Genomic DNA, 57671 nt, shown 5'->3' with positions numbered 1-57671 from the left:
AGTCAAGGTTAAGGGAGCAGCCACTTGAGAATCAGAAACCACAAGTTTGGTTTTTAATCGCTATATCCCTGCCAGTCATAGTTGCTACTGGAGTCCTTAGCATAGCCAAAATGGAGCAATTGAAAAAGTTGAACACGCCCGTATCCAGTGCGCCGCTTAGTACAAGTATCAATGCTTTGGGGCGTTTAGAACCTCGAGGGGAAGTATTTAAACTGTCTGCCCCAGCAGGAGAGCAAGGGGCGTCGCGAGTGGAACAAATTTTTGTCAAGGAGGGGGAACGGGTAAAAAAAAGTCAATTGATTGCGATTTTGGACAACTTCTCAAGCAGCCAAGCAGCCTTGGAAGAAGCAAAAGCAAAACTGCAAGAAGCCCGTGCCAATTTTGCCAATGTTAAAGCAGGTTCACCAAGAGACATTCAGGCTCAAAGAGCAGTGATTGCTCGCGTGGCAGCACAATTGCGTGGTGAAGTAGATGCACAGCAAGCAACCATTGCTCGTTTGAATGCACAGTTACGAGGAGAAAAAATTGCCCTACAAGCTACGATTAATCGTATACAAGCCGAATTGCAAGGGCAAAGAGATGTTTTCAGGGCGACGGTTTCGCGTATCCAAGCTGAACAACGCAATGCCCAAGTCGATGCTCAACGCTATGAGATGTTATACACAGAAGGCGCAATTTCTCAGCAGGAACGCGATAGGAAACAGTTGGGTGAGGAAACTAGTACTCAGCAACTAGCCGAAGCTCAAGCAAATCAAAGGCAAACAGTTGCAACTTTAAGACAGCAACTTGCTGAAGCCAGAGCCAATCAGGTAAAAAATATAGCCACTTTGCAACAGCAATTGGTTGAAGCTAGGGTCAATAGAGACAAAACTTTAGTAACATTGCAAAGGCAAATTGATGAAGAAACAGCAAAATTCAATAGAATTCAAGAAGTGCGTCCAATTGATTTGCAAGTAGCGCATGCACAAGTGAGCAATGCAGTTGCAACTATGAGAAAAGCAGAAGCTCAATTAAATTTAAGTTATGTCAAAGCACCAATCTCCGGCGAAGTTTTAAAAATTCATACTAAAGCCGGAGAAAGCATGAGCGCAGATGGCATTGCTGAGATTGGACGAACCGATCAAATGATGATCGTTGCTGAAGTTCCCGAAGACAGTATTGGTAAGGTGCGTCTCGGTCAACCAGCCATCATAACCAGTGATAATGGAGCTTTTAGCGGAGAATTACAGGGAACCGTCGCTGAGATTGGCAGAAAAATTGGCAAAAAAGATGTGCTAAATACAGACCCTGCAGCAGATATTGATGCCAGAGTTGTGGAAGTGAAAATCGCTCTGACTCCAAAAGATAGCGAAAAAGTTGCAGGCTTAACTTACGCCAAGGTGCTTGTTGAAATTAATATTTAAAAAATCATTTTATTAGTTATTAGTTAATGACTAATAAAGAGTGAATGAGGATAGAAAATGATTGGCAAAATCCCTCTCGCTTGGCTTCAACTGAAGCGAGAAAAAACTCGTTTGGCTGTGGCACTGGCAGGAATTGCCTTTGCTGACATTCTCATGTTTATGCAGCTTGGTTTTCGGGATTCTCTGTATTATAGTAACGTTAGATTTCATAGTAGCTTGCAGGGCGATATTGTTTTAATCAACAATCAATCTAGCGCTTTGCTGTCCATGAAAAGCTTTTCTCAAAGGCGGTTATACAAAGCTTTAGATTTACAAGCAGTACAAAGTGTGCATCCAATATATCTAGATTATACTGCCTGGAAAAATCCTTTAACAGGTCGTCCTCGTAACATCCTAATCATTGGAATGAATCCAGCAATTAATATCTTAGATTTCCCAGGTATCCAAGAAAATATAGATAAAATTAAACTACCAGATGTTGTTTTATATGACCGTTCTTCTAGACAGGAATATGGACCGATTGTTGCTGAGTTTGAACAAGGAAAAACCGTAACAGCAGAAGTAGAAAATCGGAGAATTAAAGTTGGAGGACTATTTACTTTAGGTGCTTCATTTGGGGCAGATGGTAATTTAATTACTAGTGACCTAAACTTTCTGCGGATATTCTCCCAGCGCCAGCGAGGATTAATTGATATTGGTCTGATTAGATTAAAACCAGGGGCAGATGCAACTCTTGCTGCTCAAAATTTGAGGAATTATTTACCTCAAGATATAAAGGTTTTAACTAAGCAAGAATTTATTGATTATGAGAAAAATTACTGGGCAAGTGGTACAGCAATAGGTTTTATTTTCACTTTAGGCACAGTCATGGGTTTTATCGTGGGAACTGTGATTGTCTATCAAATACTTTACACTGAAGTTGCGGAGCATTTGGCTGAATATGCAACCTTGAAGGCAATAGGTTATACACAAAACTACTTGTTGTTTGTGATTCTGCAAGAAGCTTTGATTTTAGCAATTTTGGGATATATGCCGGGATTGGCTATAACTCTGTTTTTATATAACAGGGCTAGAGATGCCACACTGCTACCAGTTTTTATGAGTTTAGGAAGAGCCATAATGGTACTCATTTTGACTATTCTAATGTGCTTTATTTCGGGTACGATCGCTGTCCGAAAGTTGCGGGCTGCCGACCCAGCAGATATTTTTTAAAATATGATTTTTCAAAAAACATAAATCATCATTCATAATTTTAAAGGAATGAATTCTAAAATAGGGGGATTTATGCTGGGTAAAGAAAGTGTGATTTCAATTAAAAATCTCAACCACTACTACGGAAAAGGATTACTAAAAAAACAAATTTTATTTGATATTAATCTAGAAATTTATCCGGGTGAAATTGTCATTATGACTGGACCTTCAGGTTCAGGTAAGACAACATTACTCAGCTTGATTGGTGGTTTGCGCTCTGTGCAAGAGGGAAGTCTAAAATTTTTAGGGACAGAACTCTATAGAGCTAGTCAGACAAAACTGGTCAATATCCGGCGAAAGATTGGTTATATTTTCCAAGCTCATAACTTATTAGAGTTTTTAACTGCTAGGCAAAATGTACAAATGGCGGTGGAACTGAATAAATATATTTCTAACCAACAAGCCATTGCTAAAGCAGAAGCTATGCTCAGAGCAGTTAGTTTAGGGGAACGGATTGATTATTACCCAGAAAATCTTTCTGGAGGACAAAAACAAAGAATTGCGATCGCTCGCGCTTTGGTTAATAATCCGCCACTGGTGCTAGCAGACGAACCGACAGCAGCTTTGGACAAACAATCAGGACGCGAAGTGGTGGAATTGATGCAGCGCCTTGCTAAAGAACACGGAACATCTATATTACTGGTGACTCACGACAACCGCATTTTAGACATAGCTGATCGCATTGTGGACATGGAGGATGGTATTTTAGCCCGTGATTCACAAAATAAAGCCATTAGTCATTAGTTATGAAAATTGGGACTATAAATTGAAGCTATTTCTTCCTTCCAGATTCCTTGTATGGTGTCGGAGAGTGTGGTTGGCGACTTGTGCGGAAAGTAACATTGACACCTTCATGAGATTGTTCCAGCACCAGCAGAGGGGTCGGTTTAGCTTGTTGATCCCAATGCATATAAGCAACCCGACCTTGAATCGCTGGTTGCCAAGTATCGTGATCATCAGTAGGGCTTAGGTAATTTTCAATACAATTGGTAATTTGGCTAATAGTAGCGGAAGTCGGTTGCGTAGGTAACTTCGTCAGCCGGATTTGAATCCGGAACAGGACGCGTTTAGCCGTGTTTGGCAGAGTGCTAGTTTCATACTCCACATCAAAGATTTCATCCACTTGCCGTCCAGTGTTACTGGCAATCCCCACAATACCTTGATTGGCTTGATTTGGACGTAGTGTTTGAGAAATTTTCTCTTTGACCTTGACTTTTACTTGATTGATGATTGCAAAACAGAACACTTCCTCTGACATCCGCATTCGGAGATAATCCAGGTTGAACTCCCGTGAATTAATTAAATCGGGATTAGTTTCCATTTTGCGAATTGTTTCCAAAGCTAGCTTAAACTTTTTCTCCAGTTCTCGCGTGCGGAATTCTTCAAATTTAATTTTTTTCTCCAGTTTCTTCATCTGGAATCTACCATAGACAATCAAAGCAACTACTGCTAAAGCCAGTCCTCCAGAGGTTGCTATTAAAAATGAGTGAGGTGCTTGGGAATCAGCGGCTAGTACTTGCTGTGATGCATTTGTAGTTTTTTTTGACTTTACGGTTTGGGCAATAATCATCGAATGACCGTCCCAATCACCTTTTAAGGTGGTTGTGATATGCTGCACCGACAGAGGAAATTGGTATGACATGGTTGGCAAACAAAGAAATTGACTCCTGATTGTCAGGATGCCCAAATCCTGAAAGTCATCTTGCTGTAAATTAGTATTCTTTACAACTTTTTTGCCAAAATCTTATGTACAGACTGCTGCGCTTGTCTGAGGTTTCATCGACTAACCGCTTTAGCAATGTTCGTCTGGTCGCCACAGATATGGATGGTACCCTAACCAGGAAAGGAAAATTTACCAGCCAACTGTTACAAGGTTTGCAGAATTTAGCAACTGCTGGCATTGAGGTAGTGATTGTTACCGGACGAAGTGCTGGTTGGGTAAGTGGTTTAGCATATTATTTGCCTATCGTTGGTGCTATAGCCGAAAATGGCGGTTTATTTTATCTATCTGGGAGTGAGAAACCAGTCGCTTTAACACCCATTCCTGACTTAATAGCACATCGTCAGCAGTTAGAATTGGCTTTTCAACAATTACAAATCCAATTTCCGCACATCCAAGAATCTGCTGACAATCGTTTTCGCGTCACTGATTGGACATTTGATGTGCATTCTTTAAGTACAGATGAACTAAAAACCTTGAGTCATCTTTGTCAGAAAATGGGTTGGGGGTTCACCTACAGCAACGTACAGTGTCACATCAAACCTTTGGGACAAGATAAGGCAATTGGGTTATTGCAGATGTTGCGGGAACACTTCCCCCACTACACCCCAGAACAAGTTGTAACTGTTGGCGATAGTCCCAATGATGAAAGTTTATTTGATGAACGTTATTTTTCTGTCTCTGTCGGCGTGGCAAATGTGCTTGAGTATACGAAGCAACTTCAGCATCAGCCAGCATATGTGACTTGTGCTGCTGAAGGTGAGGGTTTCTGTGAATTGGCGCGAATAGTTATAGAGCAAAACCGTTCAGTAGAACTCTTGTAAAAGTGAATTTATTGAAAATAAACCACAGATGGACACAGATGAACACAGATATTTATCTGTGTCCATCTGTGGTTCAAAAATTCATAAATCGTATTTTTGCAAGAAGTTTAGTTAAGGGTTATTTGAGCTCATGACATACGTGTAGAGACGTTGCATTGCAACGTCTCTACATTTGAACTAATCTGGTTTCTTATTATTGTCAGATTTAACCTGCTCAGGTACGACGAGAACCTTATCAACCCGGTTCCCATCCATATCCATCACCTCAAACCGCATACCCTGCCATTCAAAATGATCTGCCGCAGAGGGTATACGACCCAGATGTGCCATGACAAAACCACCCAATGTTTGATAGCTTCCTCTGTCTTCGTGTAACAACTCCTCGAGCTCGAATAGTTCCAAAAACTCATCTACAGACAACATCCCATCCAACAACCAGGAACCATCTTCTCGTTGCACAATTTCAGGATCTTCCTGGTCATCAATAGAAGGCACATCACCAACGATTTCAATCATCACGTCATTAAGAGTCACTATTCCCTGAATCACCCCATACTCATCTACAACTAACGCCATGTGAGTGACCGTTTGCTTAAACAATTCTAAAACTTTCAAACCACGGGTGCTTTCTGGCACATATGTTGGCTGTAGCAATCCCATTGTTAAGTCCAACTGCTCACCGGAGAAACTCCGGGCTAACAGGTCAGTGACTCGGATAATACCTAGTACGTTGTCAAGTCCTCCTTGACAAACTGGATAACGGGAATAGCCACTGTCAATTATTTTTTGGCGGTTTTCTGGGGCAGTATCTTCTAAGTCCAGCCAGACAATATCCGGTCTGGGTGTCATAAACGAGCTGACGGGGCGATCGCCCAAGCGAAACACTCGCTCAACCATATCTTGTTCCGCTTCCTCGAAAGTTCCCTCTTCAGTCCCTTGCTCGATTAAGACTCTAATTTCTTCCTCTGTCACTTGTGGCTCTGTAGACGGTCTAATACCCAATAACCTCAGCACTGTTTCCGTAGAAATACTTAATAAATAAACAATGGGTGCGCCAATGTTAGCTAGCATCCGCATTGGTAAGGCGAAAAAGGAAGCTACGGGTTCCGGACGGCTTAACGCCAGCCGCTTGGGTACAAGTTCGCCAAGGATCAGCGTCAAATAAGTAATAATTAAAATTGCACATCCATTTGCCAACTGTGGCTTATAGTTTTCCACAAAAGGGATAAAACTTAAAATAGGCGTTAGTCTCTTAGAGATAGTTTCTTCACCATACGCACCCGATAAAATAGTGAGGAGTGTGATCCCAATCTGAACAGTTCCAAGGAACTGATTCGGCGAGGATGCCAGTTCCAAAGCAACGCGGGCTTTAATATCACCCCGGTCAGCAAGCTGTTGTAGACGCACCTTTCGTGCTGAGACAATCGCCAATTCTGACATGACAAATAGACCATTGGCGAGGATCAGTAGAAGAATAATTAGAATTTCGATTGTTGGAGACATTTCTAAAATTGCCGATGCTATCGGCAAAGTGTGCTTAACCTTAACCTCTTAGTATCTAGTATCCAAGGTGTGATGACGAAACACTTTGAATACACAAAAGCAATCAACCATGTGTCATCAGTTAGCTCTTAACACTGATTCGTATATTAGCGATTTGTCAGTGGTCATTGTGCCAATTATTAATACTCTGTAGCCAGACTTGTTTCCCTGCCCTTGACTTTTAAAATAGATGAGGTAAGCGTTACCATTATGCTTGCCTGTGAGAAGAACTTTTTCATATTTTGTAACCTATGGCATTTTCTTCCATTGTGCGTGCTTTGGGGCGGTCTTCGCTCACCACTGAACTCCTCTCCAAACTCAGTCGGCAACAAGAGTTGTTGTTAAGTGGCATTCCTCGCTTGCCCAAAGGCTTGGTAGCTTCAGCTTTGGCTCAAACTGAGGGAAAGAATTTGTTCGTGGTCTGTGCGACTCTGGAGGAAGCCGGACGCTGGACAACACAACTGGAGGCAATGGGGTGGCAAACAGTACATTTCTACCCAACCTCCGAGGCATCCCCATACGAACCATTTGATCCCGAAACCGAGATGACCTGGGGACAGATGCAGGTTTTGGCAGATTTGGTGCAACTGGGAAGAAGGCGAGATGAGGGAGTGGGGGAAGTAGGAGAACTAGAGGGAGAAATTACTCCCCCATCTTCCCCTACTCCCCCTACTCCTCCAGCAAAGATGGCGATTGTTGCCACTGTTGCAGCGCTACAACCTCATTTACCACCAGCACAAACCTTTAAACCTTTCTGCGTCACTCTCCGGCGCGGTATGGAATTTGACCTAAATACCTTCAGTGAACAAATTACCAGATTGGGGTATGAAAGGGTGCCTTTGGTGGAAACAGAAGGACAATGGAGCCGACGTGGCGATATTGTTGACGTGTTCCCAGTTTCCTCAGAGTTGCCCGTACGATTAGATTGGTTTGGCGATGAAATTCAGCAGCTACGGGAATTTGACCCAGCCACTCAACGTTCTGCCGCCCTTGACAAAATTGACCAGCTAATTCTTACCCCCACAAGCTTTGCTCCCATCGTCATGGCAGCACTTAAAGATAGTCCTGAGTTCCGTGTGCTGAGTGCTGAGTTAAATGATGACTCAGGATTCAGTACGGGAGAACAACCATTCGCCCCTACAGACTCAGAACTCATAGAGGGTAGCCGTCGCTTTTTAGGGTTAGCTTTTGATAAACCTGCTTCCCTGTTAGATTATTTACCTGAAAACACTCTGATTACCGTTGATGAACCAGAACAGTGCCACGCCCATAGCGATCGCTGGGTAGAGAATGCAGAGGAACAGTGGCAACTGCTTGGAAGCAGGGAATATGAGGAGATTTCGCCCCAATTACCAAGAATTCATCGCTCGTTTGATGAATGTCTGGCAGATACGACAAAATTTCAAAAACTCAATTTATCGGAACTGGTGGAGGAAAACACCGGCATTAATCTCGCCAGTCGCAGGTTGCCGGTCACTCCGCACCAATTCGCCAAAATTGCAGAAACACTGCGACAAGAACGCGATCGCAAGTTCTCGGTTTGGCTGATTTCCGCCCAGCCTTCACGTTCTGTGTCCCTACTGCAAGAACACGACTGTCCTGCCCAGTTTATTCCTAACCCCCGCGACTACCTAGCGATTGACAAGCAGCAAATTAATCACACACCAGTTGCTTTGAAATATTCTGGTCTTGCGGAACTGGAAGGTTTCATTCTGCCTACGTTCCGGCTGGTCGTCGTGACTGACCGCGAATTCTACGGTCAGCACACTCTTGCGACTCCAAACTACATCCGTAAGCGGAGAAAAGCTGCTTCTAAACAAGTTGATCCCAATAAGCTGCGTCCAGGGGATTTTGTAGTTCACAAAAACCACGGGGTCGGCAAATTTCTCAGATTGGAAAGTCTGACACTGAACGACGAAACCCGTGAGTATTTGGTGGTACAGTATGCGGACGGTTTATTGCGTGTCGCAGCTGACCAAGTGGGTGTTTTATCGCGGTTACGCACAACAAGCGATAAACCACCAGAACTCAACAAAATGACTGGTAAGGCTTGGGAAAATACTAAGAACAAAGTCCGCAAAGCCATCAAGAAATTGGCGGTGGATTTACTCAAGCTCTATGCATCGCGATCGCAACAAAAAGGCATTGCTTACTCACAGGATACACCTTGGCAGCAGGAACTGGAAGACTCTTTCCCCTACCAAGCCACAACCGACCAGCTCAAAGCTGTGCAAGATGTGAAACGGGATATGGAAAGCGATCGCCCGATGGATCGCCTGGTTTGTGGAGATGTCGGCTTTGGTAAAACAGAAGTCGCAATTCGCGCCATTTTCAAAGCTGTCACCTCTGGCGGAAAACAAGTGGCGCTGCTTGCGCCGACTACCATCCTGACTCAGCAACACTACCATACCCTCAAAGAGCGCTTTGCTCCCTACCCTATCAACGTCGGGTTACTCAACCGATTCCGTTCTGCTGAAGAACGCCGCGAGATTCTCAAAAGATTGGCGATAGGGGAGTTGGATATAGTCGTTGGTACACACCAACTTTTGGGTAAGGGCGTAACTTTCCGCGACTTAGGACTTTTGGTGGTAGATGAAGAACAACGGTTTGGGGTGAACCAAAAAGAGAAAATCAAAAGCCTGAAAACTTTGGTTGATGTGCTGACTCTTTCTGCGACTCCCATTCCCCGTACCTTGTATATGTCCCTATCGGGGATTCGGGAAATGAGTTTGATTGCCACACCGCCCCCCTCCCGACGACCGATTCAAACTCATTTGTCACCCATGAACCCGGAAAGCATACGCACTGCGATTCGTCAAGAGCTTGATCGAGGTGGACAAGTGTTTTATGTTGTTCCGCGAGTTGAGGGAATTGAGGAGATAGCAGGAGAGTTGCGACAGATGATCCCCGGCTCGAGAATTGCCATAGCCCACGGTCAAATGGAAGAAAGCGAGTTAGAATCGACGATGCTTTCTTTCAGCAATGGGGAAGCGGACATCCTCGTGTGTACCACGATTATTGAATCTGGTTTGGACATCCCGCGAGTCAATACTATCTTGATTGAAGATGCTCACCGCTTTGGATTAGCTCAACTATATCAACTGCGGGGTCGTGTTGGTCGTGCGGGAATTCAAGCTCATGCATGGTTATTTTATCCAAAACAGCGATCGCTATCCGATGCCGCACGCCAGCGCTTACGAGCAATACAGGAATTTACGCAATTGGGTTCTGGGTATCAGTTGGCAATGCGGGATATGGAAATCAGGGGTGTAGGTAACTTGCTGGGTGCAGAACAGTCGGGGCAAATGGAAGTCATAGGTTTCGATTTATACATGGAAATGCTAGAAGAAGCTATCCGTGAAATCAGGGGGCAAGAAATTCCTAAGGTTGACGATACACAAATTGACCTCAATCTCACAGCGTTCATGCCAGCTGATTACATCACCGATTTGGATCAAAAGATGAGTGCTTACCGTGCAGTTGCATCTGCGAAATCGAAAGAAGAATTATCGCAGATTGCTGCGGACTGGAATGACCGATACGGTACAATTCCCAAACCAGCCACTCAACTGTTGCGGGTTATGGAACTAAAACAGCTTGCTAAAAAGCTAGGATTTAGCCGGATTAAACCAGAAAACAAACAGCACATTGTTTTAGAAACGCAGATGGAAGAACCTGGTTGGAATTTGTTGGCTCAAAATTTACCGGAAACTCTCAAGTCGCGCTTTGTTTACTCTCCTGGTAAAGTCACAGTGCGAGGTTTAGCAGTTCTCAAGGCAGATCAACAATTGCAAACTCTGATTGATGCTTTGGGGAAGATGCAGGGTGCGGTTGTGGAAGAGGCGATCTCTTAAAATCAAAACCTTGCTAGTAGTTAGCGCTTTAGTGCTAAAGCACTAACTACAAACTTTAATTGGCTCCTATCTAGCGACTTGAAAATCTACCAGTTTAAATAGAAGTCAAGCAAGATGGACTGTTGAAGCAAAGGTGGCGTTCCCCTGCTATCAACCCTGATGAAATGAGTCATGAATCGCTTAAGATGCCTAGGAATCAAACAAGAAGCGAAAAGCCTAATCACATGATTCATTTAAGATTGCTATATGTCTGCTAATTCATTTAACAACTATAAATTTGTAGTTGCTTCTCGAAATGTGTGCAAGCAGCTATTAGATAATCTATCTCTTGAAAATCTGTAATGGATTATACATTAAAATAGTTAATGTATAACGTAAAATAAAATACTCTGATAGGTAAAATTAGAGCAAAATATAGCCAAAGTATGAGCAAACCCGCTCTTTTACATAGAAAATTACACCTCAAGATACTGTGTTGTTTTGGGTGAACTCATTTACATTCAAGATATGAAATGATTATTACCAATATTAGCCTTCCTCAAGTATAAAAGTCTACTTTAGCTTTTTTTTAGAATATTGTATTAAGTAGGACAGATTTTCACTGGGTGGTCAGTTTAAATGAAAATCATATACGGTATTTACAAAAGTAAATATTTCGTATATACATAGATTTTGTGCTGCCATGAATCTATTTCACTAGCTTCTGAAATAGATTGTATTGACAGCAAAGAAAACGCAATCAAATACTTCAAAATGTGAGTATAAACCTATTTACGACTATGCTCAAAACAAATAATCATCAGCAAATTATCTTCTCTGCCTTTGTTAACTCTGGTTTAGAAAATCAAACAGGAAATCAAAACCAAGTTACTCAACCTAAAGCAGATTTACTGCAACCATTACGTGAATGGCTGGATTCTTTGGAAATTCAAAATCGGAAATTAGCGAGGTTTATTGCCAAAATGATTCCTGCTCAATGTCCTTTTGAGCGAGATATCATTTTATTTGGTTACAAAATTGCCCACATTCCCCCAATGTGCAAGTTAAATCCGTTGTACGACCAGTTTGTGGGGTTACGTTTTCGTGCTTTATGTTATTTAGTGGATGTCTGCGGTGAGGATGTGCAATCCTACTGCTAAGTCTAAACAAGTACCTTATGTAGAGCAGATAGCTTGGCTATTTTGCAAGTTTAATCTTCTGTGTAATTGATTTCAAGGCGTCTGCTTGCTTCTGTGTTGTGATCACTGCATTATCAGGGACTTGCACACCATCACGTAAAGTAACACCAATGACCAATGCCCCAGTTCCAATCGTCACATTGTTGCCAACCTTGGAGCGGAATAGCACTGCATCATCTTCAATAGTCAGGTTATCTCCCACCTCTAGAGGACCGTGAAAAACAATATTATCATCTGTGTCCAAGTTCTTGCCGATACTAATGCTAGTACCTTTAAGGGCATGGAAGGTAACGCGGTCTTCAATCTCAGCATTTTCGCCGATAATAATTGGTGAGCCTTCATCGGCACGAATTGAAGTGCGCCGTCCAACAACGCTATTGTTTCCTATCTGCACGTTGCCAACAATACGAGCAAATTCCTCAAGTAGCACATTCTTCCCTAGAGTGGGTTGAACAGGCTGAGGATTCCAAGAAGTTTTTGGTGCGAGACTGATTCCAACCACAGCGTCATATCCGTTTTCTTCATAAAGTTCGCTGTAGTTTTCGGCAAACTCTTCATTCACCTGTAGCACCTCATTGTGGAATTCAGAATTATCTTCAGTCTTTAGTGGTAAAGCATCTGCTTGCGCTTGTGTAGTGATAACTGCCCCAATTGGTACTAAGTGGTCTTTGCCAATACGCACATTAGACAGCCTTGCACCGTGTAGCACAAAGGCACCATCTTCTAACACCACATTGTTAAGGTCGGTATGGAAACCTATAAAGGTAAAATTACCAATTTTTGAGTTTTTAATGTTTGCTTGGTGGGCAATGCTGACTCGTTCTCCAGTACTACTTGAGAGTTTACCGCAATCTGCTGCAGGAGCTTTTTGATTACGCAACGCCAAGAATACAATATTGTCTTGAAGGTTGGTTTGACTGCCAATACAAATCCGGGTTCCAGGATCTGCCCGTAGAATGGTATTGCCAGCAACAAAAATTTTTTTGCCTACTGAGACATCACCAAATAGTTCGACCAGTGGACTGATAAAGCCAGAGTTCACCGCAATATTCATCGGACGAGACAAGCTAACTAGGTCGCTTTTTGGATTGGAGATGACAACTGTCCCCAGAGTGAGAATGCACAATAAAATGCCAATTATCAGAGCAATGTGAGATTTTTTTCTGAATCTGTTGTACATAGGCGATTTTTTTTATAAACTTTTTTGAAAGTAAGCATAACTAGTAAGCATAACCGCTTCTTTTGATAACAGCCATATGGAAGGAGACAAACAATGGAAATTAAGCTAGAGCGCCAACCTAGCCAAGAATGGCTTAACCAATTGGGTGTGCCCAAATGGGAGATTTGGACAAAGGAAGTCTCAATGTTCCCTTGGACTTACGACACTCAAGAAACTTGCTATTTTTTAGAAGGTGATGTCATAGTTACCCCTGATGAGGGACAGCCAGTGCAAATGGGTAAAGGCGATTTAGTGACTTTTCCTGCTGGAATGTCCTGCACATGGGAAATTAGAAGCGATGTGAAGAAACACTATAGTTTTGATTAGCAAACAAATTATAATAAATTATGAATTATGGGACAAAGACTATTGCCATAATTCATAATTCAGCATTCGTAATCTATCCTTAAAGAGGTGCCATCTTGATAAGGACGCTGATAAAAAATGTTATTGCATTTAAGCACCTGGCAGGAAGTTGAGACTTATCTCCAGCAGTCTCAAGGTATTATTCTCCCTATTGGTTCGACAGAACAACACGGACCGACGGGATTAATTGGCACAGATGCGATTTGTGCAGAAGCGATCGCCCGTGGTGTGGGTGAAGCAACTCAAGCAGTGGTTGGCCCCACAATTAATGTAGGGATGGCGTTACACCACACCGCATTTCCTGGTACAATAAGTCTGCGCCCCAGCACCATGATTCAACTGCTGCGAGATTACATTACCTGTTTAGCAAAATCTGGTTTTACCAAGTTTTACTTTATCAACGGACACGGTGGTAACATTGCTACTCTCAAAGCGGCATTTTCCGAAACATACGCTCACTTAGAAGATTTACAAATTCCCAACGCCCAACGGGTGCAATGTCAAGTTGCTAACTGGTTCATGTGCGGTTCAGTTTACCAGTTGGCAAAGGAATTATACGGTAATCAAGAAGGTTCCCATGCAACGCCCAGCGAAGTAGCTGTGACTCAATATGTATATCCAGAGGCGATTAAGCAAACACCCCTTTCTCCAGAAGTTGGTACTGGACACAGAATTTATGGTGCTGCTGACTTCCGTCAAAAATATCCAGATGGCAGAATGGGATCAAATCCTGCTTTGGCAACACCCGAACACGGTCAGCAGTTTTATGAGTTGGCGGTGAAAGAACTTAGTAATGGGTATTTGGAGTTTTTGAACGCGGATTGAATTTCCTAACAAAACTTTGTAGAGACGCGCCATGGCGCGTCTCTACTTTTATGGAGTCAATCAACTATCAGCGATACCTTCTTGACGTGCTGCGCGTTGCACAGCACCAGCAACAGCAGTCACCACGCGCTCGTCAAACACAGAAGGAATGATGTGTTCTTTGTCAAGGTCTGAAGGTTTGATTAAGGATGCGATCGCACTGGCTGCTTCTAGATACATTGTGGTAGTAATCGTTGCCGCCCGACAATCCAAAGCACCACGAAAAACCCCAGGAAAAGCTAGCACGTTGTTGATTTGATTTGGGTAGTCACTGCGACCTGTTGCCATGACTGCAACATCGTTTTTGATTAATTCTGGCTGAATTTCGGGTATTGGATTTGCCATTGCAAACACGATTGGATCTTTTGCCATTGAACGCACCATTTCTGGTGTTAAAACCCCAGGTGCTGAGAGACCGATAAATACATCTGCGCCTTGCATTGCACCCGCTAAAGTTCCTTGAGCCTTAACAGCAAATTCCCGCTTTTCCTGTGTTAAGTCAGTGCGACTGGTGGAAATAATCCCTTTGGAATCGCACATCCAAATTTTTTCTGCCCCTGCTTTCTTGAGTAACCGGGCGACTGCTACCCCAGCAGCCCCTGCACCGTTAATGACAATGCGGATATCTGCTATTGATTTGTGTATCAGCTTCAGGGCGTTAAACAACGCTGCTAACGTGACAATCGCTGTCCCATGTTGGTCATCGTGAAAAACGGGGATATCTAATTCCTGCCGTAGCTTGGCTTCAATTTCAAAGCAGCGAGGAGCAGCGATATCCTCTAAATTCACACCCCCAAATACAGGAGCAAGATTTTTTACTGTCCGGACAATCTCATCTGTATCTTGAGTTGCAAGGCAGATGGGAAAGGCATCAATCCCGGCGAATTCCTTAAACAGCATAGCTTTACCTTCCATGACTGGTAGGGCTGCTGCTGGACCAAGATTTCCCAATCCCAAAACAGCACTGCCATCGGTAACAATAGCAACAGTGTTTTGTTTAATGGTTAAGTTGTAAACTTCTTCGGGATTTTGAGCGATCGCCGTACAGATGCGTCCGACTCCAGGTGTGTAAGCCATTGCCAAATCCGACACACTTCTTAAAGGAATTCTGCTGGCAATGCTGATTTTACCACCGCGATGCAAATTAAAGGTGCGATCGTACACATTCAACACCTTAATATCTGGCACCGCTTTCACTGCTTGCACAATTGTCTCAGCGTGGTCGGTGCTTGCTGCATCGACAGTGATATCACGAATAGAAACAGCTCTTGTTTGCTCGATTAAATCAATTTGACCAAAATTACCGCCACTAGTTGCTATAGCCTTGGTTACGTTAGCCAACATTCCGACGCGATTGGGAATCTCCAAGCGGAGTGTCAAGCTAAAACTAGAATTAGGGGTGAGGTTTGGCATGCTTTATTGATTGTGGATTTTAGATTTTAGATTTTAGATGCAATTGATGGGTTAAATTCTAGTTAAACCCTAAAATCTAAAACCATCTACTGTAAACCATCCAAAACTTAGTCATTGTAACCGTTGAGACTAATGAGTTTATCGTTTTGGAGATGGTGCGAGTTTGAACAATATTTAATTTGTTTAATTTTAATAAAAATTGTGACCGAAGAAAGAACTCAGAACTCAGAACACAGTACTCAGTACTCAGTACTTAGAATCATAAGAGGAATACGGCGTCCTTGTTTAAATAAGCGCGCATTTATTCATGGGGATGCCCAACTGAGTTCCTAGCTGAGGACTACTGAGTTCTTCTTAATTATGTAGTCAAACTAAAAAGCGCCCTTCTTACTTGAGAAAGACGCTTTCCACTTCTAGAGACGCGATACATCACGTCTGTGGATTATTTAAAATTAGCCTAAAATTAGCCGTTGATAGCAGGAGCCGATAAAGCAACAGGAGCAGCTTCGCCGCTTGCCAAGTCGAGGGGGAAGTTGTGAGCGTTGCGCTCGTGCATCACTTCCATACCCAGGTTAGCCCGGTTGAGAACGTCCGCCCAGGTGCCAATCACGCGACCTTGAGAGTCAATGACGCTGGAGTTGAAGTTGAATCCGTTGAGGTTGAACGCCATGGTGCTGATACCCAAAGCGGTTAACCAGATACCAACTACAGGCCATGCAGCTAGGAAGAAGTGCAAGGAGCGGCTGTTGTTGAAGGATGCGTATTGGAAGATCAGACGACCGAAGTAACCGTGTGCAGCTACAATGTTGTAGGTCTCTTGTTCTTGACCAAACTTGTAACCGTAGTTCTGAGATTCGGTTTCGGTTGTTTCACGTACCAAGGAAGAAGTCACCAAGGAACCGTGCATTGCACTGAATAGGGCACCACCGAATACACCTGCTACACCAAGCTGGTGGAAGGGGTGCATCAGGATGTTGTGTTCAGCTTGGAACACCAACATGAAGTTGAAGGTACCGCTGATACCTAGGGGCATACCATCAGAGAAGGAACCTTGTCCGATGGGGTAAATTAGAAATACTGCGGTAGCAGAAGCTAAAGGAGCAGAGTATGCTACGCAGATCCAGGGGCGCATACCTAAGCGGTAAGATAACTCCCACTGACGACCTAAGTAGCAGAAGCAACCGATCAGGAAGTGGAATACCACTAACTGGTATGGACCACCGTTGTACAACCACTCATCGAGGGAAGCTGCTTCCCAGATGGGGTAGAAGTGCAAACCGATCGCATTGGAAGAAGGAACAACCGCACCAGAAATGATGTTGTTGCCGTAGATTAAAGAACCTGCAACAGGCTCGCGGATACCATCGATGTCTACTGGAGGTGCAGCGATGAATGCAATGATAAAGCAGGTTGTCGCGGCTAACAGAGTAGGAATCATCAGCACACCGAACCAACCGATATACAGGCGGTTTTCAGTGCTGGTAATCCACTCACAGAACCGCTCCCATACGTTACCGCTTTCGCGACGTTGTAAGGTTGTAGTCATAGTTTTTATGAGTGCTGTGAATTTTTTGTTATTAAATTAAACAGGTAATTCAATGATTTACCTGTTCTACTTAAAATTTACATGAATTCACTGAACGTTGAACTATGTACTTAATTATTTGTTATAATTTGGAGTTTTGTATCAAAGCGTTAAGTTAATTGTAGAAACAGCACTTTAACCTACAGGTGCGTTGGCTATGCTCTAAAACACCCCGCTTCCCCTACACTTCAAAACGCCAGTTGCAATGGAGGACACCTGCACACGCTGCTGGCTTCCCCATACCCCATAGCCAATCTCAACTAGAAGTCAAAATATATGTAAGGCAAGCTGCCTTCGGGAGCAAGTAACCAAACACTGTAGAAACACAAAGGCACGAAAACAAGCTTTACGGACCAGTTGAACTGCAACTTAAGTGTGCGATTAAAGGCGTAAACTATAGCCATGAGAGTCGCCAAAACCACTAGTAACATTGCCAGTTGGTATGGGCTTCTATTTAGGGCATCGACGTACACCTTTTGAGCAAATTGCTCATCCCCAGGAAAACCCCAAAGATGCTGAAAGACTAAAGAAGATTCTGCAAGGCTCGGTAGGCGGAACCAGATCCAAGAGGTGAAAACCATAAACTGCGTCAGCAGCCAAGCCAAAAATATACCCAGAGGCTGTTGCCAGAAATTTTCCCAATCCTCAAAGCGATCGCTGATAGCATCAGTGACTCGATGAACGGCTAAAGCTAACCCATGAAATGCGCCCCAGACAAGGAAACCCAAAGCGGCTCCGTGCCAAATACCCGCAATCAGCATGATAATCATTAAATTAAGACAGGTGCGATCTAATCCTTGACGGGAACCACCCAAAGGAAAGTACAGGTAATTACGCAACCAATCTCCCAGAGTTATGTGCCAGCGCCGCCAAAAGTCAGCAATACTGGTGCTGAAGTAGGGAAAGTCAAAATTTTCAGGTAATACTAATCCAAATAGCAAAGCACTACCACGGGCAATGTCTACGTAACCACTAAAATCCAAATACAACTGGAAGCCGTAGGCAAAAGTTGCTAACCATAAATCACCACTACCCGCCCTTTGCAAATTGCCAAAACATAAATCAACAAAAACTCCTAAGTGATCTGCCAAAATACCTTTTTTGACTGCACCCCTTGCAATCAGCCATAGTCCCTCTGCCACAATATCAGGAGTTAGCAAGCGAAGATTTTTAAATTGATTCGCTAAGTTGTGGAAACGAGTAATTGGACCTGAAATGAGTTTGGCAAAGAAAAATTTGTAGGCGGCAAATTGGAGAAACTCCTGAGTAGCCGGCGCACCACGATAGACATCAACTAAATAGGCAATGCACTCAAAGGTGAAAAATGAAATTCCTAAAGGTGCAATCACTTTAAAAGAGTCAGCAGATGAGGTTGCTATACCGGGCAAAACCGACCTTAATAAAGGCGGCAAGTATTTGAAACCTAGTAGTAAAAAAACATTCAAAACTATACCCAGCCACAAAAGCTTGAGACGGCGCCGATTCCAATCAATTTGAGCAGACTGCCACTCTTCGTTGTTAAGCTGCCAGTTTAAACTATGAGGTTTTGGTGAGGTATTTTCATCGATTTCTCGTCCCAAGCGAAAGTTTATAAAAGTAAGTGCTAATAGCAATGGAATGTAATGAGCTTGCAAAGATGCATAGAACACAAGACTAGCAATCAGCAATGTCATTAGCCGCAATCTTTGCTGTGCTACAGACCAGTAAATTCCTAGCACACTTAGCAAGAACAGCCCGTATAGAATTGATATAAAGTTCATGTTTTAGTTATTAGTAAAAAAAGTATGAATGATGAATTATGAAACTGGAACACTATCTTAATTCAACATTCATAATTCATCATTCACAATTCATAATTTATTTGCTAAACCAAGGAATCATAGGGTCATTAGCAAGCTTTTGCGAGACTTTATAGGCACCGTAGCGGTTGAGGTGGCTGGGGTCAGAAAAGTAGTCATTTGCCTGGGGCCATAGTTGACTTAAGTCTCGGTAAATAAAGTTTGGATTGTGAGCCAAACCCAGCATATACTGTTGAAATTCTTGCTCATATTTTGAGCGTACTGAGTCTAAATAATAGACTGAAAGAGGCATATTGACAAAGACCAAGGCAATTTTCTGAGACTGGGTAAATTCAAGTAGTGCTTGCACAGCAGTATCTTGTTCACCTTGGAGTCGGAAAGATTTGTAGTCGTTGTCGTCGTTCCCAGAGACTTTAGGATGTTTTTGATAGTATGTAGCAGGCTGGAAGCGAATAGAAAGAGGAAGGAATCCATCAAAGTCAACTGCTTGCTGTGAAGCATCTTCTTCTGGATTGATGCTATTTGATTTTTTAGTGCCAGCTTGGGTAGTATCGCCAATAATAGGCAAAGATTTGAATTGTTGCTTCAAGAGATTTTTAAGATGGTCGCGCTTTTGATAGCTAGCAGATAAAGCAGCTAGACCTTCATTTAACCAATCATCTACAGCTTGATAGCTGCTGCTACCTTGCTGGGTTTCCCCATTTGTTGTTTTCTGTTCTGTGCTACTACTCGTGTCGGTATAAGTTCTTTTTCCTGGTGATTTTTCTAACAAGTATCTATATCCAGCTGATGCAGCGATCGTTCTAAAGGTCATATCCTCTCGACCGCTATTAAAAGCACGGGAACCATCTGCCCAAATAATAAGTTTTGGCAGTTCTGATGGCTCAAGAACTCGACGCACAATAAAATCGACGACTTGTGCTGTAGCACCATTAATGCCAAAGTTAAACACATCGATATTAGGAGAACCTGGAGTCGCCAAAGAATTGGAAAGAGCTACAGGATCTATTCCCCGCAGAGCGCGGGAAGAGCCAATAATTAATACATCAGGCGGATGACCAGTTTTTGCGAGGCGCTGTTTGTAGAGCGCTAGCTGTTCATCTAACTGGCGAGCATTGAAACTTGGTATCTGCGTTGACGATGCTCCCGCGTGGTGAGAACGTGCTGCTAAAAGAATGGCAGTTGGTGTTGCCTTTTGCTTCAACGGTGAGGCTGACAAATTTCCTGGCTGGGTATTATCTGCTTGTGTAAATCCAGAAGCATTGAAGACAGGATTCCCATGTTTAGGAGATTTTTCTCCAGAAGTACTCGTAAAAAAGGCAGTTCTCTGTTTCTGGTCAGCTTCAGAAGTATACGATGCTCTCATAGTAGAGAACGATTTGGGCGAAACCCCAGCAACGGTGGGTGTTGGAGGTATTGTGCGGGCTATAATTTTACCCAAAACCCAATCGGTTTGTAAGGTGAGCAATAATCCTAAAGTCCCCCAGATTAAGGCAACCCTAAGTCCTTGAGAACCTCCGCCGACCTCCTGTGACTGTTCCCTATCAGTAAATAGCTGCGTTCCCAAAAGAAACTTTCTTACAGATGCACTCCAATCCTGAGCCACTTGGGTGACAAAAGTGTGAATTTCCTCAGTGGTTAAGTCGGGGCGCAGCACTGGCTCGTCAGTCTCAGAGGGTAAAAGCTCGCGAACGTGGGTAGAGGTTGCGGCAAATTCTGGAGTTACTTCTGGTACCAAACGTTGGCGGTGCTCATAATCGACGCCGTAGTGCCAAAAAGGTTCCTTGTTGCCAGAACGACGACCGTAGACACGCACACCCGCAATTCCAGAAATTTTCAACTGCCGCACAAACTGAGTCACTTTGGACGCAATTTGTCTGCGTGCTGGACAAACAGGTGCATCACACATTATGTGTAGTACATCCTCTTTGCGAAGCAGGAGTACGCGAATACCTCCCGTTACCAGACGCGAATCTAGGTCAGGGTTGAGCAAACGCTCAAGTAAAAAAATAATAGCCGGTTCATCACCAGAAGTCGCCAACTCTAAGGCTGATGGTGCAAAAGCCGAATGTTCCTTCGCAGGTAAGGATAACCAATCAACCCATGTAGGTTTGTTGTCTGTTGTTTTTTGCCCGTATACTGTGGCGGCAATAATACCTTGGGGAGCAATTGCTTCCAAAAGGGGTTGTATGATTCCTAAACACTGTTCCTTATCTGGTGCTGGGGCAGTTCCTAATGGATCAGAAGCTGGGGTACAAAATATATGTAGTGTTGATTCTTTGAAAGTTGCTTCCACAACCACTTTCGACTCTGACAAGGTTTCACTTAACAATCTTGACAGCGCTTGCACATCTCCCCAGCGCGCCCATTCTTTCAGCATGACCTCGGATGGTGTCAGATCCACCCTGATTAGCCAATCTACCCTGCTTTCACCACTGACTCGCGAAGCAATGACAGCATCTTGGTAGCCGGAAAGCTTAAGATGCCGTAATTTCTGGGCTACTGGTTCGGCGATTAATGATGGATCAGGACTATAACTCGACTCACAAAAGATCCACAAGCGACTTTCATTTTTCGGATTGTTTCCTGTGGGCTTCTTGATGACTTTAACTTGTACAGCTATACCAAAGGTACTCAGCGTTTCACTCAGATAGCGAGCGATCGCTTCTGGGTGTCCTTGGCGTGCCAAACTTTCGTTAGAAACAATCAGCGCCCCAGCAACTTTTTTGGATTTTTCCTCGTCTTCTAGCAGGGCTTGATCCACCTGTTCTAAATGCCGACCAAGTTGATTAAGGTAAACCTTATGACACCATTTGGGTCGAATTTCCCCTTTTTTCCGTCCGTAAACAAAGACTTGGTAAATCGCGGGTTGCTCAATGCTAGTCAGGACATCTAAATCTGTTTGCTGTAGTGCGCGCAGCAAGTCAGACAGAGTTCGCCAACGCTGAGGACATTTTGGACCTTCACAAAGAATGTGTAGGTCGTTTCCCCGCAACCGGACTTTCACCCCGAAAGTGCTAATCCCTGTTGCTTGGCTTACCCACTGCACGATAGATTTTTGGCGTTCTGGTAATTCTGTTTTCATGGGAAGTTGACTTTACAGGAAGCGAATGTTGGGGGATAGTGTCTTGAATTATCAAGCGATTGAGTACTGGGTACTGGGTAATAGGATTATTCCCAATTTCTAATCCCGAATCACCAATCCCCAATCCCTTGTAAACTAGAACCATAGAATTATCACACTATGTAGTTTTTTTTAACACTTTTGTTACCTGATAACGTATGTAAAATCGGCAAAGATAATTGTGTACAGTCCCACGAATCATTTCTGTTTAGTTTTGCGTTTTTTTCCTCCCATTCTTGAACTCCCTGGAAATACCAATGCCACCTGTGACCCCCCAATCTTCATCTGACTCTGGATTAAATCTAGTTTTGTTTACCATTCCCCAGTCTTTGCTGTTGCAAGTTGGTACAGCGTCTATACTACTGCTGCTATTAGCCTCACAAACCACCGGAGAAACCCTACAAGCACTCGGAGAAGCAAGTGAAGAATTGTTTCGAGGCGATCGCCTACCTATTCTCAACTTCCCCGACCAAAACGAATAAACACGAAGCTAAAAAATATACTTTGCACAGTCTATGATTCTGTGACAATTGCCGTAACTAAAAAATGCAAAACATAGAATCATAAATATTAACCTGCTTAATCAGCATCAAGCATATGAGTTACCTTTTATACTCTTTTACTCAGGCAGTGAATATCTACCCCGCCTCCGATTTATTTTTGCGCCATCGGCTCCAGGTGGTGGAAGAATTGTGGGAATCTGTTCTCAGGCAAGAATGTGGTCAAAAGATGGTAGACTTGTTGCGTCAACTACAGGATTTGTGTTCGCCAGAAGGACAAGCAACCAACGACCAAGCTTCCTCTGTATTCAAGTTGATAGAACAGCTCAACATTAACGAAGCAATTCGAGCAGCTCGTGCTTTTGCTTTGTATTTCCAGTTGATTAACATCATAGAGCAGGACTACGAACAACGACAGCAATTAACTCGTTATGAGGTAGAAACACCAGGAACTCAAGAAACTCTACCAGATTTTATCTGTTCATCAAACCAGGAAGAAGCAGAAAATCCTGTTAACAGTGGACTAGGAGCAGACTTACTGACAAAGAGTTGGCAAGCTAACTCCAACGGCAAACAAAAAGGGACTTTTGCTAGTTTGTTCCCTCATTTATTCAAACTCAACGTCCCACCACAGCAAATTCAACGTCTGATTGCACAGTTAGACGTGCAGCTTGTATTCACAGCTCACCCAACAGAAATTGTCCGTCATACAATCCGCGATAAGCAGCGGCGAGTGGTACATCTGTTGCAACAGTTAGATGGACTGGAAAAGCGCTCTACAAGTGGCGGTGCTTCCTGGGAAGCAGAAGAACTGCGAGAACAATTGCTTGAAGAAATCCGCCTATGGTGGCGTACTGACGAGCTACACCAGTTTAAACCAGCGGTATTAGATGAAGTAGACTATGCCTTGCACTACTTCCAAGAAGTGATATTTGATGCCATTCCCCACTTGTACAAACGCTTCAAATATGCACTAGCTAGCACTTTTCCCTGGTTGGAACCTCCCAGCAAAAACTTCTGTAGGTTTGGCTCTTGGGTAGGAGCAGACAGGGATGGAAACCCATCAGTGACACCAGAAATCACCTGGGAAACAGCCTGCTATCAGCGCAACGTAGTACTGGAAAAATACATCAAGTCGGTAAAGCAGTTGATTATCTTGTTGAGTCTATCGCTGCACTGGAGTGATATTTTACCAGACTTGCTGGAATCTCTGGAGTTAGAGCAGTCTCAGCTGAGTGAAGTTTATGACCAACTGGCTCTGCGCTTTCGCCAAGAACCATATCGGCTGAAGCTATCTTATGTCCTCAAGCGGCTGGAAAATACTCGCGATCGCAACCTAGCTCTGTATAAACGAGAAACGCTCAAGAGCAATAACATCCCGATTTACCGCTCAGGAGCAGAGTTTTTAGCAGAACTACGTCTGATTGAACGCAACTTGACAGAAACCGGTTTAAGTTGTAGAGAACTGGAAAATCTGATCTGTCAGGTAGAAATTTTTGGTTTTAACCTAACGCATCTCGACATCCGCCAAGAATCATCCCGTCACTCAGATGCTTTAAATGAAATCCTGCAATACCTGGGAGTTTTAAAAGTTCCTTACGACGAACTATCAGAAGACGACAGAGTTGCTTGGCTCGTTGGAGAACTGCAAACTCGCCGCCCGTTAATTCCAGCAGAACTGCCATTTTCAGAAAACACGAACGATGTAATTCAAACCTTGCGGGTTGTGCGATCGCTGCAACAAGAGTTTGGTTATAAGATCTGCCAAACTTACATTATCAGTATGTGTCGCCAGGTGAGCGATGTCTTGGAAGTGTTGCTACTGGCTAAGGAAGCCGGACTGTATGACCCTGGTACTGCTGTTGGCACGATTCAGGTCGTTCCCCTGTTTGAGACAGTAGAAGATTTGCGACGCTCAATCAGTGTCATGCATCAGCTGTTTGCATTACCCTTGTATCGCGCCTTACTAGCAGGAGGATACAAAGTAGGGGAAGCTTCTTCCTCTACCTCGGAATCGCCATCGCCTCTTACTCCCAATTTGCAAGAAGTGATGCTGGGGTATTCTGACAGTAATAAAGACTCTGGTTTTTTAAGCAGTAACTGGGAAATTCATAAAGCTCAAAAATCATTACAGAAAGTCGCAGAAGAATACGGAGTGAATCTGCGGATTTTCCACGGACGAGGCGGTTCCGTTGGACGCGGTGGTGGTCCAGCTTATGAGGCTATTTTGGCTCAACCTGGTCATAGCATCAATGGACGGATCAAAATTACCGAACAGGGAGAAGTTTTGGCTTCCAAATACTCCTTACAGGACTTAGCTCTGTATAACTTGGAAACTATCACCTCTGCCGTCATTCAAGCTAGCCTGTTGCGGACGGGGTTCGATGATATAGAACCTTGGAATGAAATTATGGAAGAGTTAGCAGCGCGATCGCGTACACACTACCGTAACCTGATCTACGAACAACCTGATTTTATTGACTTCTTCCACCAAGTGACCCCAATTGAGGAAATTAGCCAGCTACAAATTAGCTCTCGTCCTGCGCGTCGTCCATCTGGTAAGAAAGATTTAAGCAGCCTACGGGCAATTCCTTGGGTGTTCAGCTGGACGCAAACTCGGTTTTTGCTACCTTCCTGGTACGGTGTTGGGACAGCGTTGCAAGAATTCTTAAACGAAGAACCAGAAGAACATCTGAAGTTGCTACGTTATTTCTACATCAAGTGGCCTTTCTTCAAAATGGTGATTTCCAAGGCAGAAATGACCTTGGCAAAAGTAGACTTACAAATGGCGCGGCAGTACGTTCAGGAATTGTCCAAACCGGAAGACAAATCCCGTTTGGAAAAAGTTTTTGAACAAATTGCCAGTGAATTCTATCTGACACGGGATTTGGTTTTGCAAATCACCGGTCATCAACGGCTTTTGGATGGAGACCCTGTATTGCAGCGCTCAGTGCAGTTACGAAATGGTACAATTGTACCATTAGGATTCATACAGGTTGCCCTCCTCAAGCGTCTGCGCCAAGCTCGAACTCATGTGACATCCGGAGTGATTCACTCTCGTTACAGTAAAGGAGAGTTGTTGCGAGGTGCATTGTTAACCATCAACGGTATCGCCGCAGGTATGAGGAATACTGGTTGAAATGTTAGTGGGTAGTGGGTAGTTGGTAGTGGTTAATGGGTAGTAGAGCAATCAACCACTAACGACTAAACTAAAAATGGTTCGTAGTTAATCGTAAGTAGAACAATGCACAACTATCAACTAACAAATGACTAAAAATCGAACTCTCATTTGCACCTTTTTAGCTCTGCTGTCAGGATTTTCTGGAGGTTATCTGGGAGGGCAAATTACCCTCACTCTTCACACTCAGAAGTGTCAAAGCCAAGCTTGGGGCTTGAAGGAAATGTGTAACGCTTTGGTAGCACCAGGGGCAGTTTGGCAAGGTAGCACAACAGGACTGTGGACAGGAACTGTCTTGGGTGCATTTGTTGGGGGTTCACTCACGCGGCAAAGTCGGCAATAATTGGTAGATAGTGGTTAATGGTTAGTTGTTAAAAAGTACTACTAACCACTATCTACTAACCACTAACAACTTTATTAACTATCAGTTGGGGCTGTTGGCTTTTGTCGGTGACTCAAAGTTCTCCAAGAGTTTGTGCTGGTGTCAAAACAACGCCAAGTTTCATCAGAAGGCTCCCGGTAGCAAAATAGAGAGCGATCGCCAGCATTGAAGTTGTCAGTTAAATAGTAGACAATTCCTCTAAAAGGATAAGTTTTTCGACTCAACCGTTTAGCTACTGCTTGATTGGGACACTCTACGACAAATACGGGTTGTCCATCCAAATGACCCAAAGAGAAGATACACATCCGCAAAATGGCTCGCAGCCAGCTTTCTGAGCTATCAAAATAATCATCGATAATTTTGTTGGTTAGAGCTTTTTCTAGGACACGGTCTTGTTTACGAGGAGTGTGAGGGTCTGACATAGCGCAACTATTATGCTTTACCGTTGGTTTGAGATTAAACCAAAAGCTCCAAAAGTGACAAGCGTATGTCGAAACATACAGCAATAATGCTCAAAAGTCGTCAAAAATCTAAAAACAAAAGTCAAAAATGACTCACTTGCTGACCTTATCGCTCTATTTGCCTACTTCCTCGCTTCCCCTCCTTTTGTGTTCACATTGCCTGGTAAAATTCTCTAGTAAGGGTGAGACTAAACTGCCATGACTACTGAAATGAACCAAGAGAACCAAACAACCAAAGGTGCTGATGCAATTGATGAAGCGATTGCACGCGGGATTGATTTTGACGGTTCCCCTATTCCTCCCGACAAGCTGGAACTTTATCACAAAGTCATGGCGCTAGAAGCGAACAGACAGCGCAGTGGTGTATCCAATACTATGCGTTCCCGCATTGTGCGAATTGGAGCAAAACACATTCCTCAAGCAGAACTTAATCAAATGCTGGCAGACGCTGGTTTTGCTGCCTTAAAAGAAAAAGAAATTGCCTTCTTCTATGGTGGGAAGTGATCCCAAAGGGCGAGATCGCCCAAAGGGCACTGCGCTACGTATGCAATCGCCGTCTCCCTGCGGGAGCAAGTGTGGATACTTCAATATGTCCTATCTATATTCACTCAAGGTGTGAGGAATGAAGCTTAAACAAGTTTTTCTTGTAGTGTTGCTTGTTGTCATGCTGGGAGTTGGGTACTGGGGTATCTCATTTGCACAGACTCCTGCAAAGCAATTTACACCAGAGCCTACCAAAGTTCTCAACGTAAAGACTAGCGACATACCAAAGGTATCGGTGTTAGAAAGCGAAATTCTGGCGGCGACTATGGCACCAGGAGAGGTCAGTATCTGGCATACACATGGATCGCCTGTATTCGCTTACACAATTAGCGGTGAGTATATCGTTGATTTCCAGTCAGGGCAGCCTTCAATTACAGTACCTGCTGGCAAAGCGATTATGGAACCCATTAACGTCGTTGTCCGTGCTAGGAATCCTAGCTCAACGGAGCCAGCTACATTGGTATTGTTTCAGATGAGAAAGCCAGGGACTGCCTTCCTAGACCCAGTTTCTAAATAATTTACTGCCAAAAATCAGTTACATTATACCCTAAATCTGCTAACATTTGCCGCAGCAGAGGTAAACTCAGTCCAATGACATTGCTGTGGCAACCTTCAATTTTTTCCACAAACAGACCACCACGACCTTCAAGGGCAAAGGAACCCGCACACTTTAAAGGTTCACCAGTGGCGACATATGCGTCAATGGTGCTACGCTTCAGTTGAGCAAAGTAAACCCTTGTAACCTGATACCTAACCAAAGTACGGTTCTGGCAAAGGTCAATTAAGGCATGACCCGTGTAAAGGTCACCAAAATGACCTTGCATTTTTTGCCAGCGTTGACGTGCTTGGTCTGCATCTGCTGGTTTGCCATGAATTTCGCCGTTAACAGCCAAAATGGAATCACAACCCATAATTAAAGCAGATTCAAACTGAGGGGCTACAGTTTCTGCCTTGCGTTGAGCTAGAATTTTTACCAATTGTGCAGGCTCATTTATTTGGACTTGCGACTCATCAAAATCACTGGGACAAACTAAAGCTTCAATTCCAGCTGTTTGTAGTAAACGGCGTCGCGCAACAGAAGCAGAAGCGAGTACAAAGGGTGGATTGCCCATGAGAGGAGTGGGGAAAGTGGTTAACGGCTAATGTAGAGACGCGCCATAGCGCATCTGTGTAACTAATAATTAATACACAGAAAAAGAATTCACGGATTCTTGAATGAATCGTTTCACTTTGCCCCAACGTTTTTCAGGAATAGAAGCGTTGAACGTAAAAAGTTTGCCACGACTGACAGCGACACTAGCAAGGTTGTGGCGTTGTTGGTTGTTAGGAAGTGAGATTGCATACTCTAAGAGATAGTATGTTTTTCCGTTAGATTCCAGTTCTTGAGCATTGACTAATTCAGCTTTGCGACCAGAACCTGCAGGCGCTAGGGCGTTTTTTCCCAGTTTATATCCTACTTCTCCTGGTGTCCCTAAATCTTTCAAAGTTTTGCCTTCTGGAACTGGACTAATGACTACAGAAACATTTTCAGTTACCTGAATTATGTCGTGGAAGATCACATCCGGACCGTTGGCAACTTTAACTTGCACCCAGCCGTTAGGATATGAGAACTCATAGCCATCAGTAGTGTCTACATAGCTTTTGCCAGCAGCAGCCGCGATATCCGTATGACTCAAGCTGAAGCTAAACACCAATAGCAAAATCAATACAATTCTTTTCCACATTTCTACAGTTTCCTTTAGGCTGGAAGCAACACAAGGCAAGCGTAATTTCTCGTTTTCATTGTCCCATGTATGCTGACAACTTACGAACTGCGCTGGTTTTCCCCTGGCACAATACCGCCACTCCATAGCAAGCATTTTTGTAACTAGCAACTTGGGTTAATAACACGGAACTAGGACGTGAGAGGACAAACCAGGTGTAACAGGTTATACTATTGCTGTTTTGGCGCACACCAATGACTCTAAAGGTACGGAACACAAAGAGTTGCAATACGAAGAATTGTTCGCCTTTCACACTGACAAGCTGTATCCATCATCAGACCATGCGCCTGTCTTGTCATTAGCCACTCTTTGAGTTACTAAATCAATCCTGACAAAATAATCACAAGGAAAGATTTTATGGGTTTGGACAAAGGTTACGGTGTTTTAAAATGTCATGCGATCGCTGGCAAGAAGGAACTTGATAAAGATACCCCGCATTATCAAGTTCATGTGAAGGACGATCAGTTTTCCTATCGTCTTGCAATCAACGTCAGATCAGTTCAGCAACCTTTCGATTTGTTCTATTTTGTCGATGATGATTTTGAACATTTCATCACTGACAAACTCGATAAATTGGACTTTGGCTTTACGGAAATTGAGGAGTCAGAGAGAAAGGCTGGGGGAATTGCACTGGACTACATCCGAGCAAACTTATTTAAAGTCGAGAATCTTAAACCATTGCCCTTCAATTTACCTGGAGAAAACAACGACCTCAACGAGTTGATTGACGCGCACATTCAACGGGCAATTGACACTCAAGCAGTTGTGTACGCCTTTGGGGAACCGTGGGGACCAGAAAATAAGCCTGACAAAGTGTTCGACTTTGAACCGGGAAGAGGCGTTCATAATATTCACATGAACCAGGGCAACAGTGGGAATTTTGCCAGGGAAAATGGGGTTTTCCAAGATGGGGCGTTGTTGATTCATTATCCCTCTGCTGAAGGTTCACACGACCACTGGGTTGCGGCATTTTTTGCATTTCAATCCCAGTCCTTCCACACTGATGATCGCACTGGCAATCCCATAGCCATAGATCAGAGGGTGGGAACTGAACCAGTAGAACCGGGTACTCCGGCGGTGAAGGCACAGGTAAAAATCGTTGCTGCTTTGGTGAATCCTCGCAATGAAGATACAGGCAAGGAGTCTATTACTTTAATCAACTCTTCACCACAAAAGGTTGATTTGACCAATTGGGCAATTGCTGATAGCCTCAAACGTAAGCACCGCCTTGATGGGTTGAGTATCTCACCTGGTGAAGTTGTCACAGTATCTTTAAGTGGAGAAAATATTCAGCTTTCCAATAATGGGGGCATTATCACCCTTCTTGATGACAAAGGAATTAAGATTGACGGTGTTTCTTACACGAAGGAAGATGCCCAACAGCAGGGTTGGATGATTGTGTTTTGATGTGTTGTTAGTTGTTAGTTGTCTGTTCTTGTTAACTACTAACAACTAACTATTCACTTGTAGTACTACCAATGTCATATCATCGGTGTTTTGCTTATCTGCACCGATGAATTGCTGTACTTGGTCAAATAGATAATCTAGAATTTCCTGCGGTTCACTAAAAATCCTGCAAGCGTAGTTAAATACTGTCACGAGGTTTTCTTCATCAAAGCGATCGCCGCTTGCTGCAGCTGCATCGGTCAAGCCATCTGTGTAGTAAAGAATTATATCACCAGGCTCTAACTGTGCCTGAGCATCTTCGTATTCGCTGTTAGCATCTAAACCAATCAGCATTCCAAAGGTATCTAAACGCGTGACTGTTTTCGTTACTGCATGCCACCATATAGGAGGATTGTGTGCTGCATTGCTGTAAGACAAAGTCCGAGTGAGGGGGTCGTATTCTGAGTAAAATAAAGTAACAAAGCGGTGGGAATTTTCCAAATCCGCATACATCACTCGATTCAAGTTTTGCAGAATTCGTTTGGGGGCATGACCATGCAGTACTTCTCCCCGCAACATTCCCCGCATCATGGTCATAATTAGTCCTGCTGGGACTCCTTTGCCCATAACATCACCAATCACCAAACCCCAACGACCATCTGCATCCAAACTACCTTTATTGTTTGGTTGAATTTGATTGTGATTTGTGGGAATAAAGTCGTAGTAGTCTCCGCCAACACGATTGGCAGGTTTACAGCGTGCGGCAAGGGCTACACCTGAAATATTAGGGCATTGACGTGGCAGGAGTCGCCTTTGAATTTCTGCGCCAATTTCTAGTTCTTGGTCTAGGCGTTCTTTCTTCCTGAGTTCTACAGCCAGTTCATCATTTTCTATTGCTACAGCCGTTTGATCTGCCACTAAGCGAACTAACTTTTGTCTAGTTTCTGTCCAAGTGTATTCTGGATCGCGACTCAAAACATAGAGCCATCCTCGTTCTGTATTCTTGACTATAATAGCCGTGCCAAAGATTTGTGTATCTGGTCCTAAGCAGCGATGCATATAGTCATTTAACACACCCGTGGTTATTGCTAGAGGCTGGGTATTTGGCATATATGCGATTTGACTGGTTGCTGTTTCCAGCGCTTTGCGGATATTCTTACGCTGGCGACTATCTTGCCAATGTAGCTGCTCTAATCTAACTTGACCGTTAGGTTTGTATAGAAATAGGGCGCTTCCATCTGCATCTGTGACTCTTGTTGCCATCAACGGAATCAGTTCTAAAAACTGATTCAAATTATTGAAGCTTCGCAGAGCAAATCCCAAAGAACTCAGTAAATCTTGAATTTTATTTTGTTCTCGGTGCAACCGTGCCACGAGTTCTTTAAGTGCCACAACTGGAGTGACCTCCTTTGTCGGGGCAGCACTATTACTGTCAGCTGGTTGAGACGGTGGTTGAGGCACAGTTACCATTGTGATTTACATCAGCAAGTTTTATGTTCCTTATAAATACTTTCGTTTTTGCATTGCTAAACCATGTTGTGACAAGTTTGTCAGTTTAGCAAGAGTAGAAAAACGTAGGGTGTAAATTTTAAAAGTATTTCGTATTTCATTGGCTTTTGTAATTTCCAAATATGTATAATTTAAAGTCACAGCTTTTAGCACAAAACGACCTACAAACAACAACTATCTTAGATAGAAGCTAATAAGCCCTCAACTATCTCATACTTCGACATATCTGTCATATGTCTTTAGATAGATAAAAATTTTGGGAGATAAAGCGTTTAGTGTCAAAAATGGCTGCTTGTGCCTCAAAATCTGAGAGTTCTAAAGACTTATCCTCATCTACAAAGCTAAAAATGTACCAACAAAATGGGAGGTAGAAGCTGGGGCACTAAATCTAGAAACAACATGAATCACAACCTTTAACCCTAAAATTAGACAATATATTGCTGTTTTTAATCATCACTCTTTAAATATTAAATTTACCATCAGAGAATATTTCTTAACTCTAAGTCAGGGAATTTTGACTTATGGCGGTTCTCACTTAGTTTGCAGATAAGGGAAAACTCACCCCCTCAACCCCCTTGATGGTAAGCATCAGAAGGGGAAGTATTTTCCCCTCTTCACTCCCACTTACTCTCACGGAAAAGGGTAGGGTCAGTTTATACTGGATTTAAATGCAAACCACCATCATTGACTGCAACCAATTCATAACCGTAGGAACACTCAGGGAGACACCTGTAGGATAAGCAGGTTCTGAGCGTAGGCTTAGACACCCGTAAGGCAGAACATCTCCCCAATTAAGTCTCTGTGCTGTTACATTCAATGATTTTGGAAATATAAATAATAACTCAAACCTTTAAGGCTAACCATTTAAGAGTGCTTCCACAAACTCGTAGCTCGAAAAAGGACGCAGGTCTTCAATTCCTTCCCCAGCACCAATAAAACGAATGGGTAAGCCTAACTGCTGCACTACCGCAAGGGCAACGCCTCCTTTCGCAGTGCTATCAAGCTTAGTCAAAACGACACCACTGAGTTGTGCCGCTTGAGAAAACACCTCAGCTTGCCGCAATCCATTTTGACCTAAAGTTGCATCTAAAACCAAAAGGGACTCTACTTTAGCATCCGGGGCTTTTTTGTCAATAATGCGGCGGATTTTACTGAGTTCGTCCATCAAATTTTTCTTATTTTGCAGTCGTCCTGCTGTATCCACCAGAAGTAATTCTGTTCCTCGTGCTGTAGCAGCAGAGATGGCGTCAAACACAACTGCTGCTGGGTCTGCATTCTTGGCAGGATTGGAAATAACTTCCACACCACTTCTTGCACCCCAAATCTTTACTTGTTCCACGGCGGCGGCGCGGAAGGTGTCCGCTGCACCAATCAAGGATTTATAGCCGGATTTATTTGCTAGGTGTGCGAGTTTACCAATGGTGGTCGTTTTCCCAGCGCCATTCACCCCGGTAATTAACCAAACGTTGAGAGTTTCTTTTTCTGGGACGAAGATAGGCTTGCTGGATTGTTTGACTGGTGCATCCAGCATATCTCGCAAGATGCTTTTCAGGTAGGCAATAGCCTCCTCTGGTGGCAGGACTTCTTCGCGAAGTTTATTCTGTAGAGTGCTGATAATGTAATCTGTCGCTTCGACACCGACATCGGCTTGCAAAAGCAATGCCTCAATCTCCGTTACCGCTGCTTCGTTAAGCGGACCTTGTCCGACAATAGCCTTGAGTTGGTTAAGAATATTACGTCGGGTTTTGTCTAAGCCTTGCCGTAGCTTTTTCAGCCAAGTGATTTCTTCAAAAGAAATGTCTTCTGGACGCCTACCTTGTGCCGCCAGAACTTCTGTTGACCACAAGAACCCTTCATCAAACCCAAGTCCAGTCATTTCCTCTGCCATCTCTGAGGCAGTACTGCTTGCGGTTGCTGGCTGTACAACCTCTGGTTCGGGGACTTCAATTGCTGTGGCTATCAGTCTTTCCTGCCTTGCTTGTCGTTCTGCTGCTGCCCTTTCTAAAAAGGATAATGTTGCTGGTGCCGTTGGCTGTGTGACCTCTGGTGTTATCGGCGCTGCGGTGGGTTCTAGTGGAACAACACTTTCTGTCGTTATAAAGCTTTCAGCATCTGGCTCTTCGGCAATTACTGGTACCTCTGGTGGTGTGCTGAGTTCATCTGTACTATCTGGTTCTTCTACAGTGGTTTGAGCCACACTCACAACAACTTCTTCTGGGAGTTGTTGTGTTTGTACTGCTGGTTGTGGTTGTGCCGTTTCTGTTTGAGGTTCTTCTGGTGGTGCTTCAGCTGTTACCTCACTTGCTGGCGTTTCTGCTGGTTGGGATTGTTGCCTTTGCTGGATGTTCTTGTAGGCGGCTTTAGCATAAGCCAGCAGGTCAGTTGCTACCTCAGGTGCAGTTTCTGCCGTTGAGGTTTCGACTGGTTGTGGTTGAGGTTCTTCTACAGCAGGAGTTTCTTCCTGCTTCTGTTCAGAGGGAGTACCAGAAGGCTCGTTATGTTGACGGCGGAACCAATTAAAAACCATTGCAGCTAGCGTGTTATAAAACTTAAGTTTTTATCTAAGTTATGAGTTTAATTCAACTTTTAACTCTTTTTTGAGGTAATGTTTGGCACAGATAATTCATCTATCATCCCCCCCGGTATTCTCGTACGGGCGAGGCGGCATTGCGTCCCTACCCCCATCCCCCGCAAGCGGGAGATAGATAAGGAAAAATTTTAGTGACTGCAAGGGGTTGAGTAGCACCAATCAAGTGACTTGGCATGACCACTTATAACTAGAGCTTTTTGCTATGAGGTACTTGCTATCTTTCTCAGGTCAGTGACTCGGCGCAGAACACCATTAATAAACCGATGGCTGTCTTCTTCACTGTAGCGTTTAGCTAGCTCTACGGCTTCGTTAATTGTCACGCTCTCTGGAACTTGAAGATACTTCATTTCTGCCACGGCGATTCGTAGTATATCCCGGTCAATGTGAGCTAGGCGAGTAACTTGCCAATCTACCAGGGCACTGGCAATCTGCTCGTCTATGGTTTTTCGGTTTTCATTAACAGCAATGATGATGTCTTTGGCGTACTCGCGGACTTCTCTATCTTGATTAGCTAGTTGAATGAGTTCAGGAAATTCAACAGCCGCAGCCAACTTGTTGATTGCCGTGTGCGTGTAGACAATCGCCTCTTTGACCATTGCTCTGGCAGTATTTAGGTCAGTGGCGCGTGTTTGGCTAGTGAGAAGGCGATCATTACTGCGTTGTAGTTCGCCAGCCGCATTGTCTAGGGTATCCTGAACTTCGGATCTGAGGGTGCGTACTGCTGCTAGCACCAACTTTGATACAAGTTGCTCTGGTGCTATTTTTTCTAATTTCTTAGGGTTTATCGGCAGTTGGCTTAGGCTTAATAGTGCCAATTCCCGAGCGATTTGACGGGGTTTACGCTCTTGCATAAAAGTAAGTTAAGGGTGTGTGAGAAAGAATTTTTGATTTTAGATGAGTTGGGAAGCGGGGAAGCACGAGGATAGGGGGACAAGGGGAATGGGGGAATAACTCTTGACTAATGACTAATGACTACTGATTTTAAGTTTCTTCAAGAGGAATAACCTGCCGTTTTGCTTCTAGGGGTGGGACTTCTACTTTGCGCTCTTTAGGGAGCACCAACTGAGGTAGGGGGGTATTAGGTGCAACAATGCCACCAGAAACTACAATTTTAAAGGCATCTTCAATTGACAATGACAGGTTGACAACCTCGTCTTCAGGAATGACTGCATACCATCCAGTAGTGGGATTGGGCGTTGTCGGGATGAAAACGCTTAACATCGGACGAGACATCTGAGCCTGAATCTCGCTGCTGATGGTGCCAGTGACGAAGCCGATCGCCCATATGCCGCGCCGAGGATATTCTACTAAAATGACACGGCGAAACTTGCCATTAGTATCTTTTAAGAGTGTTTCTAAAAGTTGCTTGAGAGTTTTGTAAACCTGTCCAGCTAAAGGAATTGCCTGCAACAGCCGCTCTCCCACATCTAGCAACCATCGCCCTGCAATATTTCGAGCCATCAAGCCCATCAGCAGAATACTCAGTAGCGGTACCATCAGTCCCACTAAGAGATTAAGTAGATTGACCAAGATGGGATGCATTCCCTGAAATGGATTCAGCTGTTTGGGAATTTGGGTGAGAAAGTTAATGACCCAAGTTGCAACGGTAATTGTTAGCCAAATGGTAGTTGCTAGGGGAATCACGACCAATAACCCAGCAATCAAGTCATTTTTGAGGTCTTGTTTCCAGCGATTGATTGCCAAGCCCCTATTCTCCTTTTTTTAGGCAAGTGGAACTTCTTTTATTGGTACTCATACTAGTAAATTCATCAACCGGGGAGGACAGTCTTGTGCTGTTTAGAGTGGGAGTTTTTGCCGCTCCTGCTTCTGGCTTCACGGGCAAGATGCCGTAGCGTGACTGTCCAAACAGCATATAGTGAGCGCTAATGCCGTCAAAATAGACATTTTTGCGATAAATCCAGTGATCCCACCTAGCGTGCAGATAGGCGCAGACCAAGCAGGCTGGCAGATGACTACTCTAACGACTTGTTGCTCTTGTTTTAAGACTTATAAACTATTGTTGCAAGTCTTAAAACGTACTACTAATACTACCTTGCTAGGAAAAAAGCTGCTAACTGTTCTGTTGAAGGCATCACTGGATTTTATTCGTATTTTTGCTTATGTTCAGCGCGCTAAGTGTTACAATTAGCTAATCTAAATGGAACTCTGTGAAAACGATTAAGTTTTATAAAATATAACATTAATGAGAGATCAGAATAAAGTTTGGGGTAGATGCACGTGCTACTTACCTTTAAGTATCAGGCTCTCACGCTCGCCTTGAGCCTCATTTCTCTTCTAAGCTGTGGGGTCTGACCTCGATTTCCAATAGTATCATTAGGGCAGTCAAAGTTTAGAATAACCACTAACAAATAACCACTTAAAAGTTCCAATTCCGTCGGAAGTGAAAGAAGCTTTCTAGATAGTCTTGCCAAGCAACATTGCTACTCAATTTTTGCTGTCTCCAATCTTGTGCAGTTTGCTCAAAAATCTCGGAGAAACTGGGATAGAGAGGAGCTAGATCAGCTAGGCGATTGACTTTTATTTTTTGGGCGATCGCCAAAGCAATGACATTAATTAACTCACTTGCTTGTGTACCTAAGACTGAAGCTCCCAATATTTCCCCATTACCTAGGATAATTAATTTACATATACCTGTTGTTTCGTCTCGAATTTGGGCAGCTGTTATTGATTTAAAATAATGCCGCAAAAGCACAACTTCATTATGATTGAATCTGCGTTTAGCTTGCGCCTCTGTTAAACCGACTTGTGCCAACATTGGATCAGTAAATACTGCCCAAGGAATGGACTGATAATTCACTTTGAATCTGGGGAAAAAGAGTGCATTTTGCAGAGCTATTCTTGCTTCGTAATTACCAATATTAGCAAATTCATAGCCACCCATCACATCACCACAAGCCCAGATACGCTTATTTGTAGTTTGCAGTTTGTCATTCACGCGCAGGCGACGCTGATCCCATTTAACGTCTACCGCAGCTAAATTTAAGGATTCAATATTTGGCTGTTGTGCTGTCGCTACTACGATTTCATCTGTTTCAATTGCCCTATCTCCCACCTGAAGCCATTTTTTATCCTCAATTCGTCTAATCTGAGTGACGAGTGTTTTGGTAAAGACGCGCACACCTTCTGCTTCCAACAGACTGCAAAGCAGTTGGGCTACCTCTAAATCAATATGGGGAAGAATATTAGGGCGTTCTACAACCAGTGTCACATCGTAACCAAACCGCGCTAAAGTTTGAGCCATTTCGATACTTTGGGGAACACCGCCAATAATGACCCACTTTTTAGGTGGTGTAGGACTGCTTAGGGACTGCCAAATCTGAGATATGGTAAGAAAGCCAGTTCTTTGCAATCCTTCAATTTCTGGAATTGCCGGACGAGAACCCGTTGCAAGCAAATAGGTGCGTGCTCGTAGTAGGCGATCGTTAACGGCAAATGATAGATGGGGTGACGAATGAAATTGACCATTGCCTATGATGACATCCACCCCAAGAGCCGCTAGGGTGGCGGGTGAATGCTGCTCTTGGAGATTAGAGACAACGCCATGAGCATACAGCGTCGCCTGGGGTGCATCTACAGAAATTTGGCATTTTTCTGTGGGAGCAGCACATGAGGGCTGTAGCCCAATTAGGGCTGCATCACCCAGTTGTTTGGCAAAGTTGCTGATGCGGCTCAAACTATGCTGATAAATAAACTCATAAGGTGCGTTAACAATGTTAAACGCACTGTTTGTCGTTGGTTGCACCAAAGCGACCTTGGCTCTTAGTTGAGAAGCAGTAAGGGCAGCGTAGCGTCCAGCTAGACTGCCACCAATAACCACAACATCGTAGTCAATAGTCACGTTATTTGTCCTTTGTCCTTTGTCAATTGTCCTTTGTCAATTGTCCTTTGTTCTTGTTGACTAATGACTGATGTACAGACGCGCTCTGATGAAAGCGTCTCTACAAATAATTGATGACTAATGATAGAGCTTCTAGCAAGCGCTGGTTATCTGACCAAGAGCGTACGGCTACCCGGAAATAGCGATCGCCTAGTTCAGGAAAACTCAGGCAATCGCGAATGAAAATCTGGTGATGCTTGAGTAATTTCTGCTGCAACTGCGAACTAGACTGTTGCTGTGATTCAACTAGTAAAAAATTAGCAGCACTCTGCAGCGGTTGCAATCCTGGTAAAGAAACTAAACCCTGAAAAAGCTGGTTTCGTGCTGGTGGTAACCATGCCCAGGTTTGTGCTTGAAACTCCCTATCCTGGAGGGCAGCGACTGCTGCCGCTGCTGCCAGGGTATTTACGGGCCAGGGGTCGCGCCACAACTGCCAATGCCGCAAAAAGTCAGGGTGGGCGATCGCATATCCCAGTCGCAAACCAGGGAGACTGTAGAACTTGGTCAGCGATCGTAAAATCACTAGGTTTGGATATTCCTGCACCACATTGATCAAGCTTTGTTCCTGTTCTGGGGGCAGAAAATCCATAAAAGCTTCATCTACCACTACCAAGGCAAATTCCTTCAAGTATGGCAGAATTGCTTCCCGCGAAAATAACTTTCCCGTTGGGTTGTGAGGGTTATTCAGCAATAGTCCTTTGTCCTTTGTCCCCTTTGTCCTTTGCCCTTTGTCAAAAATCGATGACAAATCACTTAATGACAAAGGAAACTCCAGTACCTCAGCGTGGTGTGCCGCCAGCGCCCGGTAGTAGTCGCCAAAGGCTGGAGTTATCAAAGCTGTTGCGGCTAACTGTGCTAATTCCCTACCTGCCAGAGAAAGTAATTCTGCCGAGCCGTTACCAGGCAAAATCCATTCAGGAGGCAGTTGATGAAAGTGACCCAGAGCAAGTCTCAGTTCACCGTAATCAGGGTCTGGATAGTGCCTGAGGTTGCCCAATTGGGACTCAATTGCCGCTAAGACGCTGTTTGGAGGTCCTAAAGGGCTGATGCTGGCAGAAAAATCCAGAATAGCACTTGGGTGACAGCCAGCTAACGCTGCTGCCCAGGATAGATTGCCCCCGTGTGCTGGTTGCCGCATTGAAAAAGGGTGTCCTAAAAGAGAACCTAAGATTTTGGGGGCGCAACCTTTTCTCTAAACAATTTTCCAGCGGAAAAAGCAGGCACCTTCGTTGCCGGAATTTCCATCTTTTCATTTGTTTTGGGGTTGCGACCTTCGCGCGCTTTGCGTTCTCGCGATTCAAAGGAGCCAAAGCCCACCAATGTGACTTTATCACCAGAGGAAACCGCTTCGATGATGGTTTCCAAAGCCGCAGTCAACACTGCATCAGCTTGTTTTTTAGTAACACTAGCCTTTTCAGCTACAGCATCAACCAATTCACCTTTATTCATGTCAAACTCCTTAGGTTTACTTGAGATTGTGTACAGATGCTCCCTGATGCATCTCTACGTAAATCGCTGTTTCGAGATTTACAAAAGTCGTTTTATGAGTATTTATGCTTAAAAAGGCTGTAATTCCCATAGGCTCGACTTTTCAATGAATCATTCTAAAGTGTCCTAGCCAGAAGTGGATAGATGAAACCATTAATTTCTATAGATTTCAGGATTTTTTGTATAAATAGAGCAATTGTTTCACTAAAAACCACCCTTTAATAAGAAAAAATACTTAGTGAAAACCCCTGTTGCTAAGGGAACAGGGGGAGTGGGGGAGGGGAGGTGTTTAGTTAACAAGAATTATCCTTTTGCTTTATTGCTCTTTTCCTGACTTCTTTCACGTTCCTTTGGGGAAGGTATAACCTATTTATCTGAATAGTGAATCATATTAACTAGCATCCCGATAATCGAATTATAGGTTCGATAAAGGTTGCGTCCTGTTTCAACATCCACATAATCGCATCGTACAGCAAATTCTATCCAGGTCTGAGTTCCGCTACTTCTGCCTCAGAATCACTAAGTTTAGCCACAAATGCCGCCTCATATCTTCGTTTCCGCCATGCCTCGGCTAAATTAGCACAAACAGAACGTGAAGCACGACGAATCTGGTCTGTCAAAGAATACTTTTCCTCAACTGGAAATTTCTTTGACAATTCAAAAATATGCATAGCAGCATCAAATGCCATTTGATACACTTCTAAATCTGTATGATTTTTGAGCCACTCTTTCCCCATTTTCATCAACCATCAACTGTCATCCTATCCCCACTCTTCCCCTCCTCCCCTCCCCTTTGACTCTTAACGCTTGGGCACTTGCAAACCGCGACGCTCCAGCATTTGCCGCACTTCTGGGCTGGGGGTGTAGTTATAGCCAAAAGAGGAGCGCTCAGAGTCATCCATAATTTGAGGTGTCAGCAACACAATCACCTCATTACGCTCGTTAGTTTTGTTTGTGCTTCTAAAAAGGGAACCGAGAAGGGGAATATCTCCCAAGATAGGAATTTTTGTTATACTCACTCTGTCTGTGTCTTGAATAATACCGCTAAGAATGAGGGTCTGACCATCTCGCAGGCGAATCAAGCCAGAATTAAGGGAGCGTTCAGAGACTAAAAATATGCTTTGGGTCCCACCGTTTCCAAGATTGATTTCTTGTGAAGATTGGGGTGCCTTGACAGTGGGAGCCACTGATAGAGAAACAAAACCATTGTCGTCAATCCGCTCAATTTTGACAGCTAGGGTTAAACCAACATTCTGTTTATCAGCGGTAACCGTTTCTGTGGAAGTGTCAGAACCACGAGTGATTTCTCTTTTTAGGTTTCCTATCACTTCCTCCGTCAGGTTGACGTTAGCGCTTTGACCTTCCTGCACAATTAAAGTTGGGTCAGTCAAAATCTTGGCATTACCGTTTTGAACCTGAGCTTGCAAACTTACAAGCAAACGTCTGGGAAAATCAAGTGCAGTGCTGCTGGTTGTTGAAGAACCAGTCAAATTAGAACTAGTAATTGGTGTGGAACCACCAAAATTGAGAGTTGCTGTACCGCCATCATTCACAAAATAGTTGTTGCCAACGCCAAAGGAAAAGCTGGTGTTGAAGTCCTTTGTGTTCTGTAGATTAACATCAATAATTTTGACGTTGACGACCACTTGCCGACGGCGGACATCAAGCTGAGTGAGTTGAGTCATTGCCATCTCTACTACCTTGGGAGAACCAATCAAGGTGATGGAATTAGTACGCTCGTCTCCTAATGCCTGTAAACCTCGTAGTAGAGGGTTAGAATCTTGAAAATTAATGCGTTGAGTTTCAACTCTGGTTTCTGTGGTGGTCTGGGTTTGGGTGACGGGGTTAGTTCCACTACCCACAGGCACAGCATTAACGCTAGTAACCTGTCGTTCTCGACTGACAGCAGTTTCAGCTCCCAAGCCGACTAAAAAGTTCAGTGCCACTCCCACCGTTACTTGATTCAGTCGCAGGTTACGCATAACCATATCACGGCTGGAATTAGGCAGTCTAGCTCCAACAAAGACTGTGCGTCCGCTGCGGTTCGCTTCTAGACCGCTGAGGCGCAAGACATAGTTAAAAACATCTTGCACTGGCTCATTTTCTATATCCAATGAAATTGTTGGTCCTTCACCCCCAGTAGCGCCCTGCTGTCCTTGCTGTCCTTCTGCTGCTTGGCTTCCTGCATAAGCTAAGTTAAGACCAGCAGCACGGGCTAACAGTGACAAAACCTCGCGTACTGGTGCATCTCGCAATACTAAGCGAGGCACTCGTTCCTGCGTTCCCAAGTCAACGTTACTGGGAGAAGCATCGATATTTGAGATGGCAATATCACCTACTGGTGGTGCAACGGCTCTAGGCAAGAAAGGCGGAGCTTGGCTCGTGCCTGAACCGGGTCCTGCGGCTTGTGCAGGTGTGCCATCAATGCTAACTTTTGGGTTGGGAACAAGAACGTCTGGCTTTTGACCTGGTTGAAGTGAGGGAGAAACTGGGGGCGTTGTTTGTGTTGGGGAAGCTTGTGGTGCGGTTGTCCTCGCCTGCGTTCCTTCTGTTAAGGTAAAGCCGAGGGTAATTCCGTCTTGCCTTCGCACCACAGGTTGACTGTTGGGGGCGCTGCTGGTTCCAGTGACAACCACCCGAATGCTATTAGTATCAATCTGATTAATCGTTACTGAGGCAATTCCTGGAGCCGGGTTATCTTGGCGGAAACTATTTCCTTTTTGTAAACGTAATTGAGTATTAATAATATCGGCGACTAAAGCATTGCCCCTTTTTGCAGTAAAAATTTGTGGGCGCGAGCCTGAGACAGTTGTCAATACAACATTAATTCCACCATTGACTGGACTTAGCTGCACTCCAGTAATTTGAGTCGTCTGTGCCCATACTGGTTGAGCTGCTAAAAAAACCATTGCAGCGGCATTTAATACAAAACTATTACCGTGAAGCTGTTTCACAGTTCATTCCTCACAATTGGAAAACTATTAAGAGAACTTTTGAGTCGTGTGCTTTGTTACCGAAGCGATTTTAGATTTTGGCTTCTGGGCTACGCCTTGGCTGACCAACAATCAAGAGAAGGTACGCTTATATGTTTCCCTTAAATTCTGAAAAAGTAACAGTTTGTTTTAATTAGAGTTATAAATTTAGTTTTTAATAAAGCGATCTATAGAAAGTTTCACTGAAATCAATTACAGTGCCTAATACTTTTTGAACACAGGAATAAAATAGCATAAAGTTCGTAGTAAGCGCTTAAGCGCTTACTACGAGCCACAATTTCATTCAAATAAAAATTGTTACGAATTTGTGTCATCTTGTACTCAGACAAAGTGACACATGATATTAAACCCAATGCTACTTATTGTTTGGTTGTGCTGCTTTAGCTGCTGCTGCTACTTCCTCTGGGTTGAGTGGCATTAATGCTTGTAACTGGAAAGACGTACTAATAGGTGCTGGTCCAACTCTACGTACCACAACTTTGCCCGGTTGAATTGCAGGTTCTGGTGCCAAACTTGATTGATAATCTTTTACTATCAACAAAGGCTGTAACCGTTCAATATTGCGAAGAATGGATTGTGTTTGTTCGTAGGTTCCTATAATTTCAATATTGATGCTGCTGCGTTTGAGCTTGCCATTCACCAATGACCCAAGACTACCATCAGTAATAGGTTCAGCATCCTTTCCTGTGGGCACATACTTCCTTAGTTTGGCTCTCACTGCATTAAAAGAAACTTGAGTGTTGCCAGACTCAACCAAGCGATTTAAATCCAGCAGTAGTGTATCCAAAGTTTTCTCATTGGCAAACAAAGCTAAAACCTGGAGTTGTTGCTGTTTTGCCTGTGCTTGCTCCTGCTTTACCTTGTCAATTTGTTGAATCGACGCTTTCTTTTGGTCAATATCCTGCTGTAGTTCGTTCTGTTTTGTTTGCTGCTGTTGAAAAGTTTCCCATGCGGGCATCACCAAATTCATCAGCATATAACCTGCTCCTGCAAGCCCCAAAACCCCTACGATAATGCCGCCAATTTTTGGTGTTAGGGCTATGCCAAAGATAACGGGGTTACTTGGGGAAGCCGTATCAAATTCCGTACCTTCTGCAAAATTTAAATCTTCACTCAGCGTCATCTTTGAATGACTCCTGTTTGTTGCATATTGCGAATTCGAGCCACCAGTCCCACTGTGCCTTTTTGCTCCAATTCCCGAATTAATTCAGAAGCAGGAACATCACTCAAACTAGATTGAATTGTGTATTTGACGATTTGGGGTAGTTGAATTTGTAGGGTTGTAGCAGTTGTAGCACCAGATGGTAACGGTGCATCTACTAACTCTGCTGTCATAATTTTTGTTTCTGTAGCCTTTAAGAAACGTGACTGTTGTAAAGTCAGCATGAAATCGTTGACATCGTTAAAAGAGCGAGCAAACCCAGAAAGTTCTACACCTCCAGCAGGATTGGGTAGTGGTTGTCCTTGTGCTGGGGCTGTGGCTGCGATTTGCTTGATGCTATCAATTTGCACTGTTGCTGGGATGCGATCGCGCAAATCTTGTAACATAGCTGACCAAGGACGAATCTGGTCAAAGACGCTAACTAAAGCTTGAGTTTCACTCTTAATTTTGTTTGTTTCTTCTTTAATTTTGTTGATGTTTCCTATTTCTGTTTCTAGCCTTTGATTCTCCTGCTCTAGTTGTGCTATATTCTGCTCTAATTCACTATTTTTTGCTTGCAAAAACCACCAACCAGTTGCTACTAAAACAGGGAAAAACACACCTACTGCCACTCCCACATAAACTGGTGTTAAATCTCCAGTAGGGAGAGGTATTCCTGGTCGCTTCTTGTCAAAATTTTTCTGGTAAATTGGACGGTCTTTGAGAAAGTTAATATCTAAGCTATACATTTTTTATGTCACACCTCTCGCATTCCTAAACCAAGCACTATCCCCAAACCAGGGCGTTCCACGGCGGGGTATGTCTCGTCATCCATGGGCAATGACAAAGCCACCACGGGATCTATTTGAGAGGTGGGCAAACCCAGTCGTTGTGTAAAAAACTCATTGAGTTGTCCCAGTCCGCCTCCTGGTCCTGCCAGCATGATCTGCGCTACTTCCAAATTTTCACTTTGGTTAAGATAAAAATCGATGGAACGGCGCAGTTCATCTGTGAGTTCTCCTAATACCCTCATCATTGCTGCTGTGCCAGGATTGGTTTGTGTGACGCCTGTTTTTCCGCTATCTGTAGCAGTTGAAGGAATGGATATTCCATACAACAGTTCCATGTCTCGTGATACAGGTAAGTTCATTGCCCTAGATAGGGCAGTTTGCATTTGATAGGTTCCAATAGGGACTGTACGCGAAAATTGCGGCACACCGTTAACCACAATGGCTATTTCTGTGCTGTCGAATTCTATATCTACCAGCACTGCGGCTTCTTGCGGTCCGTATTGTCGCAATTGGTCGCGAATTGTCCGAATCAGAGCAAAACTGTTAATCTCTAAAACATCGATTTGCAATCCTGCCTGCTCGAACGTATTTATGTAGGTGTCAGTGATTTCTTTGCGAGTAGCAACTAACAAGACCTGTACCTTTTCAATGCCATCCTCATCTACAAAGTACCCAAGTTTCTGATAATCCACATCAGCTTCTTCACGAGGGTAAGGCAAATACAAACCAGCTTCGTGGTTCAGTACCATCTCCCGTAGTTCTTTGTCGTCTAACTCTGCCGGCACAGATATCAGACGTACTATTGAGTCTCGCCCTGGTACAGCAGTAGCAATACGAGAAGCTTTGATTTTACTTTCAGCTAGCGCTTGCTGGATTAATTGCGCCATTGTTGGGGGGTCAGCGATTTGACCATTGACGACAACACCTTCTGGAACCGGCACTGATATTAAGGTTTCTAGTTTCAAACCTTGGCGTTGCTTGCGTAACTGAACTAAATTCACGCGTTGTGATGCCAGTTCTATACCGACCCCTTTATGAGATTTACCAAACAAATTATTGAATTGTTTTACCACAGTTTTGCCCGTTGGACTGCCAATTGAAAAATGAAATGATATTAAGGATTGATATTCTTGCTAAGAAATTGTTTTAGCCTATAATCTCCACAATTGTTGCATAAGCACTTCACCCTGATTACGCTAAAAAAAGTACAAGCACGATGGTTAAAATTCAAAAGTTCAAAAGATTAATTGTTTGGGCATTGGTCGGTATATTAACTAGTTGGATTGTCAGTTGTAGCACAGGAAATGTTGGTACTAGTACAAAACAGGCATCATCAGGAGCGGCAAATGTTCAGTTTTGGACAATGCAACTCCAACCTCAATTTACCAACTACTTTAAAAGCCTAATTGCCTCCTTTGAGTCACAAAATCCTGGTATAAAAGTTACCTGGGTTGATATCCCCTGGACGGCAATGGAGAACAAAATCTTAACAGCTGTTTCAGCGAAAACGCCACCTGATGTTGTTAACCTCAATCCAGATTTTGCTTCTCAACTTGCAGGACGAAATGCCTGGTTAGATTTGGATGCAAAAGTTCCAAATGAAGTGCGTTCCTCCTATTTACCGAATATTTGGAAAGCTAGCACGCTCAATGGTAAGAGTTTTGGGATTCCCTGGTATCTCACCACGCGGCTAACCATTTATAACACCGATCTATTAAAACAGGCAGGTATCAGTAAACCACCTGTTACCTACGCTGAATTGGCACAGGCGGCTCAACAAATTAAGGACAAAACTGGTAAGTATGCCTTTTTTACGACATTTGTTCCTCAAGATTCTGGTGAGGTGCTAGAGTCCTTTGTCCAAATGGGGGCAACTTTGGTGGATGCTGAAGGTAAAGCTGCCTTTAACTCCCCACAAGGCAAAGCGGCGTTTCAGTATTGGGTAGATTTGTACAAAAAAGGGCTGCTACCTAAGGAAGTATTGACACAAGATCATCGTCATGCAATAAATTTGTACCAATCTGGAGAAACGGCGTTGCTGTTTTCTGGTGGAGAGTTTCTTGAGAACATTGGCAAAAATGCCCCAGCAATAGCTAAAGTTTCCGCAACTGCACCACAAATCACGGGTGAAAACGGCAAGAAAAATGTCGCTGTGATGAACGTTGTTATCCCCCGCGACAGCAAACAACCCGACGCCGCCCTCAAATTCGCGTTGTTTCTCACAAATGACGAGAATCAGCTTTCTTTTGCCAAAGCAGCCAACGTTCTCCCGTCTACAGTTAAGTCGCTGACTGACAGCTACTTCAAGGACGCACCCGCGAACGCTTCTACTTTAGATAAGGCGCGTGTCATTAGCGCACAAGAACTACAACAAGCAGAGGTATTAACTCCTAGGTTGAAGGATATAAAACGCTTGCAAAAGGCAATTTACGAGAACATACAAGCGGCTATGTTGGGCGAGAAGACGGTGGATAAAGCTGTGGAGGATGCAGCGCAGGAGTGGAATAGCACCAGAAGTTAGGAGCTGTTGTTGACACTCTCACCTTCAAGGCTTCGCCTGTGAAGGGAGATTCTTGCTTCAACAGGTTTTTCTAGCCCACTGTGGTATAACGAGTTAAAAGCTCTCCCACAGGCACTGACCCCGACAGATTCCCCTCCACAAGCATCTGTTTTACTACCACGGGCTGCCCGACCGCAGTCACAAAATACTTATTCTGATGTATCGTTTGTCTGATTCACAACATTCGACCCCCCTGTTCATCAGGTATTTCTTTTTGGTGATGCGAGTTGTCTGGTGGAGAAACACCAATCTTGCCTAACCCTAACTTTTTTGGTAGCAAGTATATTTTACTACACCAAGGTATTGCGAAGCCATGTTTTTTATTGGTCGCAATTCATCTCACCCTTAAGGCGAAGCCTGTAACGGGAGTCCTCTTGCGACATCCAAGATAGAATTTTTTGATGGTCTCAGACTAGAAGTCTGGGGCTAAACAAACAAAGCCGTGATTAGCAGGCTTTATAAAGTCTGTCCAGGCAAACTTTTTAAACGCAGAGGAGCGCTGAGGTAAACGCAGCGAAAAGTTCTGCAGGAGGGTTTCCCTCCGCAGGAAACTTTTCAAGACAAAGGTACACAGAGTATTGGTTCAAGTTTTCGCTATGAATTTATAGAATCATTTACTTAGTACAAATTCGCACAAGTTAGTAACAAACCAAAATTCCAAGAGTGGACTGATATCTGGAGACAAAATTGGGACTTGTCTAAAGCGACTTCAAGGATTAACCTAGCAAGTGGCTTCTCCTGTGGAACCACTGATGAGTTTCCACCATTCACTATGAGCTACTTCCGTCCTGCCATTGATGCCATGACTGGCTACATTCCTGGTGAGCAACCCAAACCAGTAACAAAAATTATCAAACTCAACACAAATGAAAATCCCTATCCGCCTTCCCCAAAGGCGATGGAAGTGCTGCAAAATTTAGATGGTGAATGGCTACGGCGCTACCCTGATCCATTTGCGAGAGAGTTTTGTCAGGCAGTAAGCGATGCGTTGGGAGTGCCTGGGGATTGGATCATTGTGGGTAATGGTAGTGATGAGCTACTAAATGTGCTGATACGCTGTTGTGCGGAGGGGAGCGTACGCAAAGTCGTGTATCCTGTACCAACCTACGTGCTGTATCGGACTTTATCAGCCATACAACCTGCTCAAGTGGTTGAAGTTCCTTACCCTGCTAACTTTCAGTTACCGATTAAGGATCTCGTTGTGGCGAATGGAGCAATTACTTTTATTGCTTCTCCCAATAGCCCCTCTGGTCATGTGGTACCGTTGGATGATCTGCGGGAATTGGCGCAGCAAGTCTCAGGAATTGTTGCGATTGATGAAGCTTACGTTGACTTTGCTGAGTCTACGGCTTTACCCTTGGTGCAAGAATTCGAGAACGTGATTGTATTACGTACTTTGTCGAAAGGGTATTCGTTGGCAGGTTTGCGGATGGGCTTTGGAGTGGCAAATCCCAAACTACTGGCTGGATTTTTTAAGGTAAAAGACAGTTATAACATTGATGCGATCGCCATAGCAGTGGGTACAGCAGCAATGCGGGATCAAGCCTACAAGAATGCTTGTGCTGACAAAGTAAAAATCTCGCGGACTAAGCTAACGGTGGATTTAAAGAATTTGGGATGGAGAGTGCTTGATTCTCAAGGTAACTTTGTTTTGGCAACTCCGACCGAGAGAAACGCAGAGTCTCTTTACTTGGGGTTAAAGGAACTAGGAATTTTGGTGCGTTACTATAAGCAAGCTGGGTTAGAAGATAAGCTGCGGATTACGGTTGGCACGGACGAGCAAAACCAAACGTTAATGGAAGCGTTAGTTAACTTGATGAACAAAAGTAGGTAAAACTTCCTTAGATTTCTTGCAAAAGGTATGATTCATAGATTTTTAGAACCACAGATAAACACAGATAAATTATCTGTGTGCATCTGTGTTTATCTGTGGTTTCATTTTCATGACTCTTGACTTTTGCAGAAAGTCTACTTATTTTGAATTGTGGTTGCTAAAAAATGCCCAACTAAATACAGCGAACCGCATAAGACAACCAAATTCTCTGTAGAAGTAAAAGCAGCCTCTAACGCTGAGGATAAATCTGCATAAGTTTGACAAAATGTCAATTCTGGGCAGAGAGTTTGAGCTAGTTTTGCTAATTCAGTAGGATCGGCTGAACTTTGATCGGGAACTGGTACTAAATACAATCGGTCATTTGGTTGCAGTAAAGCCTGGAATATTTCAGCATGGTCTTTGGTAGAGAGCATTCCCATTACCCAAGTTATGGGTTGGGATTCTATGCTATCTACATAATCTCGCAAAACTTGGGCGGCGGCTGGGTTATGAGCACCATCTAGCAATAATTTATAATTTCTCCATGTTGTCCATTGCATTCGCCCTAGCCATTTGGTATTTGCCATTCCTGTAATGATGGCTTCCTCAGATATGTGCCAACCTTGTGTTTGTAAAATTTCTATAGCAGCTAAAGCCAACGCTGAATTCATCAACTGAATCTGTCCCTGTAATGGTAAGGGATATTTAATTAAATTTGAATTATGAATTGTTTGATACTCTGCCCATCCTGAATCAATTTGACGAGCTCTTTGAGGTTCAATCACAGGGCATTGTAATTCTAAAGCACGCGATAGCGTAAGTCCTGCGGACAGGCTGCGCCAACGCGGAGCGTCTGCTTTGCACTCAGCGCTGCTGCTTGCAGCAGCGCGCACGACTTGTTCTGCTTCGGGTGGTAATGGTCCCATCACGACAGGACATCCAGCTTTGAGGATACCAGCTTTTTCTGTTGCAATCTCAGCAACGGTAGAACCAAGTATCTGCCAGTGTTCGCGGCTGATGGAAGTGATGATGGTAACGAGGGGGTTTGAGCAAACGTTTGTGGCGTCCAAGCGTCCTCCCAGCCCAACTTCTACCACCGCTACATCAACTTGCTGCTGTGCAAAATATAACCAAGCTGCTGCGGTAATCACTTCAAACTGAGTTGGTGACTCTTCATCTGGTTGAATAGCAGCTTGCACTTGAAGTAATAATTGGTACAGTCTCTCAGAAGAAATCGCTTGTTCGTTGAGGCAAATACGTTCTGTCCAATCAACTAAATGGGGAGAAGTGTAACGTCCTGTACGATAACCCGCTTCGGTGAGTATGGACGAGAGGTAGGCACAAACAGAACCTTTGCCGTTGGTACCAGCAACATGAATAATCGGGACTTGATGATGGGGATTTCCAAGATTTGCCAGCAGTGTAACAATGCGTTCCAATCCAAGATGGACGCCAAAGTGTTGGAAGGGCTGAAGTAAGGAGTCGATATCCACGAAAGGTAGTCAGGTAGTTGGTAGTTAATAGTTGGTGGGATTTTTTTCCTATCTAAGCTAATGAGGATTCAAGTTGCATAGAGCTAGGGCTGAAGCCTTTACTACAAGCGAATCATCCTGTAAAAATGAATGACGATTAGCTTGCCACATACCACCTACCAGCTAGAGTTTCACAACTTTCATAAAATTGCAATAAATAAAACCGACTGCTCTTGTGAATAAAAACAGTCGGTTGAATATTTACAGCACATTGCAAGTAAATGAAGTACAACGCGCTTCGTCTAAAAGCAAGACACAGAGCAAATTTTACTTCTGACCGGAGGCGGAGCATCTGGTGGCTCCGCTTCTGACTTCTGACGGATGTATTCTGCTGTATGATGATAAGTTGATTTTAGGCTTCTCTATTCAAAAAGTTTTGCAATTGATTTAAAGCAGCCGCACCAATGTTAAACGCTGCCCAACCAGCAGCGATCGCGACTGGAGCTAAAACAATTGCGACACGCATATCAATGTCCATATTTACAACCCCTCTGTTATGTAGAAATTAAAGTTTTGTCAACTGCTCTCATTTTTATTTTTAGCCGAAGTGGTGAATTTCCCCAAACAATATGTAAAGAATATTTACAACTTGAGCTATTATTTTCTTCTCCCCCAACTTCCCCTACTCAGCTACCCTAAACCCAATGTCCGTACCCTTGCCAGCATGAACCAAAGCTAACTTTCTGTAACGTTTGGCGTGTTCAATGAGTTCTGTTGCTTCAGCTTCAGAAATTTGGCGTACGACTTTGCCTGGTACACCCACAATTAGGGAAAAAGGCGGTACATCTTTAGTAACAACTGCACCAGCACCAATAATGCTACCAGCACCTAAGCGTACCCCATCTAAAACAACTGCGCCAATTCCAATCAAGCTGCCGCGTTCAATATAAGCCGAATGGACTACAGCACGATGCCCTACGGTAACATGGTCTTCTAAAATTGTGGGTTTCCCGGGATCACCGTGTAATATTGCTCCATCTTGAATGTTTGTACATTCACCAATTTCTATGCGTTCCACATCTCCTCTCACCACTGCACCGTACCATATGCTCACCCCTGCTGCAATTTTTACCGAACCCATCACCACAGCGTTCGCTGCTATAAAGGCAGCTTGAGAAATATCAACAGAAGACCAGAAGGAAGCGGTAGACACGGTAGAATAGAGATGTGATACCCAGGAACACTGGAGGAACTGCAACCTTGGTAGGTTGCAGAACTAGGATATCACGGTATAGAGTCTTTAAAGTGTCGGCAGCAGTAAGTCAGTACCCAATGAGGTGGAGCAGAAGTGTAAAAGGAACCAATATTACTGGTGAAGACGAAAATATGTTTTTATGCACTTCATGATGAATCCAGGCTTGCAGTACCCCATATTCGGTCCAGAAATTCAGTGTCCCCACTGCCGCCAAACAATCCCGGCTCTGACACTAACAGACACGTATTTATGTCCGCGTCATGGCGCGTTTGAAGCTAATCCGAAGAGTGGAGAATTAATCCACCTACAGTCAGGACGTCATTGGCGAAGATGGAATGGCGAATGGTATCGGCAGCATACTCATCCCGATGGCATTCGATTTGAAATTCACGAAGCTTTAGACAAGCTCTATACCCAAGGCTACCGAGCGACACGGGTTATTATTGCTAAACGCTATCAAGAGTTGATGAGCGGCTACCTAGAGCGTAGCAGCCCTTGGCGTTCTGGACAGGCGGAGACGACTTCGGCGCGACTATATGGTTTACCTGTAGAGTTCAGCCCTGAACCCTCGGAAAACCCCTGTTGGGAAGTGATTAATTTCGATTTGGAAAAAGAGCCTGGTGTGCCAGTGAGATATCCATATTTTAGGTTGTTTGAGTAATTGTCATTTGTCATTTGTTATTGGTAAAAAAGACAAATGACAAATGACATAAGGACAAAAATTATGCATCACGCTTCTATTCGTACCGCGAATATCCAAAGAGCGATCGCCTTCTACGAAGAGCTAGGGTTTAGCGTTTGTGAGCGCTTCACTACAGGCTACACTCTTGCTTGTTGGATGGAAGGATTAAATGGCAGAATTGAACTGATCCAAATTCCTCAACCGAAACCAGCCCCTGATGCATTTGCAGACGAACATTATGTGGGCTACTACCATCTCTCATTCGATTTAACTGATATAATTCCAGATTTATCTAGTTGGTTAATAAATTTAAAAGAACGTTTTTTGGTGTTAGTAAACAACAATCCTGACCTGTTAGAACCACTGAAAGTTCTTTTGGAACCTACACAGCAGCAGATAGGTAATTGTATTTACGAAGTAGCTTTTATTGCAGATACTGATGGTTTGCCTTTAGAATTCATCCGCGTATTAGCAACGCTCTCCTAGTTGAACTAATGGTTTTTTGTCGGTAAAATAATTTCCTCTCTGGTGTGTTGTCGTAGTGACAAATTGCTCAGAGAGACTAAAGTTTTTTCAAAAAAAGTCTGTAATTTTTTTACAGATAATGTAGTACAATTCATGTCTGTATTTCAGAGATTGCATCGATATCGTTTTCTTTTGTTACTGTTAACTTTTACGCTAATGACGGTGTTGTTGCTTGGAGATGAATCTTATAGCCAGATAACAACCGCTTCCACATGGTTAAATTCACATAAAATAATCGTTTCAAAAAAAACAGAGCCTCTTTTGTTAACTGAGAATGTTCGCAAGACAGTATTGAACAATGGTCTTGCCGTCCTGACTAAGGAAGTACACTCCAGTCCAGTCGTGACTGTGCAGGTCTGGTACAAGGTAGGATCGCGCAACGAGGAACCTGGATTAAATGGTATTGCCCACCAGTTAGAACACATGATGTTTAAAGGCACGAAAAACCGTCCAATTCAATTTGGACGATTGTTGAGTGCTTTGGGCAGTGACTCAAATGCTTTCACTAGCTATGACCAAACGGCATACTACAATACAGCAGAGCGCGACAAGCTGACAGCGCTGTTGGAGCTAGAAGCAGACAGAATGCAAAATGCTCTGATTGATTCTGTGGGACTAGCGGGCGAAAAGCGAGTTGTTATTTCCGAGTTGCAGGGTTACGAAAATAGCCCTGACTACCGCTTGAGCCGCGCTGTGATGCAAGCCGCTTTTCCCAATCATACTTACGGGTTGCCTGTTGGTGGCACGGAAGCTGATGTCCAAAGGTTTAATTTAGAGCAGGTGCGGAAGTACTACCACAATTTCTACAGTCCTGATAATGCTGTTTTAGTGATTGTTGGAGATTTCCAAACTGAACCAACTCTTGAAGCAGTTGAAGAGATTTTTGGGGAAATACCTAAGGCTCAAGACTCAAAACTCAAAACTCAAGACTCAACTCCATTGAGCACTCAAGCTTCAGGACTCAAGACTCCCATAATGTTACGGGAACCAGGAGCAGGAGCGTTGTTACAAGCTGTATATCCGTTACCGGATGTTAATCACCCGGATGTGCCAGCGCTAGATCTGATGGATTACATTTTAACAGACGGACGGAATTCTCGCCTTGAGCAGGTGTTGGTAGAATCGGGTTTAGCCAATGATGTTTCAGCTTCTGTAATTAGCTTGATAGAATCAGGTTGGTATGAGTTGTTGGTTACGGCAGATCCGAATCAAGACTTAAAAAAAATTGACTCAGTTGTAAGAAGTGCTCTTGCCCAACTGACAAAAAAAGGAGTCACAACAGAAGAACTGAATCGAGCTAAGGCGAAATTAGAAGCGTCTCTTATTTTGAGTAACCGTGATATCACCAGTCTTGCATTGCAATTAGGTAATGATGAGACAACTGCTGGTGATTATCGCTATACAGACCGCTATTTAGCAGATGTTCGCCAAGTTACGGTGGCGGATGTGCAGCGTGTGGCAAAAAAATACCTCAAACCAGAAGCACGTACAGTGGGCTTTTTTAAGCCTACGCGGGTCAACGCAAAGGGGAATGGTGACAAGACGAACTTCAGACACAACACTGAAAATTTCGCCTTAGGAACATCTGTGACGACACAGGAAGTAGCAAAGTATCTTCCTCCCGTAATGGCAAGTGTTCCTACAACCCATCTGCTACCAGAGCAATTCACATTATCTAACGGTTTACGGGTATTGCTTGTGCCCGACACAAGTACTCCCACTGTGACACTTTCTGGTTACATCAAAGCTGGTCAGGAATTTGAAACAGAGGATAAAGCTGGATTGGCGTCTGTTGTTGCAGAGAACTTAATGAATGGGACGAAGACAAAGGATGTCTTGACTGTTGCCAAAACCTTAGAAGATCGCGGAGCAAGCCTTGAGTTTGAAACGTATCGAGAAGGTGTGCGAATTGAGGGTGATAGCATGGCAGCTGACTTACCCGTTCTGATTCAGACTTTAGCAGACGTTGTCAAAAATGCTACTTTTCCCAAAAAAGAATTAGAATTGACTCGTCAACAAGCATTAACTGGTCTTAAGCAGGAATTAGATGACCCTTCAGAAGTCGCAGAAAGAACATTTGTACAATCGGTTTACCCGAAAAACCATCCCTTACATACATTTCCAACAGAGCAAAGTTTGCAGCGCATAAGCCGTGAAGATGTCATTGAATTTAAGACAAAACATTACCGTCCAGATACGACAGTGCTAGCGCTGGTAGGAGATTTTGCTCCTGCACAAGTGCAAGCACTTATAGAAACTGAGTTTAGTAACTGGAAAGCCAGCGGTTTACCACCAAGGTTAAAGTATCCAACGGTATCTTTGCCAGAAAAAGTTGTGAGTATCAACCCAGTTCTTCCAGGTAAAGCTCAAGCCATTACTTACATGGGTAATACAGGTATTAACCGCAAAGACCCCCGCTTTTATGCAGCCTTGGTGTTGAATCAGATTTTGGGTGGCGATACTCTCTCCAGTAGACTGGGAGCAGAAGTGCGCGATCGCCAAGGGCTAACCTATGGAATATATAGCAACTTCCTTGCTGGAAACAATTCTGGAACATTCTTAATTGAGATGCAAACCAGTCCAGAAGATACCCGTCAGGCTATTGCTAGTACCCGCAAACTGCTGACGGAAATCCATCAAAAAGGCGTTACTGCACTGGAAGTAGAGACAGCTAAACACATTTTGATCAGCAACTACATTGTATCCCTGGCAGATCCAGAGGAATTAACTGGTAAAATCCTAATGAATGAGGTGTACGGGCTAGAGAAAGAGGAATTGCGCGATTTTACTGAAAAAGTTCAAGCAGTCAACCTTGATCAAGTTAATCAAGCAGCTCGTGAGTTACTCTATCCAGATAAAATCGTTGTAGTGACAGCTGGACCTGCTGTGTTTGCAAACCAAGAGATTATGAGTCATTAGATCTACAGACGCGCTGTAGCGCGTCTGTACCTTGGTAAGTCTTCTCATGACTAAATAAAGTTAAGTTTTCTTTTTTATGCCCAGGACTCTTAAGCTTTATAAGACAGGTTGTGGCAAAAAATAAGTTAACTTAAATATAGGTATTATTTCTCCACAAAGTTAGAAGAACTATTAATACACAAGCAACAAGGCACTGATAGTTATTAACTTCCCATGAACATTCTCAGTAACCTGCTCTCTCAACCAGTTCAAAACAAGAATCAAAAAAAACAACGTAGAGGAATTGAAATTAAATCGCCGCGTGAAATTGAAATTATGCGGCAATCTGCAAAAATAGTGGCAACCGTGCTAAAAGAAATTTCAGAGCTGGTCAAGCCAGGGATGAGTACAGCTGACTTGGATGCTCATGCGGAAAAACGCATCAAGGAAATGGGTGCAACGCCAAGTTTTAAAGGATATCACGGCTTTCCTGCTTCTATCTGTTCCAGCATTAACAATGAAGTTGTACATGGCATTCCTAGTGCCAAAAAAGTTATCCGCAGCGGAGATGTTTTAAAAGTAGATACCGGCGCATATTATCAAGGTTTTCATGGTGATTCTTGCATTACAATTGCTGTGGGCGAAGTCACTCCAGAAGCAGATCGATTGATTCGTGTAGCAGAAGAAGCCCTTTTCAAAGGCATTGCACAGGTGAAAGCAGGTAACTACCTGATGGACATTGCAGGGGCAATTGAAGACCACGTAAAAGCAAATAGCTACAGCGTGGTAGAGGACTTTACCGGACACGGTGTTGGTCGAAACCTGCATGAAGAACCTTCAGTTTTCAACTTTCGCACCCGCGAAATGCCGAATGTAAAACTGCGTCCGGGGATGACCCTGGCAATTGAGCCAATTTTGAATGCTGGTTCTAAGCATACACGGACCTTATCTGACCGTTGGACAGCGGTTACAGTGGATAATGCTCTATCGGCTCAGTTTGAGCATACTGTGTTGGTGACAGAGACGGGATACGAGATTTTGACAGATCGCTCGAAAGTTTAATCAATGTGAATTAACCAGAGTGCGATCGCCCCTTGGGGCGATCGCATTGTGTTATTATTGACAGAATAAGTACTTTAGATAAAGCCACTGGATCAAAACCAGTCTTCATGACCAGTTTTTAGATGAACAGTGCTGGAGAGACATTAAAAAACTCTCCCAGAGCTTTTGCCTGTGCCTTGCTAATTGAGCGCTTGCCATTGATAACTTCAGAAACAACTCCCTTAGAGCCAAGAATTCCAACTAAGTCAACTTGTTTAATCCCTTTTACTTCTATTAAGTGTGCAAGTACGGCATGAGCAGAGGATAATGGTATGGGATAAAACTTGTTCTCATGGTCTTCAATGAGAGTGACCAGTAGTTGCAATAAAGCAGTTTGTTCTGGAGTACGTTTTTTATTTATCATCAGCTTTTCAACAGTTTGAAGAGCGCGATCATATTCCTCTTCAGTTGTAATGATTTTGGGTTGATACTCCACTAATAGTTGGCTATATGTGGCATTGTCAAAAGTCATATCTCTTACCATACGCCCGTTTTTGGCGGCGACCTATAACAATTTAACTACTTAGCAACGTCAATAATGTTAATAATATGGATCATTTTTCCAATCTTCCTTGTCGTATTCAGCATGAGTCAGAAAAT

46 protein-coding genes and 2 pseudogenes (2 of these 48 cut by a window edge) are annotated in these 57671 nt (G+C 43.7%); 20 read left to right on the top strand and 28 right to left on the bottom strand.

Translation table 11 applies throughout. From position 1 onward, the window contains the following. The 3 genes from MAS10914_RS0109115 to MAS10914_RS0109105 all read left to right on the top strand — a co-directional run. Positions 1–1403: the 3' portion of an HlyD family efflux transporter periplasmic adaptor subunit gene (locus tag MAS10914_RS0109115; protein WP_026082436.1), read on the top strand. Its footprint begins 19 nt before the window's first position; 1403 of the gene's 1422 nt are visible here — the last part of the coding sequence; its start codon lies beyond the left edge, outside the window; its stop codon occupies positions 1401–1403. A 57-nt stretch (positions 1404–1460) separates the two neighbouring features. After that, on the top strand, positions 1461–2615 hold the full coding sequence (devC, locus tag MAS10914_RS0109110) for an ABC transporter permease DevC (RefSeq protein WP_017315618.1): 1155 nt from the start codon (positions 1461–1463) through the stop codon (positions 2613–2615). A gap of 75 nt (positions 2616–2690) precedes the next feature. After that, positions 2691–3398 (top strand): DevA family ABC transporter ATP-binding protein, encoded by a 708-nt coding sequence (locus MAS10914_RS0109105; RefSeq protein WP_026082435.1) that lies wholly within the window; start codon positions 2691–2693, stop codon positions 3396–3398. Positions 3399–3426: 28 nt separating this feature from the next. Here MAS10914_RS0109105 and MAS10914_RS0109100 read toward each other — a convergent pair whose 3' ends face one another. Then, positions 3427–4224 (bottom strand): hypothetical protein, encoded by a 798-nt coding sequence (locus MAS10914_RS0109100; protein ID WP_026082434.1) that lies wholly within the window; start codon positions 4222–4224, stop codon positions 3427–3429. A 176-nt stretch (positions 4225–4400) separates the two neighbouring features. Between MAS10914_RS0109100 and MAS10914_RS0109095 the strand changes: the two genes are divergently transcribed. Beyond that, positions 4401–5198 carry an HAD family hydrolase gene (locus MAS10914_RS0109095; protein ID WP_017315615.1) on the top strand — a complete coding sequence of 266 codons (798 nt, stop codon included), beginning with the start codon at positions 4401–4403 and terminating at the stop codon, positions 5196–5198. A gap of 177 nt (positions 5199–5375) precedes the next feature. Here the strand turns inward: MAS10914_RS0109095 and MAS10914_RS0109090 are convergent, their stop codons facing one another. Continuing rightward, positions 5376–6701 (bottom strand): hemolysin family protein, encoded by a 1326-nt coding sequence (locus MAS10914_RS0109090; protein WP_017315614.1) that lies wholly within the window; start codon positions 6699–6701, stop codon positions 5376–5378. A 290-nt stretch (positions 6702–6991) separates the two neighbouring features. Here MAS10914_RS0109090 and mfd point away from each other — a divergent pair, with 290 nt between their 5' ends. Beyond that, positions 6992–10594: a transcription-repair coupling factor gene (gene mfd, locus MAS10914_RS0109085; protein ID WP_017315613.1), complete on the top strand. Its 3603-nt coding sequence runs from the start codon at positions 6992–6994 to the stop codon at positions 10592–10594. A gap of 779 nt (positions 10595–11373) precedes the next feature. Beyond that, positions 11374–11733 carry a Mo-dependent nitrogenase C-terminal domain-containing protein gene (locus MAS10914_RS0109080; RefSeq protein WP_017315612.1) on the top strand — a complete coding sequence of 120 codons (360 nt, stop codon included), beginning with the start codon at positions 11374–11376 and terminating at the stop codon, positions 11731–11733. Positions 11734–11770: 37 nt separating this feature from the next. On the opposite strand, the gene MAS10914_RS0109075 is transcribed toward MAS10914_RS0109080, so the two are convergent. Continuing rightward, the gene (locus MAS10914_RS0109075; RefSeq protein WP_017315611.1) at positions 11771–12952 is read right to left on the bottom strand and encodes an LbetaH domain-containing protein; all 1182 of its coding nucleotides are present in this window, start codon (positions 12950–12952) and stop codon (positions 11771–11773) included. A gap of 93 nt (positions 12953–13045) precedes the next feature. Here MAS10914_RS0109075 and MAS10914_RS0109070 point away from each other — a divergent pair, with 93 nt between their 5' ends. Beyond that, positions 13046–13318, top strand: coding sequence for a cupin domain-containing protein (locus tag MAS10914_RS0109070; RefSeq protein ID WP_017315610.1), 273 nt, complete (start codon positions 13046–13048; stop codon positions 13316–13318). A gap of 117 nt (positions 13319–13435) precedes the next feature. After that, positions 13436–14182: a creatininase family protein gene (locus tag MAS10914_RS0109065; RefSeq protein WP_017315609.1), complete on the top strand. Its 747-nt coding sequence runs from the start codon at positions 13436–13438 to the stop codon at positions 14180–14182. A 60-nt stretch (positions 14183–14242) separates the two neighbouring features. Here the strand turns inward: MAS10914_RS0109065 and MAS10914_RS0109060 are convergent, their stop codons facing one another. The 4 genes from MAS10914_RS0109060 to MAS10914_RS0109045 form a co-directional block, all read right to left on the bottom strand. After that, positions 14243–15634 (bottom strand): malic enzyme-like NAD(P)-binding protein, encoded by a 1392-nt coding sequence (locus MAS10914_RS0109060; RefSeq protein WP_017315608.1) that lies wholly within the window; start codon positions 15632–15634, stop codon positions 14243–14245. A gap of 463 nt (positions 15635–16097) precedes the next feature. Then, a complete protein-coding gene (gene psbA / locus MAS10914_RS0109055) occupies positions 16098–17180 on the bottom strand; it encodes a photosystem II q(b) protein (RefSeq protein ID WP_017315607.1) in 1083 nt (360 codons plus the stop codon). Between the two features lie 299 nt (positions 17181–17479). After that, on the bottom strand, positions 17480–18979 hold the full coding sequence (locus MAS10914_RS0109050) for an MBOAT family O-acyltransferase (RefSeq protein WP_026082433.1): 1500 nt from the start codon (positions 18977–18979) through the stop codon (positions 17480–17482). A gap of 97 nt (positions 18980–19076) precedes the next feature. Next, a complete protein-coding gene (locus tag MAS10914_RS0109045) occupies positions 19077–22103 on the bottom strand; it encodes a hypothetical protein (protein WP_017315605.1) in 3027 nt (1008 codons plus the stop codon). 296 nt (positions 22104–22399) lie between these two features. On the opposite strand from MAS10914_RS0109045, the gene MAS10914_RS0109040 reads away from it, so the two are divergent. From MAS10914_RS0109040 to MAS10914_RS0109030, 3 genes are all read left to right on the top strand, one after another. Continuing rightward, on the top strand, positions 22400–22624 hold the full coding sequence (locus MAS10914_RS0109040; RefSeq protein WP_017315604.1) for a hypothetical protein: 225 nt from the start codon (positions 22400–22402) through the stop codon (positions 22622–22624). 115 nt (positions 22625–22739) lie between these two features. Then, complete coding sequence (ppc, locus tag MAS10914_RS0109035; protein WP_017315603.1) at positions 22740–25781, top strand: phosphoenolpyruvate carboxylase; 3042 nt, start codon at positions 22740–22742, stop codon at positions 25779–25781. A 127-nt stretch (positions 25782–25908) separates the two neighbouring features. Beyond that, positions 25909–26163, top strand: coding sequence for a hypothetical protein (locus MAS10914_RS0109030; protein WP_017315602.1), 255 nt, complete (start codon positions 25909–25911; stop codon positions 26161–26163). A 74-nt stretch (positions 26164–26237) separates the two neighbouring features. On the opposite strand, the gene MAS10914_RS0109025 is transcribed toward MAS10914_RS0109030, so the two are convergent. Continuing rightward, the gene (locus MAS10914_RS0109025; RefSeq protein WP_017315601.1) at positions 26238–26624 is read right to left on the bottom strand and encodes a hypothetical protein; all 387 of its coding nucleotides are present in this window, start codon (positions 26622–26624) and stop codon (positions 26238–26240) included. 237 nt (positions 26625–26861) lie between these two features. Between MAS10914_RS0109025 and MAS10914_RS0109020 the strand changes: the two genes are divergently transcribed. After that, on the top strand, positions 26862–27167 hold the full coding sequence (locus MAS10914_RS0109020; protein WP_017315600.1) for a small RNA NsiR4-regulated ssr1528 family protein: 306 nt from the start codon (positions 26862–26864) through the stop codon (positions 27165–27167). 118 nt (positions 27168–27285) lie between these two features. Continuing rightward, positions 27286–27723: a cupin domain-containing protein gene (locus MAS10914_RS29865; protein ID WP_017315599.1), complete on the top strand. Its 438-nt coding sequence runs from the start codon at positions 27286–27288 to the stop codon at positions 27721–27723. A 1-nt stretch (position 27724) separates the two neighbouring features. Here the strand turns inward: MAS10914_RS29865 and MAS10914_RS0109010 are convergent, their stop codons facing one another. The 3 genes from MAS10914_RS0109010 to MAS10914_RS34030 all read right to left on the bottom strand — a co-directional run bounded on the left by MAS10914_RS0109010 (position 27725) and on the right by MAS10914_RS34030 (position 29222). Then, complete coding sequence (locus MAS10914_RS0109010) at positions 27725–28318, bottom strand: Maf family protein (RefSeq protein ID WP_017315598.1); 594 nt, start codon at positions 28316–28318, stop codon at positions 27725–27727. A gap of 69 nt (positions 28319–28387) precedes the next feature. After that, on the bottom strand, positions 28388–28930 hold the full coding sequence (psbP, locus tag MAS10914_RS0109005) for a photosystem II reaction center PsbP (RefSeq protein ID WP_026082432.1): 543 nt from the start codon (positions 28928–28930) through the stop codon (positions 28388–28390). Positions 28931–28985: 55 nt separating this feature from the next. Continuing rightward, positions 28986–29222, bottom strand: a complete 237-nt coding sequence (locus tag MAS10914_RS34030; protein WP_156818119.1) for a hypothetical protein — start codon at positions 29220–29222, stop codon at positions 28986–28988. 104 nt (positions 29223–29326) lie between these two features. On the opposite strand from MAS10914_RS34030, the gene MAS10914_RS0109000 reads away from it, so the two are divergent. After that, positions 29327–30376, top strand: a complete 1050-nt coding sequence (locus MAS10914_RS0109000) for a DUF2278 family protein (protein ID WP_017315596.1) — start codon at positions 29327–29329, stop codon at positions 30374–30376. A 45-nt stretch (positions 30377–30421) separates the two neighbouring features. Here the strand turns inward: MAS10914_RS0109000 and MAS10914_RS0108995 are convergent, their stop codons facing one another. The 12 genes and pseudogenes from MAS10914_RS0108995 to pilM form a co-directional block, all read right to left on the bottom strand. Further along, a complete protein-coding gene (locus MAS10914_RS0108995; protein ID WP_017315595.1) occupies positions 30422–31825 on the bottom strand; it encodes a GAF domain-containing SpoIIE family protein phosphatase in 1404 nt (467 codons plus the stop codon). 895 nt (positions 31826–32720) lie between these two features. After that, positions 32721–34391: a signal recognition particle-docking protein FtsY gene (ftsY, locus tag MAS10914_RS0108985; RefSeq protein WP_017315593.1), complete on the bottom strand. Its 1671-nt coding sequence runs from the start codon at positions 34389–34391 to the stop codon at positions 32721–32723. Between the two features lie 263 nt (positions 34392–34654). Continuing rightward, a complete protein-coding gene (nusB, locus tag MAS10914_RS0108980) occupies positions 34655–35305 on the bottom strand; it encodes a transcription antitermination factor NusB (protein WP_017315592.1) in 651 nt (216 codons plus the stop codon). Positions 35306–35435: 130 nt separating this feature from the next. Beyond that, positions 35436–36210, bottom strand: a pseudogene (locus MAS10914_RS0108975) (DUF502 domain-containing protein). Between the two features lie 621 nt (positions 36211–36831). Then, positions 36832–38313, bottom strand: a complete 1482-nt coding sequence (locus MAS10914_RS0108965) for a dihydrolipoyl dehydrogenase family protein (protein ID WP_017315589.1) — start codon at positions 38311–38313, stop codon at positions 36832–36834. A gap of 100 nt (positions 38314–38413) precedes the next feature. Further along, on the bottom strand, positions 38414–39490 hold the full coding sequence (cobD, locus tag MAS10914_RS0108960) for a threonine-phosphate decarboxylase CobD (protein WP_017315588.1): 1077 nt from the start codon (positions 39488–39490) through the stop codon (positions 38414–38416). Between the two features lie 26 nt (positions 39491–39516). Continuing rightward, positions 39517–39801: an HU family DNA-binding protein gene (locus MAS10914_RS0108955; RefSeq protein WP_009457351.1), complete on the bottom strand. Its 285-nt coding sequence runs from the start codon at positions 39799–39801 to the stop codon at positions 39517–39519. 405 nt (positions 39802–40206) lie between these two features. Next, a pseudogene (locus tag MAS10914_RS31525) lies at positions 40207–40577 on the bottom strand (four helix bundle protein). A gap of 63 nt (positions 40578–40640) precedes the next feature. Beyond that, positions 40641–42794, bottom strand: coding sequence for a type IV pilus secretin family protein (locus MAS10914_RS0108945; protein ID WP_017315587.1), 2154 nt, complete (start codon positions 42792–42794; stop codon positions 40641–40643). A 394-nt stretch (positions 42795–43188) separates the two neighbouring features. Beyond that, positions 43189–43956 carry a hypothetical protein gene (locus MAS10914_RS0108940; RefSeq protein ID WP_017315586.1) on the bottom strand — a complete coding sequence of 256 codons (768 nt, stop codon included), beginning with the start codon at positions 43954–43956 and terminating at the stop codon, positions 43189–43191. Then, positions 43953–44723: a PilN domain-containing protein gene (locus MAS10914_RS0108935; RefSeq protein ID WP_017315585.1), complete on the bottom strand. Its 771-nt coding sequence runs from the start codon at positions 44721–44723 to the stop codon at positions 43953–43955. The genes MAS10914_RS0108940 and MAS10914_RS0108935 overlap by 4 nt, the downstream gene beginning before the upstream one ends. An 8-nt stretch (positions 44724–44731) precedes the next feature. Further along, the gene (pilM, locus tag MAS10914_RS0108930) at positions 44732–45838 is read right to left on the bottom strand and encodes a type IV pilus assembly protein PilM (protein ID WP_017315584.1); all 1107 of its coding nucleotides are present in this window, start codon (positions 45836–45838) and stop codon (positions 44732–44734) included. A 143-nt stretch (positions 45839–45981) separates the two neighbouring features. On the opposite strand from pilM, the gene MAS10914_RS0108925 reads away from it, so the two are divergent. Beyond that, positions 45982–47286, top strand: a complete 1305-nt coding sequence (locus MAS10914_RS0108925) for an ABC transporter substrate-binding protein (RefSeq protein WP_017315583.1) — start codon at positions 45982–45984, stop codon at positions 47284–47286. Positions 47287–48097: 811 nt separating this feature from the next. Next, positions 48098–49159 (top strand): histidinol-phosphate transaminase, encoded by a 1062-nt coding sequence (hisC, locus tag MAS10914_RS0108920; RefSeq protein ID WP_017315582.1) that lies wholly within the window; start codon positions 48098–48100, stop codon positions 49157–49159. Between the two features lie 134 nt (positions 49160–49293). On the opposite strand, the gene MAS10914_RS0108915 is transcribed toward hisC, so the two are convergent. The 3 genes from MAS10914_RS0108915 to MAS10914_RS0108905 form a co-directional block, all read right to left on the bottom strand. Beyond that, positions 49294–50631, bottom strand: coding sequence for a bifunctional folylpolyglutamate synthase/dihydrofolate synthase (locus MAS10914_RS0108915; protein ID WP_017315581.1), 1338 nt, complete (start codon positions 50629–50631; stop codon positions 49294–49296). A 391-nt stretch (positions 50632–51022) separates the two neighbouring features. Then, on the bottom strand, positions 51023–51148 hold the full coding sequence (locus MAS10914_RS0108910) for a photosystem II protein Y (RefSeq protein ID WP_017315580.1): 126 nt from the start codon (positions 51146–51148) through the stop codon (positions 51023–51025). A 144-nt stretch (positions 51149–51292) separates the two neighbouring features. Continuing rightward, positions 51293–51823 carry a gamma carbonic anhydrase family protein gene (locus MAS10914_RS0108905; RefSeq protein WP_017315579.1) on the bottom strand — a complete coding sequence of 177 codons (531 nt, stop codon included), beginning with the start codon at positions 51821–51823 and terminating at the stop codon, positions 51293–51295. A gap of 190 nt (positions 51824–52013) precedes the next feature. On the opposite strand from MAS10914_RS0108905, the gene MAS10914_RS0108900 reads away from it, so the two are divergent. The 4 genes from MAS10914_RS0108900 to map all read left to right on the top strand — a co-directional run bounded on the left by MAS10914_RS0108900 (position 52014) and on the right by map (position 57032). After that, a complete protein-coding gene (locus MAS10914_RS0108900; RefSeq protein ID WP_026082430.1) occupies positions 52014–52526 on the top strand; it encodes a TIGR02652 family protein in 513 nt (170 codons plus the stop codon). Between the two features lie 63 nt (positions 52527–52589). Beyond that, on the top strand, positions 52590–53033 hold the full coding sequence (locus MAS10914_RS0108895) for a VOC family protein (RefSeq protein WP_017315577.1): 444 nt from the start codon (positions 52590–52592) through the stop codon (positions 53031–53033). 132 nt (positions 53034–53165) lie between these two features. After that, a complete protein-coding gene (locus MAS10914_RS0108890; RefSeq protein WP_026082429.1) occupies positions 53166–55991 on the top strand; it encodes a M16 family metallopeptidase in 2826 nt (941 codons plus the stop codon). A gap of 213 nt (positions 55992–56204) precedes the next feature. Beyond that, entirely contained in the window at positions 56205–57032 is an 828-nt protein-coding gene (gene map, locus MAS10914_RS0108885) for a type I methionyl aminopeptidase (RefSeq protein WP_017315575.1), read from the top strand. Between the two features lie 118 nt (positions 57033–57150). On the opposite strand, the gene MAS10914_RS0108880 is transcribed toward map, so the two are convergent. Then, positions 57151–57543: a helix-turn-helix domain-containing protein gene (locus MAS10914_RS0108880; protein ID WP_017315574.1), complete on the bottom strand. Its 393-nt coding sequence runs from the start codon at positions 57541–57543 to the stop codon at positions 57151–57153. A gap of 69 nt (positions 57544–57612) precedes the next feature. Beyond that, a protein-coding gene (locus MAS10914_RS0108875) for a type II toxin-antitoxin system HigB family toxin (protein WP_017315573.1) crosses the window boundary here: on the bottom strand, positions 57613–57671 show its 3' portion. 241 nt of this gene lie beyond the right edge of the window; 59 of the gene's 300 nt are visible here — the last part of the coding sequence; the start codon falls outside the window, past its right edge; it ends in the stop codon at positions 57613–57615.

Source organism: Mastigocladopsis repens PCC 10914, from assembly GCF_000315565.1.
In the GTDB taxonomy this organism is placed as follows: domain Bacteria; phylum Cyanobacteriota; class Cyanobacteriia; order Cyanobacteriales; family Nostocaceae; genus Mastigocladopsis; species Mastigocladopsis repens.
This window is presented reverse-complemented; position numbering and strand designations above follow the sequence as displayed.

Excerpts from the sequence above, each read along its gene's own strand:
- devC (WP_017315618.1), top strand. The coding sequence starts at position 1,461 with ATGATTGGCAAAATCCCTCTCGCTTGGCTTCAACTGAAGCGAGAAAAA.
- MAS10914_RS0109100 (WP_026082434.1), bottom strand. The coding sequence starts at position 4,224 with ATGATTATTGCCCAAACCGTAAAGTCAAAAAAAACTACAAATGCATCA.
- MAS10914_RS0109095 (WP_017315615.1), top strand. The coding sequence starts at position 4,401 with ATGTACAGACTGCTGCGCTTGTCTGAGGTTTCATCGACTAACCGCTTT.
- MAS10914_RS0109090 (WP_017315614.1), bottom strand. The coding sequence starts at position 6,701 with ATGTCTCCAACAATCGAAATTCTAATTATTCTTCTACTGATCCTCGCC.
- mfd (WP_017315613.1), top strand. The coding sequence starts at position 6,992 with ATGGCATTTTCTTCCATTGTGCGTGCTTTGGGGCGGTCTTCGCTCACC.
- MAS10914_RS0109080 (WP_017315612.1), top strand. The coding sequence starts at position 11,374 with ATGCTCAAAACAAATAATCATCAGCAAATTATCTTCTCTGCCTTTGTT.
- MAS10914_RS0109075 (WP_017315611.1), bottom strand. The coding sequence starts at position 12,952 with ATGTACAACAGATTCAGAAAAAAATCTCACATTGCTCTGATAATTGGC.
- MAS10914_RS0109070 (WP_017315610.1), top strand. The coding sequence starts at position 13,046 with ATGGAAATTAAGCTAGAGCGCCAACCTAGCCAAGAATGGCTTAACCAA.
- MAS10914_RS0109065 (WP_017315609.1), top strand. The coding sequence starts at position 13,436 with ATGTTATTGCATTTAAGCACCTGGCAGGAAGTTGAGACTTATCTCCAG.
- MAS10914_RS0109060 (WP_017315608.1), bottom strand. The coding sequence starts at position 15,634 with ATGCCAAACCTCACCCCTAATTCTAGTTTTAGCTTGACACTCCGCTTG.
- psbA (WP_017315607.1), bottom strand. The coding sequence starts at position 17,180 with ATGACTACAACCTTACAACGTCGCGAAAGCGGTAACGTATGGGAGCGG.
- MAS10914_RS0109050 (WP_026082433.1), bottom strand. The coding sequence starts at position 18,979 with ATGAACTTTATATCAATTCTATACGGGCTGTTCTTGCTAAGTGTGCTA.
- MAS10914_RS0109045 (WP_017315605.1), bottom strand. The coding sequence starts at position 22,103 with ATGAAAACAGAATTACCAGAACGCCAAAAATCTATCGTGCAGTGGGTA.
- MAS10914_RS0109040 (WP_017315604.1), top strand. The coding sequence starts at position 22,400 with ATGCCACCTGTGACCCCCCAATCTTCATCTGACTCTGGATTAAATCTA.
- ppc (WP_017315603.1), top strand. The coding sequence starts at position 22,740 with ATGAGTTACCTTTTATACTCTTTTACTCAGGCAGTGAATATCTACCCC.
- MAS10914_RS0109030 (WP_017315602.1), top strand. The coding sequence starts at position 25,909 with ATGACTAAAAATCGAACTCTCATTTGCACCTTTTTAGCTCTGCTGTCA.
- MAS10914_RS0109025 (WP_017315601.1), bottom strand. The coding sequence starts at position 26,624 with ATGTCAGACCCTCACACTCCTCGTAAACAAGACCGTGTCCTAGAAAAA.
- MAS10914_RS0109020 (WP_017315600.1), top strand. The coding sequence starts at position 26,862 with ATGACTACTGAAATGAACCAAGAGAACCAAACAACCAAAGGTGCTGAT.
- MAS10914_RS29865 (WP_017315599.1), top strand. The coding sequence starts at position 27,286 with ATGAAGCTTAAACAAGTTTTTCTTGTAGTGTTGCTTGTTGTCATGCTG.
- MAS10914_RS0109010 (WP_017315598.1), bottom strand. The coding sequence starts at position 28,318 with ATGGGCAATCCACCCTTTGTACTCGCTTCTGCTTCTGTTGCGCGACGC.
- psbP (WP_026082432.1), bottom strand. The coding sequence starts at position 28,930 with ATGTGGAAAAGAATTGTATTGATTTTGCTATTGGTGTTTAGCTTCAGC.
- MAS10914_RS0109000 (WP_017315596.1), top strand. The coding sequence starts at position 29,327 with ATGGGTTTGGACAAAGGTTACGGTGTTTTAAAATGTCATGCGATCGCT.
- MAS10914_RS0108995 (WP_017315595.1), bottom strand. The coding sequence starts at position 31,825 with ATGGTAACTGTGCCTCAACCACCGTCTCAACCAGCTGACAGTAATAGT.
- ftsY (WP_017315593.1), bottom strand. The coding sequence starts at position 34,391 with ATGGTTTTTAATTGGTTCCGCCGTCAACATAACGAGCCTTCTGGTACT.
- nusB (WP_017315592.1), bottom strand. The coding sequence starts at position 35,305 with ATGCAAGAGCGTAAACCCCGTCAAATCGCTCGGGAATTGGCACTATTA.
- cobD (WP_017315588.1), bottom strand. The coding sequence starts at position 39,490 with ATGCGGCAACCAGCACACGGGGGCAATCTATCCTGGGCAGCAGCGTTA.
- MAS10914_RS0108955 (WP_009457351.1), bottom strand. The coding sequence starts at position 39,801 with ATGAATAAAGGTGAATTGGTTGATGCTGTAGCTGAAAAGGCTAGTGTT.
- MAS10914_RS0108940 (WP_017315586.1), bottom strand. The coding sequence starts at position 43,956 with ATGACGCTGAGTGAAGATTTAAATTTTGCAGAAGGTACGGAATTTGAT.
- MAS10914_RS0108935 (WP_017315585.1), bottom strand. The coding sequence starts at position 44,723 with ATGTATAGCTTAGATATTAACTTTCTCAAAGACCGTCCAATTTACCAG.
- MAS10914_RS0108925 (WP_017315583.1), top strand. The coding sequence starts at position 45,982 with ATGGTTAAAATTCAAAAGTTCAAAAGATTAATTGTTTGGGCATTGGTC.
- hisC (WP_017315582.1), top strand. The coding sequence starts at position 48,098 with ATGAGCTACTTCCGTCCTGCCATTGATGCCATGACTGGCTACATTCCT.
- MAS10914_RS0108910 (WP_017315580.1), bottom strand. The coding sequence starts at position 51,148 with ATGGACATTGATATGCGTGTCGCAATTGTTTTAGCTCCAGTCGCGATC.
- MAS10914_RS0108900 (WP_026082430.1), top strand. The coding sequence starts at position 52,014 with ATGATGAATCCAGGCTTGCAGTACCCCATATTCGGTCCAGAAATTCAG.
- MAS10914_RS0108895 (WP_017315577.1), top strand. The coding sequence starts at position 52,590 with ATGCATCACGCTTCTATTCGTACCGCGAATATCCAAAGAGCGATCGCC.
- MAS10914_RS0108890 (WP_026082429.1), top strand. The coding sequence starts at position 53,166 with ATGTCTGTATTTCAGAGATTGCATCGATATCGTTTTCTTTTGTTACTG.
- map (WP_017315575.1), top strand. The coding sequence starts at position 56,205 with ATGAACATTCTCAGTAACCTGCTCTCTCAACCAGTTCAAAACAAGAAT.
- MAS10914_RS0108880 (WP_017315574.1), bottom strand. The coding sequence starts at position 57,543 with ATGACTTTTGACAATGCCACATATAGCCAACTATTAGTGGAGTATCAA.